The 46530-nt window shown below is 39.0% G+C and carries 42 protein-coding genes (1 of these 42 running past the window's edge); 19 read left to right on the top strand and 23 right to left on the bottom strand.

Annotation, left to right across the window (positions count from 1 at the left end; genetic code table 11):
• Positions 1-51: 51 nt before the first annotated feature.
• The 18 genes from ACFO6W_RS09110 to ACFO6W_RS09025 all read left to right on the top strand — a co-directional run bounded on the left by ACFO6W_RS09110 (position 52) and on the right by ACFO6W_RS09025 (position 16345).
• Entirely contained in the window at positions 52-1113 is a 1062-nt protein-coding gene (locus ACFO6W_RS09110) for an EpsG family protein (RefSeq protein WP_379995549.1), read from the top strand.
• Positions 1113-2210: a glycosyltransferase family 4 protein gene (locus ACFO6W_RS09105; protein WP_379995546.1), complete on the top strand. Its 1098-nt coding sequence runs from the start codon at positions 1113-1115 to the stop codon at positions 2208-2210. The genes ACFO6W_RS09110 and ACFO6W_RS09105 overlap by 1 nt, the downstream gene beginning before the upstream one ends.
• Positions 2200-2829 carry a sugar transferase gene (locus ACFO6W_RS09100; RefSeq protein WP_379995544.1) on the top strand — a complete coding sequence of 210 codons (630 nt, stop codon included), beginning with the start codon at positions 2200-2202 and terminating at the stop codon, positions 2827-2829. The genes ACFO6W_RS09105 and ACFO6W_RS09100 overlap by 11 nt, the downstream gene beginning before the upstream one ends.
• A gap of 17 nt (positions 2830-2846) precedes the next feature.
• Positions 2847-3473, top strand: a complete 627-nt coding sequence (locus ACFO6W_RS09095; RefSeq protein WP_379995541.1) for an acetyltransferase — start codon at positions 2847-2849, stop codon at positions 3471-3473.
• A 1-nt stretch (position 3474) separates the two neighbouring features.
• Entirely contained in the window at positions 3475-4629 is a 1155-nt protein-coding gene (locus ACFO6W_RS09090; RefSeq protein WP_379995539.1) for a DegT/DnrJ/EryC1/StrS family aminotransferase, read from the top strand.
• A 30-nt stretch (positions 4630-4659) separates the two neighbouring features.
• On the top strand, positions 4660-5391 hold the full coding sequence (locus ACFO6W_RS09085; protein ID WP_379995536.1) for a polysaccharide biosynthesis/export family protein: 732 nt from the start codon (positions 4660-4662) through the stop codon (positions 5389-5391).
• 47 nt (positions 5392-5438) lie between these two features.
• On the top strand, positions 5439-7823 hold the full coding sequence (locus ACFO6W_RS09080; protein ID WP_379995534.1) for a GumC family protein: 2385 nt from the start codon (positions 5439-5441) through the stop codon (positions 7821-7823).
• A gap of 158 nt (positions 7824-7981) precedes the next feature.
• The gene (locus tag ACFO6W_RS09075; RefSeq protein WP_379995532.1) at positions 7982-8164 is read left to right on the top strand and encodes a hypothetical protein; all 183 of its coding nucleotides are present in this window, start codon (positions 7982-7984) and stop codon (positions 8162-8164) included.
• Positions 8165-8197: 33 nt separating this feature from the next.
• A complete protein-coding gene (locus tag ACFO6W_RS09070) occupies positions 8198-9172 on the top strand; it encodes a hypothetical protein (protein WP_379995530.1) in 975 nt (324 codons plus the stop codon).
• 88 nt (positions 9173-9260) lie between these two features.
• The gene (locus ACFO6W_RS09065; protein ID WP_379995527.1) at positions 9261-9530 is read left to right on the top strand and encodes a PqqD family protein; all 270 of its coding nucleotides are present in this window, start codon (positions 9261-9263) and stop codon (positions 9528-9530) included.
• 50 nt (positions 9531-9580) lie between these two features.
• Positions 9581-10657 carry a nucleotidyltransferase domain-containing protein gene (locus ACFO6W_RS09060; RefSeq protein ID WP_379995525.1) on the top strand — a complete coding sequence of 359 codons (1077 nt, stop codon included), beginning with the start codon at positions 9581-9583 and terminating at the stop codon, positions 10655-10657.
• Positions 10658-10680: 23 nt separating this feature from the next.
• Positions 10681-11556 carry a hypothetical protein gene (locus ACFO6W_RS09055; protein WP_379995523.1) on the top strand — a complete coding sequence of 292 codons (876 nt, stop codon included), beginning with the start codon at positions 10681-10683 and terminating at the stop codon, positions 11554-11556.
• Complete coding sequence (locus tag ACFO6W_RS09050; protein WP_379995521.1) at positions 11553-12020, top strand: S24/S26 family peptidase; 468 nt, start codon at positions 11553-11555, stop codon at positions 12018-12020. The genes ACFO6W_RS09055 and ACFO6W_RS09050 overlap by 4 nt, the downstream gene beginning before the upstream one ends.
• Complete coding sequence (locus ACFO6W_RS09045) at positions 12017-13042, top strand: acyltransferase (protein ID WP_379995519.1); 1026 nt, start codon at positions 12017-12019, stop codon at positions 13040-13042. Before ACFO6W_RS09050 ends, ACFO6W_RS09045 begins: the two co-directional genes overlap by 4 nt.
• 31 nt (positions 13043-13073) lie before the next feature.
• Entirely contained in the window at positions 13074-13589 is a 516-nt protein-coding gene (locus ACFO6W_RS09040; RefSeq protein ID WP_379995517.1) for a glycosyltransferase family protein, read from the top strand.
• A 66-nt stretch (positions 13590-13655) separates the two neighbouring features.
• Complete coding sequence (locus ACFO6W_RS09035; RefSeq protein WP_379995515.1) at positions 13656-14255, top strand: glycosyltransferase; 600 nt, start codon at positions 13656-13658, stop codon at positions 14253-14255.
• 3 nt (positions 14256-14258) lie between these two features.
• Positions 14259-15314, top strand: a complete 1056-nt coding sequence (locus tag ACFO6W_RS09030) for a glycosyltransferase family 4 protein (RefSeq protein WP_379995513.1) — start codon at positions 14259-14261, stop codon at positions 15312-15314.
• Entirely contained in the window at positions 15311-16345 is a 1035-nt protein-coding gene (locus ACFO6W_RS09025; RefSeq protein ID WP_379995511.1) for a glycosyltransferase family 2 protein, read from the top strand. Before ACFO6W_RS09030 ends, ACFO6W_RS09025 begins: the two co-directional genes overlap by 4 nt.
• 99 nt (positions 16346-16444) lie before the next feature.
• Here the strand turns inward: ACFO6W_RS09025 and ACFO6W_RS09020 are convergent, their stop codons facing one another.
• From ACFO6W_RS09020 to ACFO6W_RS09000, 5 genes are all read right to left on the bottom strand, one after another.
• Positions 16445-17671: a clostripain-related cysteine peptidase gene (locus tag ACFO6W_RS09020; protein ID WP_379995509.1), complete on the bottom strand. Its 1227-nt coding sequence runs from the start codon at positions 17669-17671 to the stop codon at positions 16445-16447.
• 348 nt (positions 17672-18019) lie between these two features.
• Positions 18020-19057 (bottom strand): hypothetical protein, encoded by a 1038-nt coding sequence (locus ACFO6W_RS09015; protein WP_379995507.1) that lies wholly within the window; start codon positions 19055-19057, stop codon positions 18020-18022.
• A gap of 106 nt (positions 19058-19163) precedes the next feature.
• Positions 19164-20465 (bottom strand): hypothetical protein, encoded by a 1302-nt coding sequence (locus tag ACFO6W_RS09010; protein ID WP_379995505.1) that lies wholly within the window; start codon positions 20463-20465, stop codon positions 19164-19166.
• Between the two features lie 449 nt (positions 20466-20914).
• Complete coding sequence (locus ACFO6W_RS09005) at positions 20915-24100, bottom strand: TonB-dependent receptor (protein WP_379995503.1); 3186 nt, start codon at positions 24098-24100, stop codon at positions 20915-20917.
• Between the two features lie 168 nt (positions 24101-24268).
• Positions 24269-25312, bottom strand: coding sequence for a FecR family protein (locus tag ACFO6W_RS09000; RefSeq protein WP_379995501.1), 1044 nt, complete (start codon positions 25310-25312; stop codon positions 24269-24271).
• A gap of 268 nt (positions 25313-25580) precedes the next feature.
• On the opposite strand from ACFO6W_RS09000, the gene ACFO6W_RS08995 reads away from it, so the two are divergent.
• Positions 25581-26204 carry an RNA polymerase sigma factor gene (locus tag ACFO6W_RS08995; protein ID WP_379995499.1) on the top strand — a complete coding sequence of 208 codons (624 nt, stop codon included), beginning with the start codon at positions 25581-25583 and terminating at the stop codon, positions 26202-26204.
• A gap of 141 nt (positions 26205-26345) precedes the next feature.
• On the opposite strand, the gene ACFO6W_RS08990 is transcribed toward ACFO6W_RS08995, so the two are convergent.
• From ACFO6W_RS08990 to ACFO6W_RS08905, 18 genes are all read right to left on the bottom strand, one after another.
• Entirely contained in the window at positions 26346-27560 is a 1215-nt protein-coding gene (locus ACFO6W_RS08990; protein WP_379995497.1) for an NAD(P)/FAD-dependent oxidoreductase, read from the bottom strand.
• A gap of 133 nt (positions 27561-27693) precedes the next feature.
• The gene (locus ACFO6W_RS08985; protein WP_379995495.1) at positions 27694-27951 is read right to left on the bottom strand and encodes a GlsB/YeaQ/YmgE family stress response membrane protein; all 258 of its coding nucleotides are present in this window, start codon (positions 27949-27951) and stop codon (positions 27694-27696) included.
• A gap of 34 nt (positions 27952-27985) precedes the next feature.
• Positions 27986-28159, bottom strand: a complete 174-nt coding sequence (locus ACFO6W_RS08980) for a DUF3008 family protein (RefSeq protein ID WP_379995493.1) — start codon at positions 28157-28159, stop codon at positions 27986-27988.
• Positions 28160-28442: 283 nt separating this feature from the next.
• Entirely contained in the window at positions 28443-29684 is a 1242-nt protein-coding gene (locus ACFO6W_RS08975) for a hypothetical protein (RefSeq protein WP_379995491.1), read from the bottom strand.
• Positions 29685-29745: 61 nt separating this feature from the next.
• The gene (locus ACFO6W_RS08970) at positions 29746-31044 is read right to left on the bottom strand and encodes an ATP-binding protein (RefSeq protein ID WP_379995489.1); all 1299 of its coding nucleotides are present in this window, start codon (positions 31042-31044) and stop codon (positions 29746-29748) included.
• Positions 31045-31157: 113 nt separating this feature from the next.
• Positions 31158-32501 carry an eCIS core domain-containing protein gene (locus tag ACFO6W_RS08965; protein WP_379995487.1) on the bottom strand — a complete coding sequence of 448 codons (1344 nt, stop codon included), beginning with the start codon at positions 32499-32501 and terminating at the stop codon, positions 31158-31160.
• Positions 32502-32542: 41 nt separating this feature from the next.
• Entirely contained in the window at positions 32543-35389 is a 2847-nt protein-coding gene (locus ACFO6W_RS08960; protein ID WP_379995485.1) for a contractile injection system tape measure protein, read from the bottom strand.
• Positions 35390-35393: 4 nt separating this feature from the next.
• On the bottom strand, positions 35394-37229 hold the full coding sequence (locus tag ACFO6W_RS08955) for a hypothetical protein (protein WP_379995483.1): 1836 nt from the start codon (positions 37227-37229) through the stop codon (positions 35394-35396).
• A gap of 3 nt (positions 37230-37232) precedes the next feature.
• Entirely contained in the window at positions 37233-37958 is a 726-nt protein-coding gene (locus ACFO6W_RS08950; protein WP_379995481.1) for a hypothetical protein, read from the bottom strand.
• A gap of 8 nt (positions 37959-37966) precedes the next feature.
• Positions 37967-41053, bottom strand: coding sequence for a hypothetical protein (locus ACFO6W_RS08945; RefSeq protein ID WP_379995479.1), 3087 nt, complete (start codon positions 41051-41053; stop codon positions 37967-37969).
• Between the two features lie 6 nt (positions 41054-41059).
• Positions 41060-41464 (bottom strand): GPW/gp25 family protein, encoded by a 405-nt coding sequence (locus ACFO6W_RS08940; RefSeq protein WP_379995477.1) that lies wholly within the window; start codon positions 41462-41464, stop codon positions 41060-41062.
• A 2-nt stretch (positions 41465-41466) separates the two neighbouring features.
• Positions 41467-41769: a PAAR domain-containing protein gene (locus ACFO6W_RS08935; protein ID WP_379995475.1), complete on the bottom strand. Its 303-nt coding sequence runs from the start codon at positions 41767-41769 to the stop codon at positions 41467-41469.
• Positions 41770-41788: 19 nt separating this feature from the next.
• The gene (vgrG, locus tag ACFO6W_RS08930) at positions 41789-43579 is read right to left on the bottom strand and encodes a type VI secretion system tip protein VgrG (protein WP_379995473.1); all 1791 of its coding nucleotides are present in this window, start codon (positions 43577-43579) and stop codon (positions 41789-41791) included.
• Positions 43554-44270, bottom strand: coding sequence for a CIS tube protein (locus ACFO6W_RS08925; protein ID WP_379995471.1), 717 nt, complete (start codon positions 44268-44270; stop codon positions 43554-43556). The genes vgrG and ACFO6W_RS08925 overlap by 26 nt, the downstream gene beginning before the upstream one ends.
• Complete coding sequence (locus tag ACFO6W_RS08920; RefSeq protein WP_379995469.1) at positions 44270-44434, bottom strand: DUF5908 family protein; 165 nt, start codon at positions 44432-44434, stop codon at positions 44270-44272. Before ACFO6W_RS08920 ends, ACFO6W_RS08925 begins: the two co-directional genes overlap by 1 nt.
• 5 nt (positions 44435-44439) lie before the next feature.
• Positions 44440-44967 (bottom strand): phage tail protein, encoded by a 528-nt coding sequence (locus ACFO6W_RS08915; protein ID WP_379995467.1) that lies wholly within the window; start codon positions 44965-44967, stop codon positions 44440-44442.
• Positions 44960-45412, bottom strand: a complete 453-nt coding sequence (locus tag ACFO6W_RS08910) for a phage tail protein (protein ID WP_379995465.1) — start codon at positions 45410-45412, stop codon at positions 44960-44962. The genes ACFO6W_RS08915 and ACFO6W_RS08910 overlap by 8 nt, the downstream gene beginning before the upstream one ends.
• Before the next feature lie 29 nt (positions 45413-45441).
• A protein-coding gene (locus ACFO6W_RS08905; protein WP_379995463.1) for a phage tail sheath family protein crosses the window boundary here: on the bottom strand, positions 45442-46530 show its 3' portion. It continues 396 nt past the right edge of the window; the window shows 1089 of its 1485 coding nt (coding positions 397-1485); the start codon falls outside the window, past its right edge — the gene reads right to left on this strand; the stop codon is at positions 45442-45444.

Raw genomic sequence — 46530 nt, 5'->3', positions numbered from 1 at the left:
GCAAAGTTAAGGGATTGACCTTTTTTATTGGATAATTCTATAAATAGCAACTTGAATTACTTAGTATTTGCTTTAATTATTATTGCTGTATTGGAAAGCTTCTCGGGCAAATTATTCAATCCGGAGATACGGGGTGTAAATAATATTATAGGAATTATAATTGTTATCGTGGTGATTATATATATGGGCTTACGCCCTGTATCATCTGTCTTCGGAGATACGCAGGCCTATGCAATTTCATTTCACAGGCTACAGTTGAGTGACAGTCAGTTCCACATACTAAATGATGGCGAATGGGTGTTCAACACCATAATGTTTTGGTTTGCCAAGAACGGCAATATCCATACTTTCTTTTTGTTTTGTTCTACTGTTTATGTGGGCACGCTTTGGTGGGCTTTGGTACGTATATTCAAAGAAGATTACCTGATACCGTTTATAGTGGCAATAGGGATGTTTACTTTTTGGAGTTATGGTGTTAATGGTGTTCGAAACGGGATGGCTGCATCAATTATAATTCTGGCATTTACTTTCAGGCAAAACCCTGTTTGGTTGGTAATATTATGTTTTTTGGGAGCAGGAATCCACAATTCCATGTATCTTACGCTGGCAGCTGGCGGAGTAGCATTTTTTGCAAAGGATTCAAAAATATATTTATCCATTTGGTTGGCATGCATTCTCATATCTCTGATATCAGGAAATTTGTTTGCTGATATGATAGCAGGTAGCAACCTCATTGAAGATGACCGTTTTGCAAGCTATATAGCAGGCGATAATACCCAAAGTGTATTCAGCAATAAAGGATTCAGATGGGATTTTCTGTTATACAGCTCAATTCCGGTCGCAGCAGGTTATTACTTTATATTCAAAGAAAAATATACCGATATATTTTACATCTGGTTATTTAACATTTACCTGATGACCAATGCTTTTTGGATCATTATTATCAGAGCGAGTTTTTCTAACCGTTTTGCACAAATATCATGGTTTCTAATGCCTCTGATATTGATCTATCCGTTCTTTATGAAAAAGTTCTGGAATGATCAATCCGTCAAAATCGGATATATTGTGATTATTTCCTATTCATATACGTTTTATCTGACATTTATTAAATAATGAAAAAACTAATGCGTATAGCCGCAGCGCCTATCTCTCTTGATGTATTGTTGCGCGGACAGCTTAAATTTTTCAATAATTATTACGAAGTTATAGCTGTAGCATCACCCAATGAAATAATACATAGGAAAATATCGGAACGTGAAGGTGTGCGTACTGTTGAACTTAAGATAGAACGCAAGATATCTTTGTTGGAAGACTTAAAGTCATTAATTAAATTATATTTTCTTTTCCGGAGAGAAAAGCCGGATATAGTACATTCGTTAACTCCTAAAGCCGGATTGTTATCCATGGTGGCGGCGAAAGCCGCAAATGTACCGGTCCGGATACATACTTTCACCGGACTCATTTTTCCCTGGAGAAAAAGAGCCGTAAGTATGTTACTGAAAACAATGGATAGGTTGACTTGTATGGCTGCGACAAATGTCATACCAGAAGGCCAGGGTATAAGGAAAGAACTGATAACGCATTCAATAACAAACAAGCTATCGGCGGTATTGGCAAATGGTAATATAAATGGAGTGGATCTCGAGTATTTTAAGCCTGTGCCTTCCACTTTTGAAAGGTCTTTTACACGCTTTATTTTTGTAGGGCGGGTGGTCCGCGATAAAGGAATAGAAGAATTGAAAGAGGCCTTCGAGCGGCTAAACAATGCTGAGTTGATTATTGTCGGCCCTTTCGAACAAAACCTTAATCCATTAAATGAAGACTGTTATAAATGGGTCAGAGAAGGAAAAGGAGTAACAAGTGTCGGATTTAAAGAAGATATACGTCCATATCTCGCAGATGCAGATGTATTGGTATTACCATCGCACCGGGAAGGTTTCCCCAATACGCCTTTACAGGCCGGAGCAATGGGTCTTCCTACCATAGCGACAGATATATGCGGATGTAATGAAATTATTATAAACGGAATAACCGGATTATTAGTTGAACCCCGTAATGCAGATCATCTATACGAAGCGATGAAATTGCTATCAGAAAATCTGGTTTTAAGAAAAGAAATGGGCCTAAAAGCCAGGGTGCACATTGCTGAAAAATTTTCACATTGGAATGTCTGGGACGCATTATTACATTTTTACCAGAATGTATCGTAGGTTTTTTAAACGTTTTTTCGATATCATAGGGGCTGTCACTGGTCTTATATTAATATTCCCGGTATTATTTATCACAGGAGTGGTATTAGCTATAGTCAATCACGGATCTCCTTTTTTTGTTCAGCAACGGCCTGGCCGGAAAGGAAAGATATTTAAAATAATCAAGTTCAAAACGATGAATGATAAACGGGATGAAAATGGGAATTTATTACCTGATATGGAAAGGATACATCAGGCCGGAAGATTTATCAGGTCGACTTCTATAGATGAATTACCTCAAATAATAAACGTCTTACGTGGCGACATGAGCTTTATCGGTCCGCGTCCATTATTGAAAGAATATCTCCCGTTATACACATCAGAGCAAGGCAGCCGGCACAAAGTGAGGCCGGGAATAACCGGATGGGCACAGGTTAAGGGACGCAATACCATTTCGTGGAGACAAAAATTTGAATATGATATATGGTATGTAAATAATATAAACTTAAAAACCGACATCAAAGTCGGATGGATGACCATAAAAAAAATAGTAGCACGTGATGGGATAAATGCAGAAGAGAATATCACCATGATACCGTTTGACGTATTCTATCACAAAACAAAGTCGAAATTGCAATAAAGAACCAATAATTCAATATGAAAAACTTAATTGTTTTCGGAGCAGGAGATCTGGGGAAACATATCGTTTACAATAAACATATGTTTGATAATAAATACAATATACTTGGTTTTATGGATGAAGACATCAACAAGGTTGGATCTCAACTTTGCGGAATACCTGTATTCGGTACAGACTATTTGCAATCAAATAAAAGAAATAATCTACATATGATTATTGCGATAAGTTCCCCTAAAGCAAAGGAAGAAATTTTAAAGAAAATGATGTCTTATGATATCACTTTCCCCAATTTTATTTCCCGTGATGCATGGATATCTAAAAAGGTGAAAACAGGACGTGGAATATTGATATATCCAAATAGTACTGTCGATTTCGAAACTGAAATAGAGGATTTTGTAACCATTAACGCCGGATGTTCTGTCGGACATAATGTAACAATAGGCCGTTTTTCTACATTAGCACCCGGAGTCAACCTTGCCGGACACACAAAAATCGGAGAGAAAGCCGATCTGGGTATTGGATGCTGTACTATACAAAAAATCAAAATTGGCAACAGGAGTATAATAGGTGGTCAGGCAATGCTGATACAAGATGTTGAACCCGGACAAACAGTTGCCGGAGTACCTGCAAAAACAATTAAATAATATGGAACTGAAAAAAATATGGTTGTCCCTTGCCCAAATGGGAGGACAAGAGCAGCAATATATCCATGATGCCTTTGATAAGAATTGGATAGCTCCCCTCGGGCCCAATGTTACCGGATTCGAGCAAGACCTAAAGGACTATCTGGGTGAAAATTGCCATGTAACAGCCCTTAGCGCCGGAACAGCAGCATTACATCTGGCTATGGTGCAATTGGGTGTCGGATTAGGTGATGAAGTTATATGCCAATCATTTACATTTTCGGCTTCAGCCAATCCCATCATATATCAGAATGCAACACCTATATTTGTAGACAGCGAACCCGAAACATGGAATATATCTCCCACGCTGCTGGAAAAAGCTATCATTGACCGAAAGATAAAAACAGGGAAATACCCCAAAGCTATTATTATCGTAGACCTCTATGGTATGCCTGCAAAAATGGATGAAATCACCACCATCTCCTCAACATATAATATACCGCTGATAGAGGATGCCGCTGAGGCATTAGGATCTGAATACAAGGGCCGAAAATGTGGCACATTTGGCGAATATGGCGTACTGTCGTTCAACGGGAACAAGATTATAACTACTTCTGGGGGCGGGGCATTGGTCTGTAAAAGCCGCGAACGAGCGCAACAAACTATTTTTCTTGCCACTCAGGCAAAAGAAAACAAGCCCTATTATCATCATAAGGAAATAGGCTATAATTACAGGTTAAGTAATATTTGTGCAGGTATAGGCCGGGGACAGATGAAGGTATTGCCCGGACATTTATTGCGAAGGCGTGAAATTCATTCTCTCTATTCGGAATTATTAGCAGATGTAAAAGGGATATCTGTCATGCAATGCAACAGGAGAACATATAATTCGAACTATTGGCTAACCTGCATCACCGTCAACAGCGAGCTATTGAATATAACAGCCGATAATATACGCTTGCACCTTGATTCTGTAAATATAGAATCGCGGCTGCTATGGAAACCATTGCATACTCAACCCGTATTTGAGTCTTATCCTGCATATACAGACGGTACTTCTGAGGGACTTTTCCAGATCGGGCTTTGCCTGCCCTCCGGCCCGTCACTAACAAATGAGGATATAGAAAGAGTGGTGGCAGAATTGAAGAAACGCATACAAAATCACAAATGTCAATAATCTCAATTTTTAATACTTAAGAAATATATTATGGGAATAGCCTCAAAATTACTTATTGGGACATGTATCGCAGTGATATCGTGTTCGTGCGCTTCATCGAAGAGAGTAGCTTACTTTCAGGATATAGACAAGAAGCATGATCTCACTGCTTATGAAAATTACGAACCCCAAATAAAGAAAGACGATTTGCTTAATATCGTTGTATCGGGTCCGGATAAAGATGTTATTTCACCATATAATAGTGATAGAAAGTCTTATCTGGTGGATATAAACGGTTTCATCAATATTCCTGTATTAGGGAAGATGCGGGTTGAGGGACTCACTTTGCGTGAACTGTCAAATGAACTTACCGCTCAAATATCCAAAGATATAAAGAATCCTATTGTGAACGTATCATTTATGAACTATAAAGTAACAGTATTAGGAGAAGTACGTACACCAGGCACATTCACCATGGAAAGCGAAAAGACAACTATTTTACAAGCCTTGGGCATGGCCGGAGATCTTACTCTCGGGGCCAAACGAAACGATATACTGTTGATCCGGGAAATAAATGGTAAATATGAACACATAAAAATCGACCTTCGCAAGACTGATATTCTTTCTTCTCCATATTATTACCTATGTCAAAACGATGTTATCTATGTAACTCCTTCATCCTCGAGGGCATTCTCAGGTTCCAGTCAATCTTCCTTTTTGCCTGTAGTTACATCCTCTTTAGGTTTAATAGTATCATTGGTGGCATTAATAATGAGTAATTGATTAAATATTACGGTTTAAACTATTAATAAAAATATTCTGAGACAAGCATGATTGATAGAGAATTCTTGAAGGACAAAGGGCAACTAACGAAAATCGACTTTCGAAAAATACGCATCATTATATGGAATATGAAGTATATATTATTATTGTCGGTAATAGTGTGCCTGGCAGGAGCTTATGTCTATCTCAGTTATACTGCACCGATCTATAAAAAGAATATTACGGTTGTGCTCAAAAACCAACAAAACCAATATTCAGATAATTATCAATTGATTTCAAATGCTTTAGGTGTTGAAAATAAGACAAGTTATGAAAATCAAACATTCATTCTGAGATCTGTGAAATTGATGAGCCGGGTTGTTGAAGCGGGAGAGTTTAATGTAAGATATTTCAATATCGGTCATTTTGTTGACACAGAGAAATATACCAGTTCTCCGATAAAATTCTTATTTAGTCCGGCAGAGGGACAGGAAATTGCCAATATCAATATGGAAATATCTTTCCCGGGGGATAAAGAAATACAGATAGACACCCTGCTAGTCAATAATACTCCTGCGCTCTTATCTGTAAAAACAGTTGAATTAGGACAAATAATCAATACTTCTATAGGTGATATGAAATTTATGGCAAAGAACGAAACTGATCTATCCGGACAAAAAGGAAAGATGCGTATTACACATTCCGGTATAGAAAAAACTGCCCGAGAGTTGGTTTCGTCTCTTGAGATTATATCCTCCATACAACAACCGGATGCTTTAATCATCTCATTAAAAGAAAAACATCCGAAGCGGGCAGAAGATATATTGAATATATTGATTGATGAATATAATATCCTGACTAAGGAAAATGACAGCCAAAGTATCCTAAGTACAATATCATTCCTTGATGAACGGATTATCGGATTGGAAGAAGAACTGAAGGAAGTCGAAGGATCATATACAGATTATAAGGCTGCCAACGGATTGCTCGATCTTAATTCGCAATCCCAGATAGCAGTAACCTCCAGCCAAAGTTATAAAGACCGGTTAAATGAGCTCTCTTTACAATTTAGTTTACTAAAAAGTATCAAAGAATCTTTTCAGGGCGATACTTACCAACTCATCCCAGTTAATATAGGTATTATAGATGCTACATTAAACTCGTCAATTTCGCAATATAACCAGCTTGTTATCGACCGGAACAGAATGTTGGCCGGGTCCAGCGAGAATAATCCTAAGGTTCAATCTACAAGCGATTTATTAGCTGCATTGAAAGGGAACATCATACAATCAATTGATAACCTGGAAGACAGTCATGAACTTCGGCTGCAATCTATAGCTCAACAACAAAACCAGAATCAACGCAAATTAGTAACGATGCCGTCAAAACAGTTGGCCCTGACACGTATGTCGCATTTACAGCAGGTAAAGGAGCCGCTTTATATTCTTTTGCAACAAAAGAGGGAAGAAGCATTACTGATGCTGTCATCATTATCTGATGAAGCTTATGTTGTAGATAAGGCCTTCGGTCCAAACGACCCGGTCTTCCCCAGAGGAAAGGATATTTACATACTTGCCTTCGTTCTGGCACTTGTTATTCCTATATTAATAGTATTTGTAATGAATCTCCTACGGGATAAGATCCTTTTCGAAAAAGATATTATCGACCGTACCGACATTCCTTTATTAGGAGTGGTACCCTCGGCTTTAAAAAACAAGAAGTCGCCAATGAAAGCCCAGATAGTGACCGATGCCGGCCGAGACCCTCTTACTGAAAGTTTTCGAATGTTACGGTCTAAATTAGAAAATATTGGAATTAATAAGAGAAAACAAGGAGGGCTAATTTTGCAGATTTCCTCATCCGGTCCATGGGAAGGTAAGAGCTTTATTTCTATCAATATGGCTTTGTCTTTGGCATATTTAGGAAAAAAGGTATTACTCATAGGGGCTGATCTTCATAAGCCCGCGCTTAGCAAATATCTGAACATAGACAGTAATAAGGCAGGCCTGTCTACATACCTGGCAGGAATGGAAAAAGATATACATAATAGTATAATTCAACATGAAGACGCCGAAAACTTAGATATTATTCCGGCCGGTCCGATACCGTTAAAACCCAGCGAACTACTTTCTCTGCCTTTGTTTGGCGAAACATTAGATAAATTGAGGGATGAATATGATTATATAATAATTGATTCGGCTCCATTCCTGGCAGTATCCAGCGGGTTTATTATCAGTAAATATGTCGATTGCACGCTGTATATTTTAAGATATGGCTACACCAGATTCTCCATCATCGATACTCTGAATAATATAATCCGGGAAGGCAGTCTTAATTCAGTCATGCTTATGCTAAATGCCGTGAATTTCAAGAAAAAGTCGATTTATGGAATGGGTGGATTAGGGGAAGGTTATAGTTATGGATATGGATACATCAATTATGGGAAAAAGTAAGAGCCGGAAAGTTGCTATTTTTTATCTGAAAAACTTATTTCGATTATAACGAAGAGAAAACCTATAAAATCTTCATACAATACGAATTCCTTCAATTTTCGAGTAATTATTTTATGAAGATTCTTATAAAGAAAATTATTAACCAAAAAGAAAAAAAAATGAAAAAGAACAGTGAAGATTTGAAAAAAGAGTATGTATCACCTCTTATTGAGATTATTGAGGTGGATGTAGAAGAAGGCTTTGCGATGTCAACCGGAACTGAAATTAAAGGGGCGGCTCACGACTTTACAACAAATAGCTTCGGTAGTAGAGACGGCGGCAGTACAATGGGTGATTTTTAATTTTTAAATTAATAGTATAAAAATTTGAAGGCAATGAAAAAAGTAATATTTGTAGCTTTAATTCTAATTATCAATTTGTGGTCGTGTTCTCAGAGTGATGAAACGGAGACCACTTCAGATGATTATGTGAATGTGACGATCGGTTCCGAATCAAGGAGCCTTAAAAGTATAATAGAACCTGGGGGCACAACGACATGGAATATTGACGATGAAGTAAAAATAATAGATGTAGATGGAGCTCCCAGAACATTTACTTATGGAGGTACGACGGCACAGAGATCGGCTGAATTCAAAGGAACATTGAAAGCCGGCCAAGGGAAAAAAATTTACAGGGCATATCATGTTTCTACAAAATCTAATTGTGTATTGCAAGATGGTCATATTCTTGCTGTCGAAAGGGAAAATCTTAATATAACTGAAGATTTGCTAAATCTAAGTTCGGCTTATTTCGGTACATATTGTCCTATGATAGCTATCCCTGTTGAGTTTAACGCCGAAAATCCAGATGATCCGAAATTATTCCAGTTTCACCATTTGACTTCAATGATTGAGGCCAGAGTCAGTTTGAGGGAGACTGAAGACGAAGAATTTTTAAATAAAATATGCGATAAGGTTGTGTTTGAGATTAAGGCGGTAAATTCAAAACCATTTTATACAAAAGTTGAATTTGATTTGAATTTACTTGGAACAAACAGTAATGTGGAGGACCTCAATGAATGTATAATAAATATGGATGATGAATCCGGGAAAGTGGATTTCATGTCTACTACAGTGAATATAAACGAACGTACCATAAGAGAGCTTATGCAGGAAAATGCGGGATTAAAATCTTTTCCAATCCCTATCTTTGCTTTTCCTACAAATGACAGTTTCGAGTATATAGCAACCGTATATTTTTATTATCAAGAGAATATTCAATTGCAAATGGAAGGTAGCCAGGTAGCGACCGGATTGAATCCTGTCGGGTTAAATGTTTTAGGATTCGATTATAAAAAGATTGTTAGATAATAACTATTAAAAAAATTATACTATAAAGGGTCAATACTGTTATTGCAATAGTAATGATCCTTTATAGTCGTATATAAACTATATCAGTATGAGAATTCGGGAAGGATTTAGAGTTCAGTCTGTTGGGGACGAGAATATAATACTCTTACAAGGTACATACGGCATTGATACCACCAAAATAGTTTCATTAAACGAAACAGCCCTATTATTATGGAACCTGTATAGGGATAAGGAATTTACAAAAGACCAGATAGCGTCTACACTTATCAAAGAATTTGGAGTAAGAGAAGAACTCGCAGTTAGAGATGCCAGCCTGTGGATTGATGCATTAGTCCGGAATGGATTTATAGAACAGTAATAATACATTTAATGGAAATGCTTTTTTTACTGCTCAAACTTAGCCTCAACATGAACAAAGATGAGGTTGAGTACTCCTCTCACGTACTTAAAAATAATAAGAATGAAAATTGGAAACAATTATTTAATCTTTCAATACGACAAGGGGTACTGTTACTTTCTTATGAGGGAATACAATATTTGCCGGCAAGTTTACAACCTCCCCGCAACCTCAAATTGCGTTGGTGCGTAAACGTGGTAAAAGGTAAAGAAAGGTATGACCATTATAAAGAAGTGATAACAAAATTATCCGGTTTATTCTTTAATAATAATCTGAAGCTTGTTTTAATAAAGGGCATTACTATTGCAGAACTGTATCCCGTCCCATCTCTCAGGGAAAGCGGTGATATAGACATTTGCTTATTAGAAAAGGCCGGACAGGTTGACAACCTGCTTGAAACCCTGGGTGTAAGAAAAGAAAAAGGTATACCTAAACATACAACTTTTTTCATAGATGGGATTCCTATAGAAAACCATTATACATTTTTCGATACTTCTTTGACGTTTCGAAGAGAAAGACAATTGTATCAGAAAATGGAGAATATACTCAAAGGTATGCTCTCCGAAGAATCTTATATCTCTATAAATGAGAACAATATCTTTCAGCTACCTCCACAGGCGGCAGCTTTGTACATTATAGGCCATACGTTCAGGCATTTTTGCTGTTTGGATACAAATATAAGGCAACTATGCGACTGGACAATATTTTTTAGTAAATACAAGAATAATATAGACTATGAGTTGTTGTCTTCTCAGGTATGCGAATTAGGTTTAAACGATTTTGTAAGCCATATCAATGATTTTTGCTTCCTTAAACTTGGGTTCAGGCCATACTTCATGGCCTCGCCAAAAATGGATACAAAAGCAGAGTTAATGATATTAAAAACAATTATGAGATATAGAGTGACTCCTGTTATACACGTCCCGGTTATTGGCGTCATAGCCTATCTCTTTCGAAGGAATAATTTGTATAAAAGATATTTAGGAAGAGTAAATCTTTCCGAGTTTTTACTTCCGGAACTCAAAAGTTATTTTCTATATCTGCTGAAAAAGAGATGGCGCCGCGTTAAAAAAGAAATAGAGGCGTAGAAGCCCTGAATAGTATAATTAGAATGAATAAAATATATTCCATCGCAGGATTGAATGTAAAACTGAGTGGGGAAGATACCCTGCAAAAAATAATAAGGTTGCCCGGATTTAAAATATTTGAAATTGAGAATAAAGAGACATTAACCATAGATATACACATCTATACTGACAGGAATATGGATAATGTTTACCGACAGAATATAAATTTTATACATCGTTTTAAGATATTGGATATACAGCATTCTTTTTCAATAAGCAAAGAGGGATATCTTTACGAAATGTATCACCGGGACGGTAGAAAAATAGCCGGCATTCTCCACGATACACGAAGCGATGATGTTTTTATATCTTCCTGCACATGCGACATGTATCTCAAATATATCATTTGGGTGGCGTTTACTGTATCTGCAATAAAAAAGAAAGTAATCCCGGTGCATGCATCATCAATAGTAAAAAAATCAAAAGCTGTCCTATTCCTCGGAGAATCGGGAACAGGCAAAAGTACACATACAAGATTATGGCTACAGCATATTGAGAATTGTTATTTGCTGAATGACGATTCTCCATTATTGTGTGTTAAAGATAACAATATATTTGTTTGCGGCTCCCCGTGGAGTGGCAAAGTCCATTGTTACCGGCAAGCCATGCTTCCCCTAAAGGCAATAGTCAGGCTTACCCAATGTTCCGAGAACAAAATTAGCCATAGAGATAACTTAACGGCTATAGGTGCTGTACACCCGTCTTTTCCTCCTTTTTTAGCTTATGATGAATCATTCTCGGAAAAAGTGATCCAGATAATAGACAAAATCGTTAAAACCACACCTATATATAGCCTTGAATGTCGCCCCGACAGACAAGCTGCTGAAATTGCTTCCGCGATGATATACCAGTTGGGATGAATGCTAAAGAGATACCTAATAATCTATTTTTTAGTAATATCAAAGATATCCTCAATTCGGGAAATTCTGTAGAACTGAAGATCAAAGGTACAAGTATGCACCCTACATTAGTGAATGGGAAACATAAAGTTGTACTGATACCATACCGGCAACAACAGATACGGATTGGGACTATAGCGCTTTTTGGATACAGGGGAAAATATATACTGCACCGGCTGATATCTATAAGTGAAGATCATCTGATATTTCAGGGAGATAATCTTCCGTCTGTGAGAGAATATGTTGAGGAAAAAGACGTAGTTGCGATCGTCGAATTCATCATTACGCCAGCCGGCAAAATTATAGATTATAAAAAGTTTAGCCCTCGCATTAAAGACAGATTGCGGCGATCTTTATACCAATATTATTTAATGTGTATTATTAAATTGAAGCGATTTGGTATAATCCATTATATAACACTATGAAAAAAAGGGAGCAATATTTGGATACATTAAGGTCTGTGGCTTGTATATTTGTCGTACTTACACATAGTACACTTCCCTTAAACACCTCGGATACAAGCTATACCCATGCCTTTATCTCATTTATTTGTTCTCCAAGCTCTGAACTTTTTCTGGCCGTTTCAGGAGCTTTATTATTACCGGTGTGCAGACCGGCTAAAGAGTTCCTAAAAAAAAGATTTATGCGGGTGTTTCCGCCATTGCTCTTCTGGTCTTGTACCATTGTTATCTACAGGTATTTTAGAAATTTCGTTTCGCTCGACGAAACTTGTATCTCTTTAATATGTATTCCTTTTAAACCGGTTTTAAGTGTTTATTGGTTTTTCTATGTAATTTCCGGACTATATATTTTTGCTCCTATTATTTCGAAGTGGCTGCTAAATAGTACACGAAATGAAATGCGTTTGTTCCTCTTTTTATGGATTATAACGCTTGCCTTAGCTTCAGTGAGCATATTATTGGATAATAAATTGGTGCCGGTAAATGGAAGTTATTATTTCATACTCAATAGTTTCGGAGGGTTTCTTGGCTTTATGATATTAGGCAGTCTCTTACGCAACCACACATCCGGGCGAACTGTAAAACATAATATTGTCATTCCACTTGTTATCCTGTTTTCATTGTTTATCGTTGCTGTTATTGGCTACAAAACGCGGATACTTACAGCCGGTTTTTTCATAGAGAATCTATCATTACCCACTGCATTAATGGTATATGCTGTTTTTATGCTTTTTAAAGACATCAGGTTCGATAATAAAATAATCATCAGAATTATAACCGAAATAGCTACTTGCTCGTACGGAATATATCTGATACATATTTTAGTTAACAGAAATATTGTCCGGAATCTACTCGGATATATCGGGGTAACGGATTACCACGCCATAATCACATCATCTCTTTCATTAATATTATCCTTGGGTATTTCGTATGGCATAATAAAATTAATAAAACTTTTGCCTTATAGCAAATACATTGTGGGATAGGTTAATGTAAACGGTAATACCTGAACAGATAATGAAAAAGCACTTGTTCATTTCCATCCAATATATGGAAATAGGTGGGGTCGAGCGTTCCTTATTGGGGCTGTTGGATAGCATAGACTATTCCCGGTACGAAGTGGATCTGTTTATTTATCGGCATTCGGGTGAGTTAATGCAATTTATACCCTCTAAGGTTAACCTTCTACCCGAGATTCCGGCCTATACAGCCTTAACGCGGCCTATTATACAGATTATCGGCGAAGGTTACCGGATGATAGCTTTGCAAAGACTGATTGCGAAATTTCAGGCCTGGCGCTTTAACAGGAAGGATAATAAAGATGAAAACTTCTCCATATATCAGTATGTAGCATCGGCCACAACGCCTTATTTACCTTCGATAAACGATACAAATTATGATCTGGCAATAAGTTTTATTGCCCCGCATAATATAGTAAAGGACAAAATAAAAGCAAAACGCAAGGTAGCATGGATCCACACTGATTACTCGAATGTAACGATAGATGTAAAAGAAGAATTGCAAATATGGTAGGAGTACGATCATATAGCGGCTGTTTCGGAAGATGTAAAAATAGCCTTCGTATCAAAATTCCCTTCTTTGGCATATAAAATTATTGTTATTGAAAATATTCTTTCTGTAAATTTTGTCCGCGAACAGGCTTTATTGGAAAAACCCAAACTGGATGGGCAAATTAAGCTCCTGACTGTCGGGCGTTTCTGCTACCCAAAGGCATTCGATCTCGCTGTGCGTATTTGTGCCGGATTGGTGGACAAAGGAGTACCTGTTAAGTGGTATGCCATAGGGTATGGAGATGAAAAGCCTATTCTGGATGCGATAAAAGAATATAATATGCAAGAACATTTTATTATATTGGGTAAGAGGACGAATCCTTATCCTTATATAGCCGCTTGCAACATTTATATTCAGCCATCCCGATATGAGGGTAAAGCCGTTACCGTAAGGGAAGCTCAAATAATAGGAAAGCCGGTTGTAATAACTGCCTTTAATACTTCCGAAAGCCAGTTGAAAAATGGATTCGACGGGCTTATTGTTCCTATGAACATCGAAGATGCAGTATCCGGAATCAAAACCCTTATTGAGGACAAATCCTTACAGGATAAATTCAGGGAAAATATGTCAGCCCGAGATTATGGGAACTCTAAAGAAGTGGAGCTTGTATATAAATTGATACCGTAAATTATGAAATTGTTATACATAACAAATGGCATTACAGGTGCAGGAGGGCTTGAACGTGTACTTTCGGTAAAGGCCACATACCTTGCGGATAATTTAGGTTACGAGATTTGTATACTATCACTTAACGAAAAAGGGAAAGAACCATTCTATAAATTTAGTGACAAAATAGCTTTTTGCTCTATAGATACAACAAAAAGCAAGACCATGTATTTTTCGGGAATATATTATGCCGTCAAAGAATTTGATCCTGATATTATTTCCGTTTGTGACGACGGTCTAAAAGGTTTTTTTATTCCCTTATGGATCAGGAGCAGTGCCAGGATTATTTACGAAAGACATGTTTCGAAAGAAATGGTCACACAGCTCCGGAAACCTTCTTTCAAGCAAAAAATAGCTTTTTTATTAATGGATATAGGGAGCCGCCTCTTTGATAGGTTTATAGTGCTCACTTGTGATAATAAAAAACAGTGGAAATCTAAAAATATAGAAATAATACCCAACCCTCTTCCTTTTTATCCTGATATTGTATCTAAATTGGACTGCAAGCGCATTATTTCCGTAGGAAAGATTACCAGACAAAAAGGTTATGACCGTTTAAGAGAAGCGTGGAAGTTAATTGAGCATAGCCATCCCGGCTGGAAGATCGATATATACGGTTTGGTTTCCGATGATTGCAAATCGCTGGAAGGCATCGAAATAACATCTATAAACATAAAGAACCCCGTGAAAGATATAGAAAATGAATACTTGTCATCATCCATTTATGCTTTACCCTCCCGTTTTGAAGGATTCGGCATGGTACTTATTGAAGCCATGTCGTGTGGAATACCATGCGTAGCTTTCGACTGCCCTTGCGGCCCTCGGGATATTATCACAAATGGAGAGGATGGTTTCATAGTAGAGAATGGGAATATTGAACAGTTTGCAGAAAAGCTTTCCATACTGATTGAAGATGAACAGTTACGTAAAAGCATGGGCGAACATGCCCGTCGCAATGTACAACGTTACGATGTTCATGTAATAACCAGACAATGGGATAAGCTTTTTAAAAGTCTATGATAAGTATAATTGTACCTGTTTACAATGCGGAAAACCACCTGCGTACATGTCTCGACAGCCTGCTGAGGCAGACATATACAGACATAGAAGTAATATGTGTCGATGACGGTTCGCAAGATAAAAGCGATTCTATCTTAGCCGGTTATTCATGCAGTGATAGCCGTTTCAAATTACTTACACAGGAAAACAGCGGGATATCTTCGGCTCGTAACAGAGGTATTGAAGAGGCTCAAGGCGAATGGATTATGTTTGTAGATTCAGATGACTGGATAGATATCACCACATGCGAGAAAGTAATGGACTTGGCTGAAGAGTATAACCCGGATGTCGTTTTCTGGTCATATATCCGCGAATTTGAAAATGAAAGATCATCTCCCCGTTTTTTAATGAATGAAAATAAGTTATTCGACGAAGGCAATATACAATCATTACATCGCCGGATAGTGGGTCCGGTAGGACAAGAATTGAGAAATCCGGCGTTGCTTCATTCATGGGGTACTGCATGGGGTAAACTCTATACCAAAAACGCCATATCTGAATTTAGATTTACCGACACCAAAGTTATCGGTACTGCCGAAGATGCCTTGTTCAACATAGAAGTTTTTACTCTTATAAAGAGGGCTTTATATATTAATCAGCCTTTTTATCATTACCGGAAAAGCCGGGATTCATTTACCGGCGGATACAATAAAGATTTGAATGAACGGTGGATAAATCTTTACACAATAATATCAGATATTATCACCGCGAATAATCTTCCGGCTGATTTCCATAAAGCTCTTGATAACCGTACCGCATTAGGTATGATCGGCCAGGGTATAAATGAATGCAGATCATCACGGAACCCGCTAGGCAAGATAGCTGCAATAAAACATATAATAATGCAAGATCATTATCGTATTGCAGTACAAAACCTGCCGCTCAAATATTTTCCTCCCCATTGGTATTTCTTTTTCCAGGCAGTTAAAACCGGTAAAGCCAGCATTCTTTATCTCCTATTACTTATTATGAAATATTGTAGATTTATCTGAATAAGGAGATCCACAATCATCATTATTCTGTATAATATACAGTTTGTCCTTTACAAACAATGCCAAGAATAAACGATAGACCGGCATCATTAATTTTTATCATTTCCCATATACTTCACTCCATTCCATCCGTGAGAAATAATACCGGTAATCATTCGTCCCTTTCCATTTCAGCAGAGGGATATATACACTCAATCCGCTAAATTTTGCCGGATCGATGCTAAACTTATTATCCGCACTGACCATAAAAGTAGCGGTGGCCGCTTTATAAAGGACAACCCGGGTAAGCTGTTTTTCAAATGAACTGTATTGTTCTGTTGTACTGTTTACTTTGATAAAGTTTGCGAAATCAAAAAATATCTGCGGGATATTTTTAGTATGGTATGTTTGGATACCATCGGTTGTGATACTTTCAATATCCGATACTTTCCCCGAAAGAATTTTCTCTGATTCCACGTATAACCCATCCAACTCTTTGGCATCTATCAACGTAATGCTTGCCGAACGAAGAATTTCATATTTCATTTCGTTATAATGCCTGTAATAGATTTTACAGGCATCCGTCAATTCGTTCTTACCCCCAAACAGTAATGGCAGAACCTTAGCATAAGGAACACCCGAGGCATCGTAATCTGCTGCAAACAATACCTCTGTCGGTGAAGCCACAAGGTAATCCGCCTTACTGCGAAACTCATACAAGCCCTCCACTGTCCCCATCAGGCAGACATCGAACCAGATATATTCGGCTACTTTGTCCGGCAATGCTTTTGCCATGTCATCCACTTCCATAAAAGAAATGGAGCTTTCCGGTATATCGGGATTTTCATCGATGGCTACATATTTCAACCTGATATTTTCATTACTCTCTTCTTCGATATAAGTGGCAGGGTACCAGCCCATAGAATGCGACCAGATTACCAGCCCGAATGTTTCGGAAGGCACCAATTGCTTTGTTTCCTGAATGACACGTACCAATGTTTCAGCATCCGCGGAATTTTCTTCTTCATAGCTTTTCAGGGCGGTTTCGGTCCCGTCCCGATTGACTTTGAAAAGCCGTGGGGAAGCGTCTTTCCTGTCCACATATATCACTGCTGTTCCTGCACTTTTCTTAGCTCCTTCTTTTATCTTCGCGATAGTATAATCCACATCACTGTCCAATGAATTATCTGCCGCCATATAAATCAATGTCGTGTATGAAATCGCAACAGGAACAGTATCATCATCGTCAGAAGAGCATCCTGTCATAAACAATAATGCAAAAAGGGATATGACAAGATAACTTCCCCGTTTTTGAAACCAAATATGTAAAAGACTCTTACCTTTCATAATATACAGATATTATACAATGTATTACAAAGCCATTAATTCTATCTGGGTAGTGCACAAAATCAATAGTTATAACTATTAATTAATTTTACATTAATTAACTATATAACGTTAAAACCTGACACATCTGACACTTTATTTACTGTTTTTATACTGTTATTTTTACATATATTAACCATACGTAGTTAAAAAGTAACAGAAGTAACACAAAATCAGTGAACAGTTAGCAGTCATCAGCTAACAGCTAAAGGCTACCAGCTTACCTATATAGATAAACTTTTCCTGAAAGATTCAGCTTCGCTTGCTCTAAAATACTATTAATCACCATTAATGACAGAATAAAAATAATTATTCCCATTTCTCTTCTAAGACTAAAGTTCCAGTTCCAACAAAATTTATATTGTAAGTCTCGAACTTATTTAAATATTTGTAAAAATCTCCTCCGCCCCAATCCGTATCATTAAAGGTTATTCCTGTTTGGTTTGGATCATGTTCCCTTACTACAGTCCCGTCTTTTGCAATCAGATCGTATGTAAGGAAAGCCGGCCCGCCATCACCATTTTCGTTTTCAAAAGTACGTCCGTACACTAAAATATAAGGAGATAATTCCCCTGCTTTAATTTCAAATTCATAGCCAATATCTACCACCTGTTCTTTATCGTATAACCATGAATCGAAGGTATAGAATTTGATTGTATAAGATTCTTCCCTTAAGTCGTCGTCTGTTATGGTGTAGTATACCCTTATCTTTTTATAATTATTTGACTCAGGGTCTTCTTCATCTCCCGGAGGCATAGCTAAAAATTCAGTGGATGACAACTGTAAGAATGTAAACGTTCCGTTTGGTTCCACAGTTATTTCCCTGTCGAGTACTAAATTTCCGTCATCTATCTTTTTCAGTTGCAATGAGCCCGTTAACGCTTCTGTCAATACATAATTGATATTCCCCTGCTCTGTATTTAATTCAGAACCATTAAATGTTGCTTTATATTTGTCCCGGTCTTCATTTGTAGCCCATTTTATATCCAGGCTGAATTTCGTGTATTTATCATCGGAATAGGTATCTATTTTGTCTCCAAGTTTGATGAATTGAACATTCATATTGCTTGTCAGCTTCAGCTCTTCCGTATAAACCGGCTCTTTGTTTCCTTTTTCAAAGACTGTCAATATTCCGGAGGGATTGGCCCTGCCTACATAGTATGTATTCTTTATTGTATCATTATTAAACAATATAGCGTAATTGCTTCTGATATTGGAAGGAGATACAAAGTCTGCATTTAATGTATAAAATCCATCAACCGCATCATTTAATTCTTCATCTGTACTACAACTCGTTATTGAAAGAAGGACGAGGCAGATAATACCCATCCATATTTTTTGTCCCATTTGTTTATATTTATTTTCAAACAGGGTACATAACCGATAGGTACCCATCGGTATGTACTCCTGTTTATTTGTTTATTTAATCAGAACTTGATCTTTTCATTATCCGTTATCTCACCCAGAGTCCTTGTGTTAACCAATTAGCACCGATACTAACTAAAGCACCTTTATATTGTGTATTGGTGAACCAGGCATCTGTATGTGAATAGTAACTTCCATCTATTGCTGCGCCACCGGTAGGTTGCAAAGCAGTTGATCTGTATGCGCCAAATGGACTAGAAAGAATCAGATTATTCCAGGCTCTGGCAAGATTGCTTACATCAGGAGTAAACGTGTTGAATTCCTGATTAGCAACTGTAGAAGAAACCACATTATTCAATAATGTGGACGGGTTGACTGTTTCTTTTAGCACACCTGAAGGAAATCCATAAAGTACACTGTTTACTAAAGTAAACTGTGCATTTCTACGGAAGTTAGCTGCAGACTTTAAAGCGTTGAGTGCCGAACCGGATTGTGTACCCGTGATTGTAAAATTGCTTAATGTAGGGTGTGTAAAAGGTTCTGCAGTTGATCCGGTTCCGTCATTATCACACTCGATACCATTAGGATCGCTGGAATAGCTCAATGAAGGATCAATCGTTGAAACGGCAAACTGGATACGTCCCTGGTAACCGAAATCGAAGTCAAAAGCATCATCGTCCGTCGCGGTAGAAACCAGATATTTAGCATCTACAGTCCCTCCGAAAAATTCAAATGCATCATCAGCTCCGCGGTAAGCTTGTAAATGGTCTAATGTTGTTCCACGACCTACTCCTCCGAAAGTAAAGGCATTTAATTCATTCGCTTCTGAGATTTTAGCCCCGGCATACTCCACACGCACATAGCGTAATGTTCCTGAACTATCCTCAGCATCACCAAGCCCGGCTCCGCCTCCTCCGTAATATACGTCAACGCCTGAAGGCACAACGGAAGGATTAATGCCCTCGATCACCTGATCGACTCTGTTAAGAGGAGCTTTTCCAAGAAGGACAAGTCCTCCCCAACCGCCTTCCAGTCCATTTTGAGCAGTCAGGATTACCGGATTAGTAAAAGTGCCAATAGCGCTGATCTTTGCTCCGCGTGTTACGATTAAGGCAGAGGCCAGTTCCGGATCGGCATTATATACACCTTTCACTGTAGTTCCTGCCTGAATAGTCAGTGTGGCAGGTGCCTTTACATAGACTTTTCCGTTCAGGATATACTCATTTGTATTGCTCCACGTAACATCTGAAGTGATGATTGTGTTGTGAGGGATGGTTACCGTCGCTTTCGTTGCCACATTTGCAGGGCCTTCGTCTGTTAAGTCATTAGAGCATCCTGTAAATAAAGCGGATACAATTGTTACAACGAATAAAAAAATAAGCTTTTTCATTTTTTCACTTTTTAAATTGTTTTAGACTCCCCTTTTACATTTAATATTCCCCTTGATTCTTATGAGGCATCATTCCCATTCTGCAGGATGGTAAATGCCCCGGATTCCGGGGATATCTTGCTTTTACTCTCTGCTCACGAACAGAATGTAACAGGAAAACAAGATAAACCTTCGGTTTTTGCTGATAGGGAGATAGCATCCGGATTCCGGGTATAAAAACCATAAAACCACCTTGTAGAAACCGTTGTTTTGTTGCTTTGCGGAAAACGATGAACATGCTTTTTTATGCATTGGTCTTTTCCTTCTTAAAGGTAAAAGCCTCTTATTTTTTCCATTGTATATTCCAGGTTTCGGCAAACGTCAAAACGGTTGATCTATTCTCCCTGCACACACGATAAGTACTCATCTGTTCTTACACCGGCGACGCCTCACCCGGTGATCATTATTCTCTAAAATTTATAACTAGCGCTTATTGACAGATTTATACCTTTCTTTATCCGGCTCATTATATAGTCGCCTTTATTGTAATCCATATCACCTGTCAGATCGAGATAGAAAGTACCGCCGGTTCCGGTATCCGGATTGGGATTCTCTGCGGTATAATCTACTACCCGTGTGTTACGGTACACAATAAAATCCTGATTGAAGATGTCGGATATATTGAACTTTAATTCCAGACGCTGGTCTTTCATCAAACGCGCTGAAAGTTGCAGGTCTAATACATCCCGTGAATTTTCATATTGGTCGTATTTTGTCTCTTCCCCCGCATACACCAGTTTACGCCCGTTGCGGTTATAGTTGACGGCAGCACCGATTATACTTCCCTCGTAAGCAATTCCCAGATTGAGGGTATAGGGACTTAATCCCTGTAAGGGACGGTCACGGTCGAAGTCCGGGTTAGAATCTTTTATATTCGGATTTAATAGTTTCTCCTGATTGTACTTTACATTGGCTTCCATCCATGTATAGTTTCCCGTGAAATAGAGGTCATGCAGCAACGGGGAAATAAATCCTAATTCTTTGCGCCAGTTGAGCTCAAAACCTTTGGCTGTAGAGTTATCGAGGTTCATACTATACATTTCAAAGTTCTGCGCATCGCTTAGCATACGCATAACCATTTCCACCGGCTTGATAAATTTCTTCCGGAAATAGCTGACGGATAATACTTCACCCGGATGCGGATACCATTCTACCCGGACATCGTAGTTATGAATGCGGCTTTGTTCGAGGCCGGAACCGTTAATTACCCATACGCGGTCATCCACGTTATAATACTTTGACTGGGACAATTCCCTGAAATCCGGACGGGCAAGGGTTTTACTGTATGAGGCGCGGGCATTCAGTTCAGGTGTTATGCTGTATATAAGGGTCGCAGCCGGCAGCCAGTCTGTTTTTTTGATAATTACGATACTGTCTTTTGGGGTCGCTCCTACTATTTTTTCTAATATCTCGGTAGTTACGGTCATATCTGTTTTCTCCATGCGTACACCTCCGATCAACCGTAATTTTTTAAAGAAACTGAGATCACCCATCAGATAGCCGGCATGGATATCCTGGCTCCCTGTATAATAATCTGCTCTTGTCGCTTGCATACCGGAAAGCTCATATACTAAAGGATTGCCGCCGAAGCGCTCCGGAGCATAATACTCATCTATAGGTAGTCCTATCGGTCCCCTGGGAGCATTGTCTTCTATCATCGCTTTCAGGTATTGTTGCTCAAAATTGGCCCTGCGGAATGCACCCAGGTATCCGGCTTTGATACTCTGGCGGTTGCCATCTATAGTAAAAGGATATTCCAGATTGGCTCCGATATTCTTTTTAGTCTCATGCAACCTGCTGTACATAATGTGCCCACTCCCCACATTAAAGCTATTTCCATAACCGGTAGCCCAGTTCCAATCGGCAAAACTGGCTCCCTCAGTTGATTCCCCGACAATAGCGCCCTGAGCCATGCGGTCGTCGGGGTTTGTCCGGGTGATATCATTATAGGAAGCATTCCATGAGGCAATCAACTTTCCTCCGAAGAGATCGTGTTTACCGTCTAACTGAGTTTGCCACAGGCTACTTACCAAGGGTACGCTGTATTGTTCTACAAGCTTGTAATTTTCATAATATTTATGGATAAACCGTTGCTGGTTGGTATGATTAAACCGGTTATTGAACAGGTTGCGCCAGGTAATACTGTGTCCCGATATTCGCCAGCCGGTATTCAGCACAGCCCCTATGCTTGTGGTTGCTTTATAGCGGTATGAACCTTTACCCGATGGCTTAAAAATGCTGTCGCGGGTAATCATGTGCGCTTCAAGGATCTCTTCCGTATTTTCTTCGTGACGATAAGTCAGAGCAGCCACAACGCCCAAAGAGCTTTTTCCCAGGTCTATAGGAAGCCCCGCCGTCAGGCTATAGTTCTGAAGTGGCTGCGCTGTATATTTACTCAAACCATATGTGTTTTTCTGTCCTGCATTGATGATATTCTGTGCGGTAGCCGCTTCATCTTTACCGGAATACCATTTCCGCTTATCGATTTCCCCTAAGAACCAGTCGGCTCCGAAACGTTTATTGCTGTAAAAATCTTTTCCGGTACTGATCGTATTCATCCCTGTTCCGATACCAATGTTCAGGAATTTCTCATCCGGAACGGCCAAAGTATTTACTTCTACCAATCCTCCGGTAAATTCTCCCGGCATATCCGGACTGAAAGTTTTACTGATAGTCACATTATCCACCAAACCTGAAGGGATTACGTCAAAAGCAAAGTTGCGGCGGTTAGGCTCGGTACTGGGTAATGAAGCCCCATTGAGCTGCACATTATTGTAACGCTCACTCATACCACGTACAGTCACATACTTTCCGTTGTCGATGGTAACTCCTGATACACGTTTGAGCACCTGAGCCACATTATTGTCGCTGGTCTTTTTAATCATATCGGCACTGACCCCATCGCTCATGGCTACCATGTTCTTTTGTCTGGCATACAGTCCTGTTGCTGATGCTTCATTGTATGTTGCCGTTACCACAACCTCCCCCAGTTGGGTTGTAGCTTCCTTGAGTACCACATCCAAAGGAGTTGCTTTATTTGCTGTTATCCTCACGTCTTTTACCACTAATGTTTCAAAAGACATAAAGCTGATCCGGATATCCGTAATCCCGGAAGGTATATTCGATAATTTATACTTACCGTCAGCATCTGTAGCCGTGCCGATAGTTGTTCCCGGAACACCGACAGTGGCTCCGATAACGGGTGCGCCTCTTTCATCGAGGACTGTACCTTGCAGGCTTCCCCTAGCCTTGGGTATCGCAGTCTCAGTTGCTGCATCCTGTCGCTTTTTTATAACAATCGAATTATCCGGCATATTTTTGAATATAAATCCGGTTGAAGCCAGGCTTTTTGTCAATAGTGAATTAATGTCCTTGCTGTCTCCGTCTATTGCCGGAACCTGAATATTGCTGAATGATTTGTCATCATAAATAATATTTTTACCACTATTCGCTGCAATTCTCTCTATACGGGCTTTTAATGATTCTTCCGGTAACCGGATCTTATTATTCTGGGCGTTCAGCCATACTGGTAACCCCATTGCTACGACCAGTAGTAATATGTACCGGAAAACTTTTACTGTTAGATACTCTTTCATTTGTTATTTTCTCTTCTTTTTTTGTTACTTAGCTATATTTAGATTCATTCATTCTTTTATAAAAACAGGACAAAAAAATGGCCGTTCTTCTTTTTAGAAAAACTCTGTTCATCAAAAATTCCAATAATCAAAAGGGGACTATCAACTGTTATATCCCTATTGTGTGCACTATTTGTAAATGATAACTCTTTGTGGGTTTTCGAACTTATATTTCACATCGTATACTTCAGAAATGTTCTGCAAAACATTCCCGATCTGTGCATCTCTTGGATAAGATGCATTGAAATGGTTTTGATCCAGGATTCCTCCTGTGATAACCATATCGACACCATAAATCTGTTTCAGCCTCAGTCTCAGTTCATCTACATTTGCCTGCTTCAGTACCAACCGATTTTGCATCCAGGCAGCTGCATCCTGCCAATTACCGGAGCTTTCATTGAATTCTCCGGTCTGTGTATCATAGGTAATTTGTTGATTGGCAATCAATGTTCCTATTTTTTTATCACCGCAGATAACTTCGACCTTGCCGGAACGTACCGAAACCTCATTTTTCCTGATTCCCTTATATGCCTTTACATTAAAAGATGTGCCTTTAACAGTGGTTTGTATATCTCCGGAATGTATAATAAAGGGTTTTTCAGGGTTCTTAGCGACCTCAAAGAAGGCTTCTCCGTCCTCAATCCATATTTCCCGTTTGCTGAGATTGTATTCCCTTTCAATAAATAATATTCTGCTGTTACGGTTAGCATGTAATATTGTTCCGTCGGCTAATGTTATTTGTTTTATTTCGTAGCCATCTGTCTGACAAAGCAGGCTCTTAGGGTTCATCCCGGCTAAAATATTATTCTTTTGATCTGATAACTGATAACGGGCATATATCCCTGAAAGGAGAGCCACAACTAAAATAGCAGCAATTGCAACATATTTACGCAGGAATATCAATTGTTCTGTTTTTTTAATCGTTTTATCCGGATTATGAATACCAAGCGCAGTAAATATGTTATCCTTTACCTGCTTACGACCGACTGTTAACAAATCTTCGTTTCCGCTGTAATATTCCGTTGTATCTTCCGGATTCCAGTCTTCGACCAATTTCTCATTTGTTCGATCCAGTTTTCCTTTGGTAAAATGCTCAAATATACGTTCTGTCCGGAGTAATGTTCTCAAATACTCCAGGTGCAATTGTTTCTTCCTGTTATTTGCCTTATTCATCTCTTACGTTATTTTGTGAGGTCCATCCCTTTGATATTACTGTCCCTCTATTAAAATAAACGAGTTGAGCATTGACAGATCGGGCAACGAAATTGTTAAGTGATTGTTTCTGTTTCGAAACAATAATATAAACAACTAAATTACAGAATATTACAATTGATTATTTTTTATTGAAAAGATTATTTTTTATAATTTTCAATATATTAATATTGTTGTAACATATAAAAAATATATTTACTCCCGGAAAATATACCAAATTATTGTAATCATGTCTGATAAAGAATTATTAGAGGCCATTTTTCTCAAAGATGAGTCTGCCTTTAATACATTTTACGATAGGTACGAACAGTTACTCTATAAATGGGCATATAACCGCACGGGGGATATTAACCTGACGAATGAGATCACGCAGAATTTCTGGATTAGCGTGTGGTCTGAACCATCTTTGATAAAGACTGACAACAAGGGTTCCGCCCGTAATTTTCTTTTACACCACTATACATACAGGATGCTCGACTATTTGAAGTCTTCTTATCTGAAAATCATAGGTGGAGACAACCGAAAGGATATAGAGGAAATAGGCACTACCCTACCCTATACACATATTGAAGAGGAATTTGATTTCAAAGAAATAAATGCAATAATAAATAATATAATAAAAATGCTGCCGGAGATTGACCGGAAAGTAATAACTCTTATCTGGCAGGAAGAATTATCTGTGAAAGAAATTTCACGGCACTTAAAGATTGATGAAAGAACTGTTAATTATAAATCTAGAGGAGGAATCTCATTTATAAAAATGAATATCAAGAATTTATACAAAATAGCAGATCAGAAAAAGAGAGAGAATAAAGACTCAAATCTTCTTAATGGAGCTTCATCCGGTCAATAAACGAAAAACTTATATACTTATGATCGCCGGGATCTTTTCATCAAAGTTTTATACAATATCTTCTTCACTAACCTATCCGGAAAAGGATTGCTCTTTTTAGTATTTTTCATCTATAAACCAGCTTTTTTGTGTAATTTATTTTTATTTACGTTTTCTACCGAAACCGAAAACATCCGCTCTTTCGTCCTTAATACCATTCAATTTATTTTTTATCAGTTGCGCGGCTATCATACTAAATGTAATTCCGTTCCCGCCATAGCCCAACGCATAGACCATTCTGTCCGCTCCGGGCCATGTACCTATATACGGTAAGCCATCATAGGTAGAACTAAATGTACCGCACCAGGCCATATCTGTTTTGAAAGGAATCTCAGGAAACAATTTGTTGAATTTCTTTTCCAGGATAGACACTTTCTTTCTTAACAAACTGTCTCTTTTTACCGGATCTTTGAAATCTTCGTCTTCCCCTCCTATAATAATACGGTTCTTGTTATCAGTACGTATGTAAATATATGGTTCCCGGGTTTCCCATATCAGGCTCTTTTTATGCCATATATATTTCTCATCCACAGGCTCCGAAACCAATGCATAAGTAGATGTAAGTTTCATTACCGGCTTTGGAAGGAACTTGCCTGCTTCAAATCCGGCTGCAATGATCACATACATAGAATTTATCTTATATCCATTGATCGTCTGTAGTTCATAACCGACAGATTTTTCCCTAAATTTGGTAACTTCAGTGTTTGTAAAAACTTTTAAGCCACTTCTATGAATATGAAAATCAATCAAATGGGTAGCCGCCTTATAAGCATCGATTTGTGCCGACTCATTGTTCTCAAGTGCACAGGATGCCTGAAAGCCATATTTATCAGTCAATGCTTTTTTGTTTAAAAAGGTTACAGGCAGTTTGTATCTTTTCCTTATTTCATATTCTTTTTCTATAAGTTTTACCCCCTTCTTGTCACTCGCGAAAAAGACGCTGGGTACCCTTTCAAAATCCGGATCAAATCCAATACCTTTAAAAACATTTTCTATATCCGTTATCGATTGAAGGCAGGATTGGTAAGCCAGTACAGCTAAATCTTCATCGATCATTTCCACCATATCACACAAGGGCGTATCTATTTCATACTGCAGCAGGGCCGTGCTGGCGGTGGAACTGCCGGTGGTAATACTTCGCTTATCCACTATGGCGCATTTAATTCCCGCACTGCATAATTCATGAGCAACTAAAGCGCCGGTAATCCCGGCGCCTATAATTATAACATCTATATTAAAGTCCGATACTAAAGGATTAAAATAGTTGTAAAGTGGATTTTTGGCTATCCAATACGGTAAGCCCGAATATAAGTCCATAAATATATATTTTGATATAATGTTATTCTATGGGATTATTTATATTTAGCCTTATCATTTTTTCTCAACAGAATGAGTTTCCTCACTGTCAAGAGCCTTATAAGACAGAAAGTCCATTAAAAAAAGCCACAAACTATGATCCTGTTTTTTTAAACAGTGATATTATCCAAAGTAAAACCACCGCCCCTATTACAGACATTAAAAGTACCCCGAGGATACCACCGGTAGTTATTCCAAGTAAAGTATACAGCCATCCGCCTAAGAAACTACCGGCTAATCCGACTATAAGGTTTACTATTAAACCAAAACCGCGACCTTTCATTATCCATCCGGCTATTGCTCCGGCAGCGATACCAATAATGATAGTCCAAAGAATTCCTAATCCTTCCATAATATTTCAATTTTTAAATTAGACATACATTCTGTTACTTCTTTCCTTTCTTATTCGCTTTCGGTTTAGAAGCAAAGTCTTCCAGTTCCTTTTCGGTCATACTATCTGCGACTTTTTTCACTTCATCACTTACATTCTTGGTTTCTCCCCTTTTATAGGCAAGGGCAGCCCCCATTAATCGTCTTTGCTTTTCACTTTTTGCAGGCATAAAATATTCTTTTAAATTAAACATTCTATGTATTAAGAACAGTCGGAAAAAACTTATTGTTCTTAGTGATAGTATCAATTCTATTTTTTTAAATTTCCGCCATTGCTGATTTCGCCTTTGATTATTAGGGTAGAAATATAAATTAGTACCGTTCTTTTCAATCTCAGTAATTTTATTTTTGCTGGAATTGCCCCCTTTAGATCGTTAATAAATTTTCAGTTAATACATAGAATAGTTTTCTTTTTAGTTTGTGCAATTTGTAACAAAAAATCATACAATTACCCTATGGCTTCTCTCGTCTCTTACTTAAAATATTCAGCATCGGCACTATGAAAATGAATAACAAAGGCAACAAGAGGAATGTGTTCTTATCTTCACCGCCAAAAGTAAATACATTTTCATTTGACATGGCCTCAACCATACATACAAATAGCAGATAGATCTCTAAAATCAGCATAATTACTAATGAAAAAAAATATGTTATATTATTATTCAGAAAATAAGAAAAATATGGATTGAATCTGTAAAAGAAGAAAACAGTAATGACCAGTAAGAGAATACCGATGAGTGCAAAAAAATAATTTTCCCAATCATTATACGGATAATCGGCATTTATAAGCGTACGAAGATTCTCCGGCGATACCCCCTCGTTTTTGTCTATTTGGGGAAACGGTTTGAGGGTAAACCGCGCTAAATAAAACTGGTTTTCAACTTTGGACCACCAAGATGCTTTTTCTGCATCGACCTTACTTACTGCTAATACCGAATCTCCCGGCCAGTAAACAGACTTGGTGTTTACAAGCAACGCACTATCTACCATTTGAGTAAGTCCCAGTATATAAGCATAATTATCTTTACCGTTGTCTCTATCGAATGTCACATATAATTTTAAGTCGCGGATAGATTTTACATTGCAACTATCGATAATAAGGCTCGCCGATTTTACAAATTGGGCCATTGCCCTTTTCTCTTTAAATGAGAAATCGGGAAAATAAAGATTTACTCCTTTTATATTGGTCAATCTTGTTTTATCTATGGATAAAAATAATTGTTCAAGACATGAAGAACGATAATACGGCGACCGGAGAAAATTATCGGTATTCACGTCTCCCCTGCACATCAGCATTACATCCATTTCCAATGAGTCCTGTAAAGAAAATAAAGGTTTCGATAAATTATTTATATCCATTTTCAAATAATTATCTATCACCTCAACAGAATAATTGCGGGCTATATACCTGTGCTTTATATAACTCGGATAGTACATCGGGAGAAGATAATTGAGATATATTCTTTCTTGTGACAACCTGCCGGCCGAATCTTTCTGCCCAACCGTTCCGAGTAAACGTTTCGAATATTCATCGAAAGACATACCGAAAATACGTGTAATATCGTTTAAGTGCGAAATGAACATAGTATCCTGAACGATAACTGTATCGTGCTGGATAATAACTTCCAACTTATAAAGATTGTCTTCATAGGCTACATATGAGGAATCCTGTCCCGATAAATGTACTTGTACCACAAAGAAGAACGTTATTGAGAAAAGTATAATATTCCTGCACATTTGATCCCGGTTGAAAGTTTCACTTATTATTAATCATCTTACCGTCTTTCGACTCTTCCTTAGCAATGGCCAGTTTCAGAATTTCATCAGTCAAAAGTGGCGGAGACATTCTGTATAACTTTATGGCACAATTTTGTATCACATTCACGATGCTACCTCCCGACAACTTATATTCGGCAGCTACATGCAACAATTCCTCATTGCCAAGCCATTCCTCCGGCATCATTTGTTTCCAGATCCGATACCGCAGGTTCTCGTCAGGCATAGGAAAATACAATATGGACTGGAATCGCCGGAAAAAAGCTTCATCTATATTCTCCTTCAGGTTAGTAGCAAGTATTACCATTCCCGGAAAATCCTCGACCCGCTGCAACAGGTAAGCAACCTCCTGATTAGCATGACGGTCGTTCGAAGTATTGGTATCGGTCCGCTTGCCGAAAAGCGCGTCGGCTTCATCGAAAAAGAGTATCCAGTTCTGATGTTCCGCCCTGTCGAATATATTGGCAAGGTTCTTTTCCGTTTCGCCTATATATTTGGATACGACCATCGATAAATCGATACGGTAGACATCCATGTCATGCTGCTTGCCTAATAATGAGGCTGTCAGCGTTTTCCCTGTACCCGGCGGGCCATAAAACAGGCACCGGTAACCCTGCTTGATTATTTTATCGAGCTGCCACCGCGAACGGATGGCCTGTTCGTTTTGCAGCCAAAACGATATATCATCCAAATCCTGTCGCAGATTGTATGGCAGCACCAAATCATCCCATTCCAAAGCTGTAATAACCCGTTTGGCCGGAAAGCCGGAACTGTAATCGGGGCGATATTTATTATCATGCAGGACTCTTGCCAGAAATTCGTCGGAGACTAACAGCCGTCCGCTCAGAAATGGTTCTCCCCTGCCCTGTCCTTCGATATGAAGGATATTCCTGGTATGAAACCAATGGTCTCTTTCGAACAGTCTGATAACATCCTGCCGCTTATCGGGATTATCCACTGACAATATAAAAGCGGCCGTTTCGCCTGTGGGCAGGAATCCCTGATGCGATGTACCTCTCCATCCGCCAAACTCGGTATATGGCCTGTCTAATTTCTTATTCTGTAAGAAAAGCGGATCGAGCGTTTGCGGACTGATATGCGGCATCAATGCGAGTAGTAAGACCGCCTGTTCATCGAATGTCATCTCCTGCCCGTCCATAAGGGAAGATAACCAATCGCTTTCGGGGAATGGTATATCCCGGATATGGGCGTAGTCGCTCTCCTGTCCTAAGAAGTAGGATAGGGAGGTGTGGAGGAGATTTTGATAATAAGGATGCATGTTCTTTTTTTAATTTGTAATTATTGGCAATTTTAGAATAAGCTTAAATCTTATCATTTATTTAATTTATAGTCCATTATACATTTAAACTCATATCAAAAGAGTCAGAATATTCAGTCTAGTTTTAAATCATTAATTATTAAATTGTAATATGGAATCATATTTTTAATAGGAATACTATCTCTTTGACCCAGACCTGCCAAGAATATTTCAATGACATATTTAATTTCAGATAAAGGTAATCCATATAATACTGATAAACAGGCATGCCTAATAGCTCGAATAACTAAATTCAGATAGCGTTCTTCATTATCAATAGTAAATTTAAAATCAACCAAATAAACGAGGTTAGCTCCAACTTCATAAAGTTCATGCTCACTAATAGCTTCATGTGCTTTTATTCTATCTGCGATACTTCGAATAAATCCGATCGACTGTCTTTCTCCTCCTCCTCCAATAGTCATTTCTTGACTTCTTAAATATGCTGTTCCAGGTCTTTTATTGGCTCTTTCAATATATTCCTGAATAAATTCTTCTAATAATTTATTTTTATCTTCACCATCCATTGTATCAAATCCCTCCCAATACTGTCCATATTTTTCTGAAATATAGGAGTAATCTATATCAGATAGAGTCAATTGAGATAGAACAATTAGATTATTTAAAGCTATCTTTCTTGGCATACCTATCACTTCTTGTTTAACCGATTCATTTATTAAGGTCTCCGCAACAGTATGATCACCTTGAGTTGACCCGGGAACATCTGTTGGAGCTCGACCTTCTAACCTTACTTCATCTATAATCCTATGAGAGTCCGACTGTACTGTTCTAACTCTAGCTATGATTTTCCTTTGAATATTATTCATATTAATAATATCCGATGTTTTAAGATTTCTATTACTTTTAACATTCTCATTAAATACTGCTTTTCCCCCCATCACATCCGCCTCCTTCTCCAGTCCCTCATTATCATTTACATTCACTCCCTGCAACTGTGTTGTCGGCTGAACCCGTCCCTGCTTTTGCTGCACCACATGCCAAGCCTCATGGGGTAAATGCTGTTCCTGTCCCGGTGCAATATGTATATCCGCACCCTGTGCATAAGCAAGTGCTTGCAGTTGCGCGGGCTTGGAGGAATTGTAATGCACCCGCACATCGTCCATACTATAACCCGAAAGGGATTCGATACCGCTTTTCAGATTGTCGGGCATACCTGTCAGATTTTCAGTTGAGGGCTGAGCAGTCTCAAACTTTCCTTGTAGCAACTCATCCTCGTCTATCTCTTTACGTTGAGCAATTTCAAACTTTCCTTGCAAAAGTTCGTCTTCATCTATCTCCTGCCGTTGCGCTATCTTGTCTTTATAAGCTTGCAGGATGTCATGCGCCGGAGCCTGCCGTGAAGCTTTCGGCTGCGCGGTATCTGATTTTGTTTCGGGTTGTCTGGAATATGTTTTCATATCAATCGGATTTTAATATTATCATTCTCTCAATTCATTGCCTATCTCCATTTTACTATAACGGGTTTCTTCATCCAGGGCATTCTTATCATTCTGAAATTCCACGGTATGCCGTCTATAAGCATATCGTATGCTTTTTCCTCCACGGTAAGACAATATGAATCTTCTTTTTCTTCAAGTCTGCCATTCCTTCTTAAAAAGGCTTCACGCAGAGTCATCAAAGATGAGTTTTTCAATTTCCCCCAATTTTGTAATACCCCGTTCAGCATGGATGTAACAGATTCTTTTTCCCAAGTGCTTAATTCCATCTTTTGAAGTACCGGATTGCTGATTCCCATGCCTGCAAATAGTTTATTCACCGGAAGTTCCAACTCACTAGCCTCTCCTTTTTCCCAAACAGCATAGTGCAGGAGGAACACAGCCTTTAACCGGGCATCTTCATTCCTAAAATCACCCTCCTCTGTTAATGACAGCATCGAGAAAAGGCGAGGTAAGTAAGGAGCCAGTATGACCACACCGGCATTGTTAACATCAATTAAGTCATTCTTTTCCATTATGTCGTTTTTATAATTAGTAAGTTCTGATTGTCCTGTCAGTAGATTATCCGTAGATGCCAGACTTTCTATTTTTCGTATAAACCGGGCTTGTTCGATTTCAGCTAATTTTCCGATTAAAAGATGGATAATATTAACAACAATCTCTTCTAAGTTCAAGGATACTTTCCTTTCTGATATGTCTATCAGATATCTGATTACACCTTTCCTATCTACAGAAATATTCAGTTCCGATTCCAGATAATGCAGCAAAGCCTGTATGGTATGCAAAGCCCTGCGGATGAATATAACAAAATCATATTGCCCGGCTAATTCGTTCAGCAGTTCTTTATATGTAATGTCACTACCAAAGTATAGTTCCAAGACCTTCCTGCTTTCAAGAAATTCGGCATCCTTCCTGTTTTTTATTCTTTTCTTATGATTGTCCGGGATATTCAGCTTATAATCAATCTTCAATTCGTTAAAGACCCTGACCAGATCATACGGGAGTGAAATATTTTCCAATATTTTTTCCTGATAAAAATAGTTAAGCAGATCTTGCACAGTAACATTATAATGCGCGGCAATCTTATTTAATGTCCTGTCTACAAAATATTTCTTATTGAAAACCTGATTACGGAAAGCAAGTAACACATCATAGATAAATTCCCATTTTATCTTACTGAACCCACTGCCCGCTCTGCCTTCCAATACATTGTTATTCCGCTGCTTGTCTAATATAACGGTATATGGTATAACGAAATGGCTTTCGGCAGGGATAATAAGAGAGACAAGATAATGATGCTGTTCTTCGGTAAGCATTTCCGCTATTTTCCGGCGGTTATTGAAATCCGATAATTGAGATATAAGATCTGTCACATCCATAACATTGGCCAGTTCCCTGTTCTTTATAATATCGCTTATCGACCGGATAACCGATCCTTTGGAAGAGAATATTTCATTCCCATTTTTCCCTGTCAGATATTCTGTCAATAAATCCTGAAAGATCGTATTAAGAGTACTATCGAAAGCCAACTCACCGATATATGAACATATATATTTCAATATATCTGATATTTCAACATTATAATGAGCTGCGACACGGCTTAATACATCCCTGACAAAATATTTCCGGTTAAATAACACTCCTCTGTTTTCGAGTAATACAGGGAAAATTATCTGCCATTTCAACAAGCGGAATTCACTCCCGGCTCTGCCTTGCAATGCCCCATGCTCATGTTGTCTGTCCAAAGATTGCGCATATGATATAACAAATCTGCTGTTACCGGGTACGACTACCGGAACCAGACCAAGAATCTGATCTTCTTTCATCTGTTGTAAAAACCGCCGGCAACTCTCCGGATTGACTAATGTTACCAACAATATATTCAGGGTATCTTCACTTAAAACATTCTCCCCGTTATTGTATAACTCCGATGATACCAATCGGTATAACCTGACTGTATCCGCTAGCAATTTTTCCAGATTCTTTTCCGAAAGCTCTTTCCTCAACTGATCCAGAATCAGGAATAATCCGGATGGCATCGATTGTTTTGTCTCCGATGTATCCAGCCCGGATACGATAACCGTAAGAAGATAGTCGTATGACAGGATAAAGCGGGCAGCTAACTGCACGATAGTAGATATTATAAAACTTTTCTTATTGAAATAAGAACTGCGGTTTGTCAGCAGATAAGCATAAACGACCAGCCATACGGCATTTCTATGACCCGATTCATGCAGAACGGGATTTTCCAATACACGGTATTTAACTTTAAGCAGGTTTATATAAGAACATATAAATACACTCTCACCGGGAGCTAATAACCTTACGCCTTGTTCCAGTCCCGGATCATTCAACTGATAGACCAAACGTTCCTGCAGACTCGTATAATGTCCATAGGTCTGCAAAAAGGCTTTCAATCGCTTACCCTCATTTTGCAAAACAGTAAGGAACAAATGATTTATATCTCTGTATTTATTTTCTATATTCCATGCTAATGAACCATGAAGAAGAAACTTGCATAATATATCGAAAAGATAGTCTTTTTCCGCCTGAGATGACACTTCCGTCTGGCGGGGATCACACAGCATCTGAATCAAAGCTTCTTCCATCCTTTCTTCCAGAATACGTGGAAAATATTCTTCGAACTTATCCTCCTCTATACTCCCCAAATCTATGTTGAGTTTATTTATATGAACTACAGTATCTTTTACATCATATTTTACTAACAGCCTATCGGCAATTTTCTCAAAATTAACAGCAAAAAATGTATCCCATCCGGCATATAGAGAACGGGCGAATGCTTCATTCTCCATTCGGAAATCAAATGCTATTGTGCCAATGGTGTTCATGTTTTTACTTTTTACTAAGAATACTCTTTATAGCCCCCGAGAACTGCAATATCTCCGGTTGGTTTCTATCGGCCATTGATTTTCTCCATCGATAATATACTTTCTCGAACTTATACATTTTACCGACTGCAAACCATACGAACTCAGCCTCTATATGTGCCGGAAGACGGGTCTTCAACAGCTCTTCATATCTCGTTTTTTTATAAATACCCTTTGTCCAGCGGGGAATAACGATAGTCAACTTATTATAATCGGAAGCGCCCGCCATACCATCATTTAACAGGATGTGTTCTATCAGATAGAAAGTCTGGCTTTTTACATTCAAATGTCTTATAAACTGACAAAAAAGATTCGCTGTTTTCTCCAGTGCTTCTTTTTCATAAAAACGACTGATAATAAACCAATCATTCTTTTTGGGTACCTTAAAAACCAACAGATAGCCTTTTTCATGCTGATGTATCAGTTTATAATTGTCTATATTAGCACCATATACCAGAAATGCTTCATAAAGCAGATTATGCCATAAGATACTTATCCGCATAGATAATTCTTTATAGTCTTCTTCTTTGTACTGTATATCTTGCTTGTGAACCTTTTCTGGCCTATTGTCCGAAGCTCCCTCAACAATATTCACACTCAACTTGTATTTATGTTTCGTAAAGAATATCCGGTCTTCGAGTAACTGCAGGCTATACCGTGCAAAATAGTTGGACAAAGGAATTTCTTTACCCGCCTTATATCCCAGCATTGCCGCGATAGTCTGCCTGAGGCCGGAAATACTACCGGACTCATCAAATATATTGAATGACCGGAAACGGTTTCTGTTCAGCCTGGGAAAGGCGGATATAATATCAGCGCGTTTCTCATTTTGAGATGACAGGTCCGGGTTATTAAATATCTTTCGGGTATCTTCTCCATAGACCGAATCCAGAGTATCAAAAAAACGGGATTTCTGAATGTGCCAAAACAGACTGGAATGTATATTACTCATTCCCCTGCGTCTCTCATCCACAATCTTTTCTATATCCCTGATATTGACCGGCAAAGTTTTTTTACCGGGTATCCTCTTCGATAAATCGAGTAATATCCTGATATCTTTAGCCTGATTCTCCGCATCGGCCAGCAGATAATCGAATATAAGAAGGTAAGCCTTAAGTTGGTAAACCTTTGCCTGATACTCCTCCGTTACCCCTCCTGACAAACCCCTCTCACTGATGCCGTAACATTCGGGAAAATGATTCTGTATGGAATAATAGCTTTGGGATATTTTCGGACAATAAGTACCCGGCTGATTTATTTTTAATGTTTTAGGATGGTTATCCGGCTCATCAGCCTCTAAATTTCCGATATGATCTACAATTGCTATTTCACCGAGATTCTCACATAGATTCCTGTTATTATGATAAAGTGTTTCCACATCTCTTCTTACTTGTCCTTCATCGGCACCCGCAAGCAATTGGACTTCTATATGATAAAGCATATTCTCATTCAGGGAGACTTTACATACTTCAACTTCTGAAATATTCCCGGTTATCAATCGCTCATAATCTGAAATTGTTACAATACTATCTCTGAAAATATATCCGGATGATAAAAATCCTTTTCTGTGATATGCCGCTTCTTTCCGCTCTTCTATATTTAAATAACTTTCGAAAGGAAATTGAAATTTATAATGTAATTCGTATAATGCGTAATTGAATATATCGGCAATAGTTACACCGGGGTCATGGACGTTGAAATCGGTCCAGACATTCCCGCTCAGGCGCTGAACCGAATCCAATGTCCGGCTTTGCAATACCTTGTAGTAATTAGCATTCTTATCGCGTCTTTCTATGAACATAATTTATATGTTTTCCATTAAAGGATTATCCCAGAGACTGCTTACCTGATAATAAATCTGGATATCGTCCCCATAATAGAATATACTTTTCACCTGTAGCTTGCTTTTCAATTCATTCCTTACCCATCTGATATTTAACTTATTACCGAATATACCATAATGAGACCTGATTTTCCTGATTTTCGGTTTATCTCCGAAACAATGAGTGGCCATTGCCACCAGTATGGCATGTTTGCCTGTATGCTTCCTCCCGCTGGCCGCAACAACTTCCAACGCGCATACACCTACCAGTTCTTCCGTAATGTCATGCCACTTACCATCGGCAGGGACATGTCCCTGAGCAAAAGTACCCTTCCTCCCCGGAATATTGACCATCCCATTCAGGCATATATCTTTTTCCTTGCAACCGATCTCTACCCCTCCATTTGTATTGAGAATGATAAGGGGCGCAGAAGAATCTTCTCCATAACGGCATATTTTTAACTCGCCCGATTTTCCAATAGACAATTCCCACTCGGGCTTAGGATCGCCGGATTCTCTGAATACAGACATGACGACCCTCTTTTCTCCAACTAAAGGGGACAGTTCGATTCCTGTTTCCGGACTTTTGGAGAATCCATCGTCTAGAATGTTCAGGGTAGAGTCTATAAGATTTTCAAAATCCCTTTCAGTAGGTTTCTGCCCGTTACTGAAACTCTTTTTGAGCGTCTGTCTGTTTCTTCTGGCCATATATTATCCTATACTCCGATTATAAATGTTTTATTTACCGACATCTCATTTATCCCAAAGTCCGGCAATATACCCGATCCTATTATATGATTATCTGCCGGAACGAATATCACATGGGGGTATTGGGGAACAACCATGTCATTATCCTTCCCATATTCGTATAAACTATAAGATTCATTTATATTTGCTATCCTTATTATTGACAAACTGTTTATACTCTTTACAAAATCCAGGGCTCCAATACTGTCATGCATTTTTTTCATATTGATTGAGTAACCGAATACCGGCAGTTTCTTTTTTGTCTGCCACGGAGCTATCATATCGTTTAAAACCCCACTCAACCTTGTCTGGGAAATAGCTTGTGAATAATCTTCGTAAAATGAAATATCACACCTCACCATCAGCTCTTCATAGACAGGATTTATTACATCAATACCTTTTACATATGCAGAAGTATGACGCAACATATACTCCTCAATCTTAAGCATAAAATATGACGGGGTCAACGGCATATATATTCTGTTATCATATTTTTCGATTTTTGGAATCACAACCAGTGTGACCACGCCTTTCCGGTTGTGTTTACAGTCAAAATCGGGGAGACACTTAACTTTAGCAATATCAGGAAAGGACTGTAACACAATCCGCTCGTAGTCTCTTGCCGTAACGGCCTTTCCACGATGGGTAACATATTCCGATATGCGGATTTGCATATCTGTCTCATTCTCTCCATCTCTGCCACTATAAAAAGAAGATATTTGCTGAAAGGATTTTATCCCCGGCAGTTTTATATCGGGAACCAACTCATACTCCTTATTTTCATAACCATCTATGTCCGACTTGTCAGCCAGATCTGCATCTAACTCCAGTTTGACTACATTAATATGTATTGTCTTAATTTCAGATATATTTTCTTCATATCTCTTTATACCGGCTCTCAACCACAACAGGTGATTTGCATCCAGCAAAGAATCATCTACCTTATCCGGCAATCGTATCTTTATATGCCCGGAAGCAAGCATATTTTGCGTGTGGTCTGACAATACCGTATTCGGAGAGACTTTGTGCCAGTTATATCCATTACCCCAATACCACACAATCCGGGGGATATTCTCCGTCGTACATTCTTTGCTGTCAGGCAAAAATTCAAAAAAGATTGTGAGTATCTCTCCTCCCTTTACATTCCTGAAGGATAACAATATATTCGCATCGGTGTCCAGTTTATAAACAAAGGGTACAGAACGGCTCTCTCCATCAGGCAATGCAGATATATACCCTAAAGGATAAAGCTGAAAAACATCCGTCTCATTGGTAGCCTTATGCTTTCTGAGATCGATCACATCCCGGGAATGATAATCCATCGTTATTTTCTCGATCAGTGGATTTACAGGTGGATTTACCGCTTCTTGCTTCTTCTTGCGAAAAGTATTTTTTATCATCTGTTCAGTGAACAAGTGCCTGTATTGCTTTTCACCAAAGCCAAACGATGGTTCATCCATTACAAAACGGATAAAACCCGACCTTGATTTTATGTCATAGTCATATTCCTCTTCTTCAGAGAAAGATACAGGCATTCGTTGAATGTCAATATCCGACAATATATTTTCCTGCGATAACTTAACATCAGGTAAAGGATTCCCAACTAAATCTTTCTTTACGCTCGAAAAAAGATAAAATGGCTTTGTCTCCGGAGTTCCAGACCATTTATAGTCGGCAAGATAATCGGCCTTCAACCTGAAAGAGCAGTTGTCGATTTTATCATTATAAGCTCTGTAATAGCCATATAACCCTTTCTCATCGTCCGGTAGCTGTTGCCAGTTTATATGTAAATTCACCGTCTGTACATCTTTCCTGCTCATCTCATAATTCCCCAATACAAACCATGCTCCCCGCTCCGTATTCACCCCAAACGGCATAAAAGGCTTCGAGTTATCTACACGCCCCAGTTCATTATAAATCAAAACGTTGCTTATGCCCTCTGCCGAAGTCTCTATTATAATCTTATCCAATAAAAAATTCTCCAGCCACGAGTAAGGATAAAGCCATGCGTCGAAATTGGGATATATCCTCAAAGCAGGATATTTTGATTGAAAATGATGAATTTCCTCCTCACATTCTTTTGTCGCAGGGAAATCTTCTGACAGGATAAATTTCAGGATCAGGTTACTGTCATCTTTCTTCACCGTATAATCTGCTATCTCCAGCCACCCGGCAGCGGTACTGACAGTCACATAAAATAAATTATTGAATAATTCAAATATTATTTTCTCTTTTGTCCAACCTTCGATATTTAGTCTCAGACTCTTAAGGATATCCTCCAGTTGTTTTATCCATCTTTCATCTTCGGGGCTAAATGTTACGGTCACGCATCTTTTACCCTCCCTGAGCAATAAGGAAGGGCCTGAAATTATTAAACCTAATGCTTTGGAATATATGGGATTTCTGTCATCCCCGAACATCATTTTCCGTGGCGACTTATCATTCAGCAAGTCTCTAATCTTTACTGAAGTTATGAAATTCAGGTGTGCTGCGGGTAAGATGTTCTTATTTCTTTCAAAGTACAACGAACAGGCATTGACAAGTTCGATATTTTGTACTTCCAGATCTTCTGTCAGGCGATAGGTGAACAATGCCTTATCATTACTCTTAAAACTAAAGACCGTTCCCTTTTTCAAAATCACGGGAATGGGACTATCCTTTAAAAAGGACAACCAGACTTTATCCGGTATGGTAGGTAAGGGCACAACGCCCAAAAATTCATTCAGATACCATTGGGCAAGATTATTCCATCTGTCATTAAACAGCCCGGTGGTTCCGTGTAGCTGTTCCAAAAAGGCATAAAGCAGGGCTTGTGACGGTTCCATATTACCATCGGCAAAGCTGTTATCTGAGCCGGCTAATAGCTTTATTTCATTCAATAATTCATCAAAATACCCGGCATGTATGTTCTGGGAATCATAGAATCTGATAAAGCGGGCTGTTTCCAGAACCTGGTTCAATAGAGATTTTTTGCTGTTATCGATAACAGCAAAAGGTTTTACCGAAGTTATCCTTCTTACCCTGTCTTCTCTGCTCAAACCGTCTTTTCTGCCCATATTGTACTATAAGTTAGTTCCTTCCCTTATGTAGAAAGGATAGACCATATTGCTCCGGCTATTTGTCTGGCTGACCAGATAATCGATACTTATCCACAATATGCCTTCACGTTCGTTTTTTATATTCACGTCCACAGATTCCAGTATTATTCTCGGTTCACCCTCCAGTATAGCCATCTCGATAGTATTGGCAATGCGGGTCTTTTCCGAAAGGTTCATCCTTGAAAATACCCATTGCCTGATATTGCATCCATATTCCGGCCTGAAAATACGTTCGCCCGGTATGGTTGACAGCAATACCTCTAAACTCTCCCTGATATCGCCGTCTCCATATGACATTGAGACGCCTTCCTTCTTATCGAAGGAAACAGGGAAAGACCATCCTATACCCAGATATGGTTTATCATCCATCGTTATCCGCCTATCATTACAGTAGGGCAACCCAGGACTATGCTACCGCCATGAGCGGTAGTATCACCCATACGGGCAGCGGGTTTTCCGCATATCATTACCGTTGCAGAGCCTTTTATTATAGAATCGGGCGGTCCCACACAGACACAATTATCACCCATCACCGCGGCGGGAAGCTTCACGATCAATACTGTCGGCGCACCGGGTCCGATAACAGGCCCTCCCACATGAGGAATAGGTACGGGCAAAGCCGGAGTTTGCATCGGACATGTGTGCATATCCGTTATTCTTGCTGCTGGAGGCATATCTTTTTCATTTTTATAGTTAATTAATCATTACCATAGCACCTTTTACCACAGTCTGCCCCGAAGCTGACAACTCAGCCTTAGCATTCCCTTTAGCTGTAAATTCCGTCTGAGCCTTCGCTTCTATTTTGAGTCCTTCGATTGTGGCATTTGATTTTGCTTTCAGGCTCAAATTGGCGCCTGCTTCTATATTAATATTCGTTTTGGCTTTCAGTTGTATTTCCTTCGCTGAGTCAATCAGGATTCCATCCGGCGTCAGTTCTATCTTATTCTTATTCTGGTCCGTCAGTTTTATCGCTTTGGCATCGTCATTGATTTCAATAATATTCTTTCCGGGTGTTTCTATCGTGATTATTTTCTTTTCCTCTTCGAATGAGATTTTCAGCTTCGACCGGGTAACGATTGCCTTCAGTTTATTATCGGCCTCTATTTTATACGGAGGAGCCTGTTTACTACTGTAAAGGCTACCTAACACAACAGGAAAACGCGGATCGTTATTAAGGAATCCCAGTATTACCTCATCGCCTTTCTCTGGTATAAAGAATGTCCCATACTGATTACTCGCCCAAACATTTGATAAACGTGCCCAGATAGTATTCTTTTCTCCATTCAATAATGGAAATTCCACCTGAATTTTATTTTCAGAGTCTGGGTCTCCATCCAGCTTCGTTACTTTACCTATATGCAAGCCGTTAATACCCGGCATCAATCCTGAAACCAGAGGCGATACGACATTATTCTCGTCTGTAATATTCACAGGAGAAATCCCGATGCCTGCGGTAGTAAACCAATTTCCGTTTTTTATTTCATGTTCGACAGAACCTACATAGACACTACCATTAAAACGATTTCCCAATCCGTCGATATCTATGATACATCCGGGGATAGCTTTTGCACTTCCCTGAAATTTAAAGTCTCCCTGTATACGAGCCAGTCCTGTTTTGAGCAGAAGCGCATCTGCCCACGATTGCAGTTCGCTTTCATCCGTGCAGCTTTCAGTCTGTAAGTTCCGGTCTCCCATTCCTACCGCTTCTGCAAGTTCTGCCGGCATACTATTTCCCTGCCCGTTCAGAGAAGGGTTTGTTCCGCTCACCTTTACCAGCTTCTGTGTGGTGCTGTCCCATGCCAGAGCTACCGCGCCGGACATCTGGGATGCTGTCTGTAAACGGCCGTTAAACTCTATAAGATCTGTGCCGTAAGTAACTTTCAACACGGCTGCCGCCTTTACATCCGGCTTTTTCACCGAAATATCTTTACCTTCCGTTATCACTACAAGGCCATTAGCATCTGCACGGGACAAGATAAAATCCCAATCGGAACAATAATACTGTATTATCCCGTTATGCTTTGCAGTCGTAGAATCTACACTTGCAGACAAAGCGGAATATTCTGCCAACATATTGGATATGACCTGATTATCTTTCGACTTCTCAAACAATCTGTTTTTCCGTCCAAGAGTAGCCGGAAAAGCAAAATCACGGCATTCTATTTCCAATGTGGCACATTCACCTCCAGGTATCACGATATTATGTGAGGTCACTATTCCCTCGAATATAACCTCTTCGGTACTCTGGTAGCCCGTTTCGATGCGAATAACGTTTCCCGGAGCAAATGTGTTGTCCTCGCTTTCGTCCATAGTTCCGGCTGCCAGATTTCCGGCTTCAAAAACTAATGTTGCTTTGCCTATCCTGTTCACTTCTTTCCGTACCCATATGGATATGAGCCCGAAACTGTCTTTGATCTTATTACCTTCACTGTATATGGTGAACGATATTAATCCCTGACTATCCTTTATCGGTGATTCTGCCATTTCTGCCAAGTGGTGGGAATATCAACGATACCCCGGGTTCTACATTTCTGAAACTACTTAATCCGTTACATTTTGCCACATCGCTGCAAAAGGAAGGGTCATTATAAATTTTATTGCACCATCCGGCAATACTTTCTCCGGCCTTGAGTGTTATCACTCTGGTCAGATCCGGCGATTTCTTATTCTCTTTTTTATTTGAAATCTTCTTATTCAAATGGCTCGAAAAAGAAAGCGATATAGTTACCCTCAAGGGCATTCCTTCGGGAGAAAAAAGAGTATAATCGTAACTTAATGAAGTAACACGCCCTTCAAAACAGAATGCACCCCATATTAATATCACATATCTGGGTTCATGGCTTTCGGAATCGATAGTATATAATACCGTCTCCAGCTGATTGACCATAGCGGGTATTGTTTTCCGTGAGCCTGATGCTGTTTGCCCTGCAGTCTGTCCGGGATTGAACAAGGCACCGGTATCATCAAGTACAATTTTAAACGAAAGTTTATCTTCCTTATGTCCTTTATACTTAATCTCACTGCTACCCGAACCTATGACACTATCCTCTTCATAAGCGATTTCTTTCGACCATGAAATAGAGGCCGGATTAATCTGAGCAGTAAATTCTTTATAACTACCTTTATAATCAGACTTTTCATAGCCTGTCATAACCATTTTTTCGAGTTCGGCCATTAGCGTTCACTGTTACGTTTTATCTCCCGTTTAACGATATCTTTTACGTCTCTCAATATTTCCCGTTTCAGCTGGTAAATATCCTTCGGACTCACGCCTTTATCCGTATTCGGACTACGTTCGATAGTCGTTCTCACATTTATTTCTTTTATTACAATAGCCATAGTATCTATTTATCAAGCCGCTTAAGAGTGGAATATACAAATTCCAGCGATTCAATCAAAACTGAATTTTTTTCCGCATCGAGGGTATCGACTTCCCATTTTACCGGGATTGCATTTGCACATTCCCATTTGTAAACAGGGATAGCCTTATCTTTTATCTCAATCACCCTGCCATCTTTCTTAACCTCCTCTCTCTCAACCGACAACAAACTGATATGAATAGTTCTGGTCAATGGAAGAGTCCGGCCTGTAATATCAAAAAAGGAACCTTCGTTCATAATTTTACCTATCCATTCTATCGCCGTATTGTTTGAAACCGGCATAAGAGCCCTTTTCAAAACAAGGTTTCCGTGCTTGATCTGTTTTGGAAGGCGGTGCTCATATTCATTTACCCCGCCTTCCTGTATGGTTTCCAGTTCCATTTCCGTTGATAATCCTGATACTTCCTTAAATGCGATTTCATCGTCGCCGATTGTAACCTGAAAATAAAAAGATGTCGGAATGGTCCAATTTACATCAATTGCATTAGCCATTTGCTATTTCAAGCCCTTCATGAGCGATTTCCAAAGTTTCCACTGCTACTTCATTACCGTCAGACTTCATATCAGTCCCGGTGATCTTAGTCGGCCATGCGTTTTTTAGAGTCCAGACCATTGTTGGATTACCTCCTTCATCCAATAGTTTTATTGTCACAGGTTGACGCTCTATCGTGTTCATCTTTATTTTATTGAACCAAGCCCAAAACTTATTGTCGCCCTTGAAAATCCCTTTCTTCAATGTCACATTTCCATATTTCTTGATGCCGGGCATCTTTATTGTAGAAAACTCCGGGCTATTCCCGTGACGGTATTCTATGATCTGTGCTTCCACATCCAGCCCCGAAACTTCCTGAAATGAGGCTTCCGGTAAATCGGCCACTTCCACTGCAAAGTAAAACTTGGGTAAAGGCCATACATTATCCTGTGCTTCTCCTGCCATAATATTCTGATTTTAATTATTATTACTTATTAACTTTTTTGCATTTGCTGCTGGAATGTAATTTCTATGAATTCCGCAGGGCGGGTAATAGCCACAAGGACGGTAATCCGCATAATGCCTTCCAATATGTCTTCTGGCGTCATTGTATCACCCAGACCGACATGTACGCTATACGCGTCATCGGGCACAGCTCCGGCCAATCCTCCACGCTTCCATATTCCATTCAGGAAATTGGATATCATACTTTTCACATTAATCCATGTGTTTGCTTCATTAGGGTCGAATACATACGCACGCGCCGCATTTTTAACGGACTCCTGTAGCATTATCATTGTACGGCGGACATTGATATACCTCCAGTCGAGGGAATTCCCATCCAGTGTCCTCGCACCCCAGACTTTAATACCTTCTCCGATGAAAGTACGAATAGCGTTTACGGACTTCCCGCTCAGAGGCACATTTAAATCTTCCTGCTCCTCGTGTGAGATATTGACAGTAGGGCTTATCGCGGTGGCTACACTTACATTCGCAGGAGCCTTCCATACGCCCTTAGTGTTATCGACCATCGTATAAACTCCGGCCATGGCAGCTGATACAGGAAGCAGATTCAATGAAATCCGCATTTCTTTCATAATTTCCCTGTATAGAAAACTCAGTTGCGACAATATTTTGTGTAAAGTACTGCGTTCCACATCGGTCAAACCTTCCTTCAGTCCATCTATATAATCTTTTACCTGCTTTTTCTTCTCTTCGTCAAGAGCCGAAGCTTCCAGTTCTTCCGTCAACAAGGCTTGTAAGTTCTCTATATCCAGATTTTCATAGTTCAACTCATTTTCCTGCACTATGGAAGTGTTCAGCCACGGATAATAAGCAGCGCCGAAATCAAGGAATTCACGTCCTATATTCTCCCTGAATTTTGCAACTACATCTCCGTCAGGGTCTTTCCTGTCCTTATATCCGTCATGTACATCCAGTACGGCAAAGCGGTTTCTCATCTCATATCCGCAATGTTTCAGTATTGCTGTCTGGAGCGCGTAGCAATCCTCTGCTTTCAAAACAATGGCTTCCGGTATAATCACCATCGTAGGCTCCTGTTCTTTAATCAACGGAGCTATACC

The sequence above is a fragment of the Dysgonomonas termitidis genome, assembly GCF_042654545.1.
Classification (GTDB): domain Bacteria; phylum Bacteroidota; class Bacteroidia; order Bacteroidales; family Dysgonomonadaceae; genus Dysgonomonas; species Dysgonomonas termitidis.
This window is presented reverse-complemented; position numbering and strand designations above follow the sequence as displayed.

What these genes read in the sequence shown, in the direction of transcription:
- ACFO6W_RS09005 (WP_379995503.1), bottom strand. Translation starts at nt 24,100, where the DNA reads ATGAAAGAGTATCTAACAGTAAAAGTTTTCCGGTACATATTACTACTG.
- ACFO6W_RS08995 (WP_379995499.1), top strand. Translation starts at nt 25,581, where the DNA reads ATGTCTGATAAAGAATTATTAGAGGCCATTTTTCTCAAAGATGAGTCT.
- ACFO6W_RS09085 (WP_379995536.1), top strand. Translation starts at nt 4,660, where the DNA reads ATGGGAATAGCCTCAAAATTACTTATTGGGACATGTATCGCAGTGATA.
- ACFO6W_RS09010 (WP_379995505.1), bottom strand. Translation starts at nt 20,465, where the DNA reads ATGAAAAAGCTTATTTTTTTATTCGTTGTAACAATTGTATCCGCTTTA.
- ACFO6W_RS08955 (WP_379995483.1), bottom strand. Translation starts at nt 37,229, where the DNA reads ATGTTCATAGAAAGACGCGATAAGAATGCTAATTACTACAAGGTATTG.
- ACFO6W_RS09030 (WP_379995513.1), top strand. Translation starts at nt 14,259, where the DNA reads ATGAAATTGTTATACATAACAAATGGCATTACAGGTGCAGGAGGGCTT.
- ACFO6W_RS09100 (WP_379995544.1), top strand. Translation starts at nt 2,200, where the DNA reads ATGTATCGTAGGTTTTTTAAACGTTTTTTCGATATCATAGGGGCTGTC.
- ACFO6W_RS09095 (WP_379995541.1), top strand. Translation starts at nt 2,847, where the DNA reads ATGAAAAACTTAATTGTTTTCGGAGCAGGAGATCTGGGGAAACATATC.
- ACFO6W_RS08920 (WP_379995469.1), bottom strand. Translation starts at nt 44,434, where the DNA reads ATGGCTATTGTAATAAAAGAAATAAATGTGAGAACGACTATCGAACGT.
- ACFO6W_RS09040 (WP_379995517.1), top strand. Translation starts at nt 13,074, where the DNA reads ATGAAAAAGCACTTGTTCATTTCCATCCAATATATGGAAATAGGTGGG.
- ACFO6W_RS08980 (WP_379995493.1), bottom strand. Translation starts at nt 28,159, where the DNA reads ATGCCTGCAAAAAGTGAAAAGCAAAGACGATTAATGGGGGCTGCCCTT.
- ACFO6W_RS09025 (WP_379995511.1), top strand. Translation starts at nt 15,311, where the DNA reads ATGATAAGTATAATTGTACCTGTTTACAATGCGGAAAACCACCTGCGT.
- ACFO6W_RS08935 (WP_379995475.1), bottom strand. Translation starts at nt 41,769, where the DNA reads ATGCCTCCAGCAGCAAGAATAACGGATATGCACACATGTCCGATGCAA.
- ACFO6W_RS09050 (WP_379995521.1), top strand. Translation starts at nt 11,553, where the DNA reads ATGAATGCTAAAGAGATACCTAATAATCTATTTTTTAGTAATATCAAA.
- ACFO6W_RS08970 (WP_379995489.1), bottom strand. Translation starts at nt 31,044, where the DNA reads ATGCATCCTTATTATCAAAATCTCCTCCACACCTCCCTATCCTACTTC.
- ACFO6W_RS08940 (WP_379995477.1), bottom strand. Translation starts at nt 41,464, where the DNA reads ATGGATGATAAACCATATCTGGGTATAGGATGGTCTTTCCCTGTTTCC.
- ACFO6W_RS08990 (WP_379995497.1), bottom strand. Translation starts at nt 27,560, where the DNA reads ATGGACTTATATTCGGGCTTACCGTATTGGATAGCCAAAAATCCACTT.
- ACFO6W_RS09065 (WP_379995527.1), top strand. Translation starts at nt 9,261, where the DNA reads ATGAGAATTCGGGAAGGATTTAGAGTTCAGTCTGTTGGGGACGAGAAT.
- ACFO6W_RS08915 (WP_379995467.1), bottom strand. Translation starts at nt 44,967, where the DNA reads ATGGCTAATGCAATTGATGTAAATTGGACCATTCCGACATCTTTTTAT.
- ACFO6W_RS09020 (WP_379995509.1), bottom strand. Translation starts at nt 17,671, where the DNA reads ATGAAAGGTAAGAGTCTTTTACATATTTGGTTTCAAAAACGGGGAAGT.
- ACFO6W_RS09060 (WP_379995525.1), top strand. Translation starts at nt 9,581, where the DNA reads ATGAACAAAGATGAGGTTGAGTACTCCTCTCACGTACTTAAAAATAAT.
- ACFO6W_RS08985 (WP_379995495.1), bottom strand. Translation starts at nt 27,951, where the DNA reads ATGGAAGGATTAGGAATTCTTTGGACTATCATTATTGGTATCGCTGCC.
- ACFO6W_RS08965 (WP_379995487.1), bottom strand. Translation starts at nt 32,501, where the DNA reads ATGAAAACATATTCCAGACAACCCGAAACAAAATCAGATACCGCGCAG.
- ACFO6W_RS09055 (WP_379995523.1), top strand. Translation starts at nt 10,681, where the DNA reads ATGAATAAAATATATTCCATCGCAGGATTGAATGTAAAACTGAGTGGG.
- ACFO6W_RS09000 (WP_379995501.1), bottom strand. Translation starts at nt 25,312, where the DNA reads ATGAATAAGGCAAATAACAGGAAGAAACAATTGCACCTGGAGTATTTG.
- ACFO6W_RS09015 (WP_379995507.1), bottom strand. Translation starts at nt 19,057, where the DNA reads ATGGGACAAAAAATATGGATGGGTATTATCTGCCTCGTCCTTCTTTCA.
- ACFO6W_RS09090 (WP_379995539.1), top strand. Translation starts at nt 3,475, where the DNA reads ATGGAACTGAAAAAAATATGGTTGTCCCTTGCCCAAATGGGAGGACAA.
- vgrG (WP_379995473.1), bottom strand. Translation starts at nt 43,579, where the DNA reads ATGGCAGAATCACCGATAAAGGATAGTCAGGGATTAATATCGTTCACC.
- ACFO6W_RS08950 (WP_379995481.1), bottom strand. Translation starts at nt 37,958, where the DNA reads ATGGCCAGAAGAAACAGACAGACGCTCAAAAAGAGTTTCAGTAACGGG.
- ACFO6W_RS08960 (WP_379995485.1), bottom strand. Translation starts at nt 35,389, where the DNA reads ATGAACACCATTGGCACAATAGCATTTGATTTCCGAATGGAGAATGAA.
- ACFO6W_RS09080 (WP_379995534.1), top strand. Translation starts at nt 5,439, where the DNA reads ATGATTGATAGAGAATTCTTGAAGGACAAAGGGCAACTAACGAAAATC.
- ACFO6W_RS09045 (WP_379995519.1), top strand. Translation starts at nt 12,017, where the DNA reads ATGAAAAAAAGGGAGCAATATTTGGATACATTAAGGTCTGTGGCTTGT.
- ACFO6W_RS08945 (WP_379995479.1), bottom strand. Translation starts at nt 41,053, where the DNA reads ATGGGCAGAAAAGACGGTTTGAGCAGAGAAGACAGGGTAAGAAGGATA.
- ACFO6W_RS08910 (WP_379995465.1), bottom strand. Translation starts at nt 45,412, where the DNA reads ATGGCAGGAGAAGCACAGGATAATGTATGGCCTTTACCCAAGTTTTAC.
- ACFO6W_RS08925 (WP_379995471.1), bottom strand. Translation starts at nt 44,270, where the DNA reads ATGGCCGAACTCGAAAAAATGGTTATGACAGGCTATGAAAAGTCTGAT.
- ACFO6W_RS09105 (WP_379995546.1), top strand. Translation starts at nt 1,113, where the DNA reads ATGAAAAAACTAATGCGTATAGCCGCAGCGCCTATCTCTCTTGATGTA.
- ACFO6W_RS09070 (WP_379995530.1), top strand. Translation starts at nt 8,198, where the DNA reads ATGAAAAAAGTAATATTTGTAGCTTTAATTCTAATTATCAATTTGTGG.
- ACFO6W_RS09075 (WP_379995532.1), top strand. Translation starts at nt 7,982, where the DNA reads ATGAAAAAGAACAGTGAAGATTTGAAAAAAGAGTATGTATCACCTCTT.